Here is a 49,507-nt window from a genome sequence, read left to right on the forward strand (position 1 = left end):
CAGTTGCGCCAGCAACCGGGCCAGTTCAGCGCAGGTTTCCGGGTTGGGTTGCAGACGCAGGCTGCTTTCAAGGTAATCGCGTGCCTTGCCCCACAAGCGACCTTGCAGACAGATACGGCCCAGTGTCAGCAACAGGCCTGGATCCTTTGGATGCTGCTTGAGCCAGCCTTCGGCCGCCTGCAATTGCTTGCCGTTGTCACTGCCGTGCACCAGCCCGTAGAGCCGCGCCAGATGGCTGTCGTAGTCGCGCTTGAGTGCGGTGCGCAGCACTTCCTCAGCCTGGACATGGGCATTGAGGCGGCGCAGTTGCTCAGCGTAGGCCAGGACCAGTGCGGGCTCCTGGCGCTGCGCCGACGTCAGGGCTTTCCAGGCCTTGTCCAGCGAAGCCAGGCCAGTCGTGGCCCCCTCTTCGGCTTCACGCCAGGCCGACAGGCTCAGGTTTTCACCCCAGGCGCGGCGCTCCAGTTCGGCCAGCTCGGCAGGCGGCAGAACCTTGTCTTTACGCAATTCCGGCATCAGGCGGATCAGTTGCGGCCAGTCGCCGCGCAACTGATAGAGGCGCTGCAACTGACGCAAGACCTGCGGGTTATGTGGATGGCGCTCCTGCATGGCCTGCAAGGTCACCAGTGCAGCATCGGTATCGCCGCGCTCTTGCTGCAATTGTGCGTGAGTCAGGGCAACCGCAAGCTCCGCATGCGGCTGACGCTGCAAGGCGCGCTCCAGCAGCGTATCGCTGTCTTCGTAACGACCCTGCTCGTTGGCAGCGCGTGCGGCACCAATGTAGTACAGCAGCGGCTGCGGATCGGCTTCGGCGGCGCGATGCAGATGACGCTGGGCGCTGGCCCAGCGGCCCTCGGCAAGGTCCATCTGGCCTTGCTCGATGGCCAGTTGCACACGGCGGTGGCGATGGCGGCGCGACCATGGGTTGACCAGCCCGCCCGAGGTGGTCAGCAAGCCGATCACCAGGCGTACGATCAGCAACACCAGCCAGATCGCCACCAGCAGGCCCAGAGCGGCCCACAGGCTCGATTCGAAGCGGAAGCCCTGGTACGAGATCAGCACATAGCCGGCGTGCTCGGCCATGCCCACACCAATCAGGGCCGCAACGGCAATGGCAATGAACAGCAGAACGTAGAAGCGCTTCATGGGCTGACGCCCCGCTGTGTGTGGGTGGACGACGTCTCGGCCGGCTGTGGCGCACTGTGGCGGCGCTCAAGATAGGCCTGCACTGCACCGAGGCTTTGTGCCAGATCAGGGGTCATGACCGACACCGGCTGGCTGGCCAGCGCATCGAGACGTTCGGCAATCACCTTGCTTTGCGGGTTGTCCTTGTTGAAGTTGGAGCCCAGCACGTTGCGCGCTTCTTCGATGGCCTTGGTGTAGATCTGCGGCTCGCCATTGAGTGCCGCCCACTGCGCCTGCTCCAGCGCCAGGGTCAGGGCCAGACGCACTTGTGCCAGGCTCTGGCCGGCAAGCACCGGACGGATGTCTTTTTCGGCATTGAAGTCAATGCGGATGTAGTGCGAGATCTGTTCCCACCAGCGCGACCAGTAGCCGTCTTCAGTCTTGTCCAGGGTCAGGCCGAGCAACGAGCCGCCCTTGTCTTCGTATTCGGGGGCCAGGGCATTGAGCTGCACGACCTGCTCGCGCAGGGCGGCCAGTTGCAGGAACAGGCCGGTACGGTCGGGTTGTTCGATGCTGTGCAGGGCCGCCAGGCTTTTGGCCAGTTGCTCGCGCGCGGCAAAGGCGCCCGGATCATCCTGCTCGCGCAGAATTTCATCGGCGCCCTGAACCAGCGCACGGGCGCTGTTGATGTCCTGCAGGGCCGACAGACGCAGGCTGGCCAGACGCAGCAAGTGCTCGGCTTCGGCCAGGCGCCAGTCCTTGCGGCTGGCACCCAGCACGCCTTCGAGGCGCTGGCTCAGACGCTGCTGGTCACCTTGCAGTTGCGCCACCAGCCGACGGCTGTCTTCGAGCTGATCGGCCGGCGGAAACTGTGCCAGGCGTGCGGCCAGTTGCTGGTCGTTGCGGGTCAGCGCCAGGGTCTGTTCGGCAATGTCCTGCACTTCATTGCGCTGTTGCAGATGGCCGGCCTGCAGCATGCGCAATTGCCACACGCCCCAGCCAGCCACGCCGACACCGGCAATGCCCAGCAACAAGGCGATGACCGCCAGGCCGCTGGTTCGGTTGCCCGGGCGCTCGGGGCGCTTGGGTTCGGGCGTTACGGTCGATGGTTTTACCACCGGCTCTTCGTCTTTGGGCAAGGCTGTTTCGCTCACGTATCCGTCCTTTGCAATTGGTGTCGCCGGCAGCGACACTTCGTCGATCAACAGGCGGGCGTTGCCCGCAAAGCCTCCAGCAAGGCCGTGGTGCTGGCCCCACGACAATCAACCACCCTGCGGGCGCCGGCGTCATGCGCCAACTGTGCGACCCGCGGGCTGGGTACGAACAACGGCAGCCCGGCCAATTGTGGCCAGTGCTCTCCCGCCATTCGCAGCAGATGCTCAAGACCCTGCCCACTGCTGACCACCAGCCCGTTCAAGCGTTCCCCCTCGACCCGCTGCAACAGTGCCTGCGGCGGGTAATCGGGCAAAAAACGGCGGTAAAGCGGCAGGTACTCGACCCTCACGCCTTGCTCGCGCAAGCGCTCGGCCATCCACTCACGACCTTCGTCACCGCGCATGATTAACACACGGCTTCCTGGTATGGCGATGGCATTTTGCAGGTGCGGCAGGTCGAGCAATGCTTCGCTGTCATCGCCCAGCTGCGGCCAGCTGACATCCTGCAGGCCATAATCGAGCAGTACCTGGCCGGTCCCGGCACCCACGCAGAACCACGGCTGCAGCGGCGGTTGCGGCCAGATTTCATCGAGCAATTCCAGACCCCGCCGGGCAGCAGGCTTGCTGACCACGATCACTGCCTGAAACTGCATCAGCTCAAAGATCATCGAGCGTTGCGCATCGTTCAATGGCAACGGCTCAATGGCCAGCAACGGCAGGCTGCTGGTGAACATACCGGCCTGGGCCAGCACCTGCGCCACGGCCGCCGATTCCTCGGCAGGGCGCGTCAGCAACAGGCGCCAGGCACTCATTGGTCAGCCGCCTCGCCGTAGATTGCCTGCAAAATCCGCCCGGCGCCCTGGCCCAGCAAGTCCTCGGCCACTTGCACGCCCAGCGCCTGGGCTGCATCGCGTGGCGCTCGGGCCTCGGCGCGCAGCAACAGGCCACCGTCCGGCTCGCCGACCAGGCCGCGCAACCACAACTGTTCGTCTTCAAGCACCGCGTAGCAGGCGATTGGTACCTGGCAGCCGCCGTTCAAATGACGGTTGAGTGCGCGCTCGGCCGAGACCCGGACCGCCGTGTCGGCGTGGTGCAAGGGCGCCAGCAAGGCGTGAATATCGGCATCCAGCGTGCGGCACTCGATGCCGACTGCGCCCTGGCCACCGGCCGGCAGGCTGTTTTCGATCGACAGACTGGCGGTGATGCGCGCCTCGAAGCCCAGGCGGATCAACCCGGCGGCGGCAAGAATGATCGCGTCGTACTCGCCGGCATCGAGCTTGGCCAGGCGGGTGTTGACATTGCCACGCAGAAAACGGATTTGCAGGTCGGGTCGCAGCGCCAGCAATTGCGCCTGACGCCGCAGGCTGGAAGTGCCGACGATACTACCGGCCGGCAGTTCATCAAGGTTGGCAAAACGGTTGGAAACGAAGGCGTCGCGCGGGTCTTCGCGCTCACAGATGCAGAACAGACCCAGCCCTTCGGGAAAGTCCATCGGCACATCTTTCATGGAGTGCACGGCGATATCGGCTTCATTTTCCAGCAGCGCGGTTTCCAGCTCCTTGACGAACAGTCCCTTGCCGCCGATTTTCGACAGCGGCGAGTCGAGCAGTTTGTCGCCCTTGCTGACCATGGGCACCAGGGTCACGAGCAGACCGGGATGGGCGTGTTCAAGCCGGCTTTTGACGTATTCGGCCTGCCAGAGGGCCAGCGCGCTCTTGCGGGTCGCAATGCGGATTTCGCGAGTGGACATGGATCAATCCGTACAGGGTAAAGACCGCCGATGATAACAGCTCGGCTGCGGGCGCTTCAGTGCCGCCTGCAAAGTCCGGCCCTGGACATCGATGATAATCGCCGGGACAGCGATCATGCTGCGCTGAAAGCAACGCCCGGTTGCTCATTAGCGTCAGGCAGGCCAAACGGACGTCAGGTCGTTCGCCATGCCTGATTCATGACACGCGCTAGAACTGCTGCATCATCTTGCGGACCCCCGCCACATGACGGCGGCTGACCACCAGCGCATCGCCATTGAGGCCCCTGAGGTACAACTGGAAATGCCCCAGCGGCGTGCGTTGCAATCGCTCGATCCGCTCGCGTGCCACCAGTGCATTGCGGTGGATGCGCACGAAGCGGTCGCCGAATTCATCTTCCAGCGCCTTGAGCGGTTCATCGAGCAAGACTTCACCGCCCTCGTGACGCAAGGTCACGTACTTGTGGTCGGCGATGAAAAAAATCACCTGATCCAGCGGGATCAGCTCGATGCCTTTGCGGGTCCGCGCACTGATGTGCGTACGCGGGCCGTTACCGCTTTCAGCGGCCGGACGGGTCATGGCGGCCAACTGCACGCGATTGGGTCGCTCGGCCTTTTTCAACGCCTCGGACAGATGCTCGGGGCGTACCGGCTTGACCAGATAACCCACCGCGCTGACCTGAAAGGCTTCCAGGGCAAATTCATCGTGCGCGGTGCAGAACACAACGGCGGGCGGGGCTTCGCGCTCGCACAGTCTGGCAGCGACTTGCAGGCCGTCGAGGCCCGGCATACGGATGTCGAGCAGGACGATATCCGGCTTGTGGCTTTCAATCAGCGCCAGGGCTTCTTCGCCGTTGGCGGCGCTGGGTTCCAATACCCGGTAGCCCTCGATTTCACCGACCAGGCGGCTCAATCGTTCCCGGGCCAGGGGTTCGTCATCAACGATCAGGACATTCATATTGCTTTGGCTTCCTGCGTGAGTCTCGCACAAGGATAGCGTAGACAGGTGTAGTGACGACCGTCACGGCGCTCCACGCTCAGACTGGCATGCGGACCAAAAAGTGCCGTAATGCGCGCACCGATGTTCAACAGAGCCTGCTGGGTGCCGCTGGACGTCTGCCGCGGGGCAACTTCGTCATAAGGATTGCTGACACACAATATGAACTCTCCCCCTTCGTAATCTGCCTCGACCCGTACGACCCCGCCTTCAACGCGCGGAGCGATGCCATAGGTCAAAGCGTTTTCAAGCAGTGGTTGCAAGGTTAGCTGGGGAATCGGCAAGTCATCGATAATCGTGCTGACCACCCATTCCAACTGTAGACGCTCGCCGAGCCGATATTGTTCGATCGATAAATATCGCTTGGCCAACGCCAGCTCTTCACGCCAGGCCACCAACGTACCGGGCCGGGCCAGGCTGGCCCGGAACAGATCGGACAGGTCCAGCACCGCCTGCTCGGCCTTGACCGGGTCGCTGGCGACCAGACTGGCAATACTGTTAAGCGTGTTGAACAGGAAATGCGGCCGGATACGCGCCTGAAGCGCTTCGATCCGGGCGCGCAACTCGGCCTGCTGTTGCTTGCGCCACTGACTCTGCAGATAAAAGTAGCGCAACATCAGTGCCGACATGATCAAAGCAATCACTGAATAGCGAATATAGCGTTCGACCATCCCCTCTACAGAAATCCTGCTCGATAACTGGCAGACGTCCGTGACGGCGGTGCACAGCAGCGTCAGGCCCACCACCATCAGGCAGCCCAGCAAACCGGCGAGTGCCGGCGGCAGACGCGCCAGCCAGGGCCGCAAACCGCACAGCAGGGCCGCCGAGAGCAGCACGATCCACTGCACGAACATCGACATCAAGGCCAGGCGCACCCATGGAAAGGTCTCGTGCATGGGCTCGACCAGTACCAGCGCCAGTACCAGCAGCTCGGCGAGCACCACCAGCACCAGCAACGCCTGGGGCAGGCACAGTTCGGGCAGGAAGAAATCCTGTTCGACGGCAGATTTTTCGGTTTTGGTGATCATGGCTTTTTAACAAGAGTCCTCTCGTGCAGGCCTCAGTCTCGGCCTGGCGCGTGACCGCGACAAGCCGTGCGAGGATAAAAAAACCTCACCCTGCTATGATCGTCGCTCCTTATGCCCGAACTTCCTTTCACGTAGAGCAACGAGCGAAATCATGAGCACCGACAAGACCAACCAGTCCTGGGGCGGCCGTTTCAGTGAGCCCGTCGACGCCTTCGTCGCGCGCTTCACTGCCTCCGTCAACTTCGACCAGCGCCTGTACCGCCATGACATCATGGGCTCCATCGCCCATGCGACCATGCTGGCCAAGGTCGGCGTACTGACCGATGCCGAACGCGACACCATCATCGACGGCCTGAAAACCATTCAGGGCGAAATCGAAGCGGGTCAGTTCGAGTGGCGCATCGACCTTGAAGACGTGCACATGAACATCGAAGCTCGCCTGACCGATCGCATCGGCATCACCGGCAAGAAACTGCACACCGGGCGCAGCCGCAACGATCAGGTCGCCACCGACATCCGTCTGTGGCTGCGTGACGAAATCGACGTGATCCTCGGCGAAATCACCCGCTTGCAGCAAGGTTTGCTGGAGCAGGCCGAGCGCGAGTCCGAAACCATCATGCCCGGTTTCACCCACTTGCAAACCGCCCAGCCGGTCACGTTCGGCCATCACCTGCTGGCCTGGTTCGAAATGCTCAGCCGCGATCACGAGCGTCTGGTCGACTGCCGCAAGCGTGCCAACCGCATGCCGCTGGGCAGCGCCGCGCTGGCGGGCACCACCTACCCGATCGACCGTGAGCTGACCTGCCAGCTGCTGGGTTTCGAAGCCGTGGGCGGCAACTCGCTGGACGGCGTGTCGGATCGCGACTTCGCCATCGAGTTCTGCGCAGCGGCCTCGATTGCCATGATGCACCTGTCGCGCTTTTCCGAAGAGCTGGTGCTGTGGACCAGCGCCCAATTCCAGTTCATCGACCTGCCCGACCGTTTCTGCACCGGCAGTTCGATCATGCCGCAAAAGAAAAACCCCGATGTGCCAGAACTGGTACGTGGCAAGAGTGGCCGTGTATTCGGCGCCCTGACCGGCCTGCTGACCCTGATGAAGGGCCAGCCGCTGGCCTACAACAAGGACAACCAGGAAGACAAGGAGCCGCTGTTCGACGCCGCCGACACCCTGCGCGACTCGTTGCGTGCCTTTGCCGACATGATTCCGGCGATCAAGCCTCGCCACGCGATCATGCGCGAAGCGGCGCTGCGCGGCTTCTCTACCGCCACTGACCTTGCCGACTACCTGGTACGTCGTGGCCTGCCGTTCCGTGACTGCCACGAGATCGTTGGCCATGCGGTGAAATACGGCGTCGAAAGCGGCAAGGACCTGGCCGAAATGAGCCTTGAAGAACTGCGCCGTTTCAGCGACCAGATCGAGCAGGACGTGTTTGCCGTGCTGACCCTGGAAGGCTCGGTCAACGCCCGTAACCACATCGGCGGCACTGCGCCTGCACAGGTCCGTGCCGCAGTGGTCCGTGGCCAGCAATTGCTCGCCAGCCGCTGATCTAGCTTGCCTGGCGTGCGACAGCCTGTACGCGCGCCAGGAACCTCGGCCAGTCCGCCTCTCTGGCCGCCGCCACCTGCTGGACGTTGGGACTCTGCGCCAGACGCTCCAGCAAGGCCCGCGCTTGCGGCACCTGCTCCAGTAAATCCATACCAAACAGTTGCTCGCCCACGCGCTGGGCAAGGTCGATGCTGTAAAGAAAATAAATGTCCGCAACCGTGAACTGCGCACCCGCGACATAAGGCGCAAAACGACCGCGCTGGGCAAGGGCTGCAAAGCCCTTGATCAGGTCACGGCGTGCCTTGGCCTTGAGATCGGCAGGCGTCGGGCGGCCGCCGAAGATGACTTCGACGTAACACAGGCGTGCCGGCAACTCGATGTACAGCTCGATTTCCTTGGCAATCGTCCACACCTGAGCTCGGCCAAACGGATCGGCAGGCACCAGCGGCTGGTTAGCCGAGGTGTCTTCGATGTAACGCAGGATGACGTCGGTCTCACTGATGAAACCCTCGGGCGTTTCGAGCACAGGCACCTTGCCGCGCGCACTGATGGCCATTGCCTGCGGATTCTGACAGCCGTACAGCGGCACAATCTCAAACGGCAGTTGTTTCTCAAGCAACGCCAGCTGGACCATGTTGAAATAATTGCTTGCGGCAAACCCGTATAATTTCAGCACTGATTTATCTCCTTGAATGTGATACGTAATGAGTCAGGAGTCGCAACTCTAATCATTTATTCAAGAAAATCAGTTACCTATAACGCATATTGGGCATTTAAGGAGCCATCCTACATTGCTCGTCGATTGCGCCTACAGGATGCCGTTAAACTGCAGTTCTTAGTTACGAGGAAGCAACCATGACAGAAGTACTTGATGACAACGACGAAGAGTTCGCCGCCTCGACCTTGATACAGGCCATCGAAAACCAGCTTGAGAGCGACAACCCGCCCGCTGCCAAGGCCGTCTATAACAAGTTGACGCTGGTGGGTTACGAGCGCGATGACATTCTTGAATTGATGGCCCACGTGCTGGCCATCGAGATCGACGCCATGCTCGCTGCTGATCGGCCGTTCGATGGCCAGTGGTACGAAACGGCGCTGCGCGCGCTGCCGGAACTGCCGCCAGAAAATTGAGCGCAATAGCCAGCACAGGCACAGCAATCCGGTCTACACTCGGGATGCCCCGCTGCCGCGACTTTACAAGGGGCCGCGCCCGGACGGGCATCCACTACTAATAAAAGTCTGGAGCACCTATGTCTTACACCCCTGAGCTGGTTGCCGAACTGGAAATCCTTGCCCTGTTCAACCTGGACAACACCCTTGAAGGCCTGAAAGTGCACCATGTGGCAGCGCCTGCCGCCATCGCTGCGGCCCAGCGTCTGCATGACAAGGGCCTTACCACGCAAGTCGACGGTGGCTATCTGACCAGCCTGGGTCTGGAAGCCGCACGCCATGCCCAATCGTTGCTGACCGTCCTGCAAACGGTTCGTCAGGCGGCCTGATACCCCCTTCAGACATTCATGCCGCTTGAGGCCGGACAATAAAAAACTTGTCCGGCCCCTTCACGTGCCAGCACACAAACTGATACAAAGCCGATACACATTTTGATGCCAATTATTTGGGGCGACCGTTACTACGCCTCGTGCTTGCACTCCAGGTAAGCGTTGCGATGACACCCCCCTTTGAAATCCGTCCCGATCTGGACGAAGGCATTGACCGCAAGGTTCTTGGCCAACTACGCGAACGCTTTTTAAAGCTTAACGATGGACGACTGGCCCGCGCCCGTGAAGGCCTGTCGCCGCGCCAGCAAAGCGTCCTGGCCCTGTTGCCGCTGCTGTTTCACGTCAATCATCCGTTGTTGCCAGGTTACGTGTCTGGCAGTACCCCGGCGGGGGTTTCCAATTACGAGCCGGGGCCTCAGGTGCTGGCCGAAGCACAGCGCCTGACCCGCTCGTTCTCGCACAAGGTGCGCCGCGGCCCTGTGCCGCAGCCAATTCACGGTCTGTTTCTGATGGGCAGCCTGGGCACCCTCGCCCAGGCCGATCAGAGCGACATGGATGTCTGGGTCTGTCACGACAGCGAGCTTTCGCCCGACGCCATCGCCGAGCTGCGCAAAAAATGCCAGGCACTCGAAGCCTGGGCAGACACACAGGGCGCCGAAGCGCATTTCTTTCTGATCGACCCACAGCGCTTTCGGGTCGGCGATCGCGACACGCAACTGAGCTCCGACGATTGCGGCACCGCCCAGCACTACCTGCTGCTCGACGAGTTCTATCGCACAGCCCTGTGGCTGGCAGGGCGCACACCTTTGTGGTGGCTGGTGCCGGCCTACGAAGAGCCGCGTTATGAGGCGTACACCCACACGCTGCTGTCCAAGCGTTTCATCCGCGCCGATGAAGTGCTCGATCTGGGCAACATGGCGCACATTCCGCCCGGCGAATTCGTCGGTGCAGGACTCTGGCAGTTGTACAAGGGCATTGATTCGCCCTACAAATCGGCACTCAAGCTGTTGCTGATCGAGGTCTATGCCAGCGAGCACCCCAAGGTCCAGTGCCTGAGCCTGCGCTACAAGCAGGCCGTGTTCACTCATCATCAGCCGGACCTGGACGAACTGGACCCGTACATGGTCGTTTACCGCCGCATCGAAGAACACCTGCTGGCGCGCAACGAGCCCGAACGCCTGGAGCTGGTACGCCGCAGCCTGTATCTGAAGGTCAACAAGAAGTTGACAGGACGCCAGCGCAGCACGGGCTGGCAGCGCCAGTTGATGGAGCGGCTGACCGCAGAATGGGGTTGGGACGAGCGTCAGTTGACCCTGCTCGACAGCCGCAACCAGTGGAAAGTCCGCCAGGTCAGCCACGAACGCCGTGCACTGGTCAACGAGCTCAACTACAGCTATCGCTTTCTGACCCAACTGGGGCGCACGCAAAAAACCACCAACTCGATCAATGCCCGCGACATGAGCATTCTCGGCCGTCGCTTGTATGCAGCCTTCGAGCGCAAGGCTGGCAAGGTCGAATTCATCAACCCCGGTATTGCTCCGGATCTGGGCGAAGACACCCTGACCCTGGTGCAATCGCCCAACAAGCGCGAGCCGGGTACGCATCAGTGGAGCCTGTACAACGGCAGCCTCAAGGCGCATGAATGGCCAGCGCTGACCCCTCTCAAGCGCAGCCGCGAACTGCTGGAGCTACTGGCCTGGTGTCACCGTAACCAGGTCATCGACAGCAGCACGCGCCTGGCCTTGCACCCCGGCACCAGTGATTTGAGCGAGATTGAACTGTTCAACCTGACCGGTGCCTTGCAACAGAGCTTTGCCCTGCCGCTCCCGGCGGTCAGCGACGAACAACTGCTCATGCCCAGCGAGCCTCGAGAGATTCTGCTGCTGGTCAACGTCGGCCTGGATCCGCTGCGTCATCACCGCGACCTGAACATCCTGATGACCACCGAACGCACCGACTCGCTCAGCTATGGCGGCGCGCGGGAAAACCTGATCCTGACCCTGGACCAGATCACCCTCAATAGCTGGAACGAAACCCTGGTCAGCCGCTATGAAGGGCCGCACGCCCTGCTCGATTGCCTGGTCGAACTGCTCGGCAGCCTGCCCGAGGGCGCGACCCAGCCGCGTATCAAGGTCAGTTGCTTCTGCCACAACCGCGCCCAGGCCATTGCCCAGCGTGTCGAGGACATCGTCGACACCGCGCGGTTGCTGCTGGCCCGGCGTCTGCATCATCGCTATCTGTTGCAGATCAAAAAGCAGTTCCACGTGCTGGAACTGCTCACCGGCCAGATCACCCCCGTCGTGATCAACAGTCTTGCCGGCCTGCTCAGTTATCTGGGCGAACCATTGCCTTGCTACAGCCCGCTGTACCTGGACCCGCAGGCGCTGGACGACCACGACTTGCCATTGATCCTGGCGCACGGCCAGCCCGAATGCATTCAGGTGTTCTACCGGGTCAATGAGGGGGCCGCCGACCTGTATGTGCTCGACGAACACAATGCCCTGTGGCACCAGAACCTGCCCTGGCACGATGAACCGAGCCTGCTGCAGCCCTTGCAGCGGTTTTTCCATTCGATGATCTATCGGCGCGGCGCGTCATTGCCGCTGGATAATCCGCAAGAGCCGGTAGCGCTGGAAGTGTTGTATTACCAGGTGCTGCCATCGGGTAACACTCGCGCACGCTCTATCGAGGCGCGACAAACACCTGCGGCGACGGAGCGGTCTTTTTACGATGTGCAGGCGATCTTCGAGGAAACCGTACCAGGGCAGGTGCATGTCACACTGTACTGTGACAACCGCGAATTTTCAGAGCTGGAATACGGCGAGCATCTGTACACGGTGGTCGCCCGGCAGATCCTCGCCCGACGCAACGAAGCCGAGCGCTATCGCTGCTATATCACCGATCTTGACCTGTCAGGCCTGAACAACGACGGGCACGGGCAGAGCATTCTCTACCTGCACCACAAGACCCGCCTGGAAAAGCACCTTAACGAGGCGATGCTCGAAGCCTTGTAGCGCGGTTTATACGGCATCACGCCTGCGCTGCTCGGCCGCGCTGCAGATCTGCCGACGGCGTTCGTCGTCGGCAGAGCGCCATTCGCGGATGTCTTCGACGTGACGAAAACAACCCATGCAGACCTTCTCGTCATCCAGCCGGCACAGGCTGACGCAGGGTGAACGTACGGCCGAACTGACGTTGCTGTACAGCGGCTTGGGCGGGCGTGGGGCAGAGGTTGCAGTCACGAATCAGATCTCGTCGAAGTCCAGCTCTACGCCAGCCTGTTCAATAGTGATGCGCTTGAGCATTTCGCTGAGCAGCTCTTCGCTGGTGTCGCAGACCCAACGGCTTTCCTGCTCGTCGTAGTCGAAGTGAAAACCACCCGATTTGGCGGCCAGCCACAGTTGCAGCAGTGGCTCCTGGCGGCTGAAAATGATCTGCGAGCCGTTCTCGAATTTCACGGTCAGCACACCGGCCGAATTTTCCAGATCGAGGTCCAGGCCGCTCTCGTCAAAAATGTCTTCCAGATTCTCCTGAGTTGCATCGACCAGGTCGTGAAAGCGGGCTGCGGTCAAACTCATTGTCATGAACCTCGGAAAAATGGACGAATATCACCTGTCGCGCACGATACGGGCGCAGCCGGGCAAATGCAAAGGCGGATCTAAAGCGTCAAAAATCGGCAATCGGTCGATTACAGGTCGACAATCGCGTCAAAGCCCCGCCAGACGGAAAGGTCACTGCATAGGCAAGCCGCCGGGTGGCCGGTATACTCGGCCGCAATCAAAGCTTATACAAAGGATTTCGCCATGAAGCGCCTGATCTCTTCGCTTGCTGCGCTCCTCGCGGTCGCCTGCCTCGTCACCGCCTGTGGGCAAAAAGGCCCGCTGTACCTGCCTGACGACAGCAAGTCTGCCGACGAACAAACCGCCTCGCATTCGCACAAGCATTCTTAAGGGTACGTCATGGACGCTTTCAACTACCGCGACGGTGAGCTGTTCGCGGAAGGCGTGGCCTTGTCTGCCATTGCCGCACGTTTCGGCACGCCCACCTATGTTTACTCGCGCTCCCACATCGAGGCGCAGTATCGCGCTTACGCCGATGCCCTGAGCGGCATGCCGCACCTGGTGTGCTTTGCCGTCAAGGCCAACTCCAACCTGGGCGTGCTTAACGTCCTGGCACGTCTGGGCGCAGGTTTCGACATCGTTTCGCGCGGTGAACTGGAGCGCGTTCTGGCCGCAGGCGGTCAGGCCGATCGCATCGTCTTCTCTGGCGTCGGCAAGACCCGTGAAGACATGCGCCGTGCCCTCGAAGTGGGCGTGCACTGCTTCAACGTCGAGTCCACCGACGAGCTGGAGCGCCTGCAAGTGGTGGCCGCCGAGCTGGGCGTGCGCGCACCGGTGTCGCTGCGCGTCAACCCGGATGTCGATGCCGGCACCCACCCGTACATCTCCACGGGCCTCAAGGAAAACAAGTTCGGTATCGCTATCAGCGACGCCGAAGACGTCTATGTGCGGGCTTCGCAACTGCCGAATCTGGAAGTGGTCGGTGTCGATTGCCATATCGGCTCGCAACTGACCACGCTGGAACCGTTCATCGATGCGCTGGACCGCCTGCTGGACCTGGTCGACCGTCTTGGCGATTGCGGCATTCACCTGCGCCACATCGATCTGGGCGGCGGTCTGGGCGTGCGTTATCGCGATGAAGAGCCGCCGCTGGCCGGCGACTACATCAAAGCCGTGCGCGAGCGTCTTGAGGGCCGCGACCTGGGCCTGGTGTTCGAACCGGGTCGTTTCATCGTCGCCAATGCCGGCGTGCTGCTGACTCAGGTCGAGTACCTCAAGCACACTGAGCACAAGGATTTCGCCATCGTCGATGCGGCCATGAACGACCTGATCCGCCCGGCGCTGTATCAGGCCTGGATGGACGTAACGGCGGTTCGCCCGCGTGACGCTGCCGCGCGCACCTACGACATCGTCGGGCCGATCTGCGAAACCGGCGACTTCCTGGCCAAGAACCGCGAGCTGGCGCTGGCCGAAGGCGACTTGCTGGCCGTTCACTCGGCCGGTGCCTATGGTTTCGTCATGAGTTCGAACTACAACACCCGTGGTCGCGCCGCTGAAGTACTGGTCGATGGCAGCGACGTTTTCGAAGTGCGTCGTCGGGAAACCCTGAGCGAGCTGTTTGCCGGCGAAAGCCTGCTGCCGGAGTGATCCCATGCTGCTGCGTTTTACCAAGATGCACGGGCTGGGCAATGACTTCATGGTCCTGGACCTGGTCAGCCAGCACGCGCACATCTTGCCCAAGCACGCCAAACAGTGGGGTGACCGGCACACCGGCATCGGTTTCGACCAACTGCTGATCGTCGAGGCACCGAGCAATCCGGACGTGGACTTCCGTTACCGGATCTTCAATTCCGACGGTTCCGAAGTCGAGCAATGCGGCAATGGTGCACGTTGTTTCGCCCGTTTCGTGCTCGACAAGCGCCTGACCACCAAGCGCCTGATCCGCGTCGAGACCAAGAGCGGCATCATCGAGCTGGATGTGCGCAACGACGGACAGATCTGCGTCGACATGGGAGCACCGCGCCTGGTGCCGGAGCAGATCCCGTTTCAAGCCGCGCAACAGGCCGTCAGCTACGACCTGGAGGTGGACGGCCAGACCGTGCAGCTGGCCGCCGTGTCGATGGGCAACCCGCATGCGGTGTTGCGCGTCGAGGACATCAACGGCGCGCCGGTACACGATCTGGGGCCACAAATCGAACACCACCCGCGCTTTCCGGCACGGGTCAACGTGGGCTTTTTGCACGTCGTGGATCGCCAGCGCGCGCAACTGCGCGTATGGGAACGCGGTGCCGGCGAAACCCAGGCCTGCGGCACCGGCGCCTGTGCGGCGGCCGTTGCGGCCATCAGCCAGGGCTGGATGGACTCGCCGGTATTGATCGACCTGCCGGGCGGGCGCCTGTCCATCGAATGGGCAGGCCCCGGCCAGCCGGTGTTGATGACAGGGCCTGCGGTGCGGGTCTACGAGGGTCAGGTTCGTCTATGAGTGAGCAAATGCGATGACCGATCAGCCTCCTGCTTCAACCTCATCCAGCGAAGCAGAGGCGGTCATCGCCTATCTGCTGCGCCATCCGGAATTTTTTGCCGAGCATGACGAACTGTTGACGTCGATGCGCATTCCTCACCAGCGCGGCGACAGCGTTTCGTTGGTCGAGCGCCAGCTCAAACTGCTGCGCGAGCGCAATATCGAGATGCGCCACCGCCTGTCGCAACTGATGGATGTGGCCCGCGACAATGATCGTCTGTTCGAAAAAACCCGACGCCTGAACCTGGCCCTGATGGACGCCGGCAGCCTCGACGAGCTGGTGATTGCCGTCGAGGACAGCCTGCGCCATGATTTTCAGGTGCCGTTTGTCAGCCTGATCCTGTTTGGCGACAACACCATGCCGGTAGGCCGCTGGGCCAGCAGCAGCGAGGCGCAAAACGCTATCGGCGGCCTGATGGGCGAAAAGGCCGTGTGCGGTGCGCTGCGTGAGCACGAGCTGACATTCCTGTTTGGCGCCGAGCAGAGTAAACAGGTTGGCTCTACGGCACTGGTGACCCTCAACCATCAAGGCCTGCTCGGCGTTCTGGCAATCGGCAGCCGCGACCCGCAACACTACAAGAGCTCGGTCGGTACGCTGTTTCTGAGCTATATCGCCGATGTGCTCAGCCGTCTGTTGCCGCGCCTGACCCACTCGCTGCGCTCGGTACGCTGAGCATGGAGCGACAACTGGAGGCCTACTGCACGCATTTGCACAGTGAGCGCCAGGTGTCGCCGCATACCCTGCTGGCCTATCGGCGCGACCTGAACAAGGTTCTGGCGTTCTGCCAGAAGCAGTCCCTGGCCCGTTGGGCAGACCTCGATATCCAGCAATTGCGCAGCTTCGTTGCCCGTCAGCACCTGCACGGCCAGTCTTCGCGCAGCCTGGCACGGTTGCTGTCGGCGGTGCGCGGCCTGTACCAGTACCTCAATCGCGAAGGCCTGTGCCAGCACGACCCGGCCAACGGCCTGTCGCCGCCCAAAGGCGAGCGGCGCCTGCCCAAGACCCTGGACACCGACCGTACCGCGCAACTGTTCGAGGGCGCCGTAGAAGACGACTTTCTGGCCCGCCGCGACCAGGCCATCATGGAGCTGTTCTACTCCTCGGGGCTGCGCTTGTCGGAACTGACCAGCCTGGACATCGATCAACTGGACCTCAACGACGGGCTGGTGCAAGTACTGGGCAAGGGCAGCAAGACCCGTGTCCTGCCGGTAGGCAGCAAGGCCCGCGAGGCCTTGCAGGAATGGCTCAGGCTGCGCGGGCAGGCCAACCCGCACGACAACGCAGTGTTTGTCGGCATGCAGGGCCGCCGCCTTGGCCCGCGGGCCATTCAGGTGCGCCTGAAGGCCGCTGGCGAGCGTGAGCTGGGCCAGAACCTGCACCCGCACATGCTGCGCCACTCATTCGCCAGCCACCTGCTGGAATCGTCTCAGGACCTGCGTGCCGTACAAGAACTGCTTGGCCACGCCGACATCAGCACCACGCAGATCTACACTCATCTGGATTTCCAGCATTTGGCCAGCGTCTACGACAGCGCTCACCCCCGGGCCAAGCGTAAAAGCCGCGAACATGATTAAAGAGGCAGCGCTCCATGATTAAGCTGATCACCTTCGACCTCGACGACACCCTGTGGGACAACGCACCGGCCATCATGGGCGCCGAGACCCTGCTGCGCGACTGGTTGAGCGAACACGCTCCGCGCCTGGGACCGGTGCCGGTCGAGCACCTGTGGGCGATCCGCACCCGACTGATCAGCGAAGAGCCAGGCCTCAAGCACCGCATCAGCTCTCTGCGCCGCCGCGTGCTGTTCCACGCTCTGGAAGATGCAGGTTACGACCCCGATGAAGCCCAGGACCTGGCCGACCGCAGCTTCGAGGCCTTCCTGCAGGGGCGTCATCAGGTGCAGGTGTTTCCGGAGGTCCTGCCGACTCTGGAAATCCTCGCCAAGACCTACACGCTGGGGGTGATCACTAACGGCAATGCCGATGTGCGCCGCCTGGGCCTGGCCGACTACTTCAACTTTGCCCTGTGCGCCGAAGACCTGGGGATAGGCAAGCCCGACCCCACGCCCTTTCTCGAAGCCCTGAGCCGCGCCCGTTGCGAGCCTGCGCATGCGGTGCACATCGGCGATCACCCTGAAGATGACATTGCCGGCGCCCAGCGCGCCGGCTTGCGGGCCATCTGGTACAACCCGCAAGGCAAGGTCTGGGACGCCGACAACCGCCCTGACGCCGAAATCCATAACCTGTCGCAGTTGCCCGAGGTACTGGCCCGCTGGGGCTGACCCGGCAACTGGCCCCAGGCCGGATCGCAGACAGGAAAAAGCCCGCGACAGCGGGCTTTTTCCTACACGTTCGTGCAACCGTCAGATAGGACGGCTGCCGTACTTGTTATCCGGCTTCTTGGGCGGATCGGCGACCACGTTGGCCTCCACTTCCTGTACCCGGCCGCCACGAGAGAGGAACTCTTCCATGGCGCGAGCCAGCGCATCGCGATCCTTTTGCTTGGCCTCGATACTGGGCAACTCATCAACCGAAACGGCGGCCTTGGATTTACCCTTGGCAGGCGTTGCCGCCACTTCACCGTCATCGGAATCGGGGGCGTCGTCTTCCGGAGCTGCACTGAGCTCCTCGCCCTCTTCTTCGCCTTCCAGATCGTCTACCAGATCATCGTTATCGTTGTCGTCGTCGCTCATGTTCAACCTCATGACTTGCGAAAGCAGAATTAGTTATAGCTCAGCAGCTGTGAAAATCGAGCCACTTTAAAGACACAGCACCCGCTGAAATCAGCGGTTAATCCCAGTCACCCTGAAGAGTGGCCAGAAGACGGCGAGCACCCCCATGATCCCGATGCTCGCCGAGGTAGACACCTTGCCATGTACCCAGCGCCAGACGGCCGGCCGAGACCGGCAAAACCACCTGGCAGCCCAGCAGACTGGCCTTGAAGTGCGCCGGCAAGTCATCGGGGCCTTCGTCGTTGTGTTCATGGCCGGCCACGCCCTGAGGCACCAGCCGGTTGAAAAAACGCTCGAAATCACGACGTACCGCCGGGTCGGCATTCTCGTTGACCGTCAACGAGGCCGAGGTGTGTTGCAGCCACAGGTGCAGCAAGCCGACACGACAACCGGACAGCCCGGGCAGGCCTGCGATTATCTCGTCGGTGACCAGATGAAACCCGCGAGGCCTGGCCCGCAGGGTAATTCTGGATTGCTGCCACATAGCCTTCTCCGCATGTTCGGCGCGCATTCTAACTCGCCTGAGAAAAAAGCAAAGCCTGCGATAAGGCAAGCTTGCCCCGAGTCAGGCGATGGTTATTCAGTGACAGCGCAGAGGCCCGGTAGATCCATAAACAACAGGCAAAAAAATACCCGGAAAACCGGGTATTTTTTTCAGCGCAATTACAGGTTGTAGCCACGCTCGTTGTGCTGCGCCAGGTCCAGGCCAACGGCCTCTTCCTCTTCGTTGACGCGCAGACCGATGACCACATCCAGCACTTTCAGGATGATGTAGGTCACGATGGCGGTGTACACCACGGTGAACGCCACGCCCTTGAACTGTACCCAGACCTGGGTACCGATGTCGGTCACGGTGCCGAAGCCGCCCAGAGCAGGCGCTGCGAACACGCCGGTCAGGATGGCACCAACGATACCGCCAACACCGTGTACGCCGAAGGCATCCAGCGAGTCGTCATAGCCCAGCTTGCGCTTGAGGCTGGTGGCGCAGAAGAAGCAGACCACACCCGACACCAGGCCGATGACCAGCGCGCCCATCGGACCTGCTGTACCGGCAGCCGGAGTGATGGCAACCAGACCTGCAACCACACCCGAGGCGATGCCCAGTGCGCTTGGTTTGCCGTGGGTCAGCCACTCGGCGAACATCCAGCCCAACGCCGCAGCGGCGGTGGCGATCTGGGTCACCAGCATCGCCATACCGGCGGTGCCGTTGGCGGCAGCAGCGGAGCCTGCGTTGAAGCCGAACCAGCCGATCCAGAGCATGGCCGCGCCGATCAGGGTGTAACCCAGGTTGTGCGGGGCCATCGGGGTGGTCGGGTAGCCTTTACGCTTGCCCAGCACCAGGCACGCCACCAGGCCTGCAACACCGGCGTTGATGTGCACCACGGTGCCACCCGCAAAGTCCAGCACGCCCCAGTCCCACAGCAGGCCGCCAACACCGCCCCAGACCATGTGGGCAATCGGTGCGTAGACCAGGGTGAACCAGATGGCCATGAAGATCAGCATGGCGGAGAATTTCATACGCTCGGCGAACGCACCGACGATCAGCGCAGGCGTAATGATCGCGAAGGTCATCTGGAAGGTGATGAACACCGCCTCAGGGAACAGTGCCGCAGCACCGGTCAGGCTCGAAGGCGTGACACCGGCCAGGAAGGCTTTCTGGAAGCCGCCGACGAAGGAGCTGAAGTTGACCACGCCCTCTTCCATGCCGGTGGCATCGAACGCCAGGCTGTAACCGTAAACCACCCAGAGGATGCTGATCAGGCCGGTGATTGCAAAGCATTGCATCATCACCGAGAGGATGTTCTTGGAGCGGACCATGCCGCCGTAGAACAGCGCCAGGCCAGGAATGGTCATGAACAGAACCAGCGCGGTCGCCGTCAACATCCATGCAGTATCGCCGGAGTTCAGCACAGGTTCTGCAACAGGTTCAGCCGCCAGGGCCAGACCAGGTAAAGCGAGGGACAACAGGGCTCCTAGCCCTGCGAATTGACGCAGAGTCATATTGTTTCTCCTGGGGCGTTGGGTTTGGCGGCTTAGATAGCGTCGGTATCGGTTTCGCCGGTACGGATGCGGATGGCCTGTTCCAGATTGACTACGAAAATCTTGCCATCGCCGATCTTGCCGGTGTTGGCAGCCTTGGTGATGGCTTCGATGACCCGATCCAGATCCTTGTCATCGATGGCGACGTCAATCTTCACTTTAGGAAGGAAGTCGACTACGTATTCAGCACCGCGATACAGCTCAGTGTGACCCTTCTGACGCCCGAAGCCTTTGACTTCCGTGACAGTGATGCCCTGCACGCCGATCTCGGACAACGATTCGCGCACGTCATCCAACTTGAACGGCTTGATGATTGCAGTGACTAGTTTCATGAAACTTTCTCCCGAATTGGTGGACTTGCCCCAGGAAAACAAACCCGTCTCAAGTCTAAGCGCAGTGTCTGGCTTTGTAACGTATCGCGCGCCTTATCGAGCGCCGACCGTGTTCAGATAACTGTATCTGGCGAAATACTTTCCTGCTCCGCCTGCCGCACTGCCTTCGTCACAGCGACTGCATCAGTGCATGGGTCACATGGGTCTAAGCAGAAAGCTTGCCAGCTCGGGAATTTTCATTGAAATCAAGCCATTGCTGCCTGCCAGGCACATTCGGGCCTGTTCGGGGCACGCAAGACGCACAATAACAGTGCATGCGTGCACGACTGAATGCGCGATAAACGTGCGTGAAACCAGTAAAAAAACGCACCGTGCTACACTGCCGCGCATCTGATACCGGGAAACCATCATGCTTGCCCCCAAAGCCCTCCTCGATGCCCTGAGCGATCACGCCTCGCGCCTGTTCAGTGGCGATACCCCGCTGCCACGGGGTGAGTTCGAAGCACAATTCAAGATTTTGTTACAAAGCGCCTTCAGCAAGCTCGATCTGGTCAGCCGCGAAGAGTTCGACAGCCAGATGGCGGTGCTTGCCCGTACGCGCGCTCGTCTGGAAGCGCTGGAAGCAAAAGTCGCTGCGCTGGAAAATGGCAATCCTTCCGGCTTGCAGGACTAAGCTCGGCGTCCCCTGCGACAGGGCATTTTGTTTATCGATAATGGGTATTGTGCCAAGGCCCCTGCAATTGGAGGCCTTTTACCCGGCTTTTTCGTCTAAAATGCCCGGCTGAATCGTTCAGGTCACATGCCATCTGCCTTATCGGGCAGACAGATCGCTGTCGGGTCAGCCCGGCCCGGCAATGTGACATCAACCGATTCGTGATCCGACTGATGGGTGTGAGTAAAAAGGCTTGCCCCTGGCGCCACGAAGCCAGACGGGCCTGAGCACAAAAGTGTCATCGAAGTCGCTGAAGCCAACAACTAATAAGAGATCAGCACGGGAGGGACATAATAATGAGGTCGATTTTTTTCGATCTGGTGAGTCGCCTCTCCAGCCTTACTGAAGAGCAGACCTGGAAAACGCGGTAGTCAATGCCCGTCTCCAGGCCCGTCGCAGTACAAGAATGGCAGGAGGGATGGCGTTAATCCTAGGAATTACAACATGCTTAATAAAGTGAACAAGGCCTTGCTGGGCTTGGCGCTGTCGGTGGGTTTCATGCCTGTCCATGCCGCCGAAGCCAAAAAAGTGGATGTGCTGCTCATCGGCGGCGGCATCATGAGTTCAACCCTGGGTGTCTGGCTCAACGAGCTGGAGCCAAGCTGGTCGATCGAAATGGTCGAGCGTCTGGACGCTGTGGCCGAAGAAAGCTCCAACGGCTGGAACAACGCCGGTACCGGTCACTCGGCCCTCGCCGAGCTGAACTACACCCCGGAAGGCAAAGACGGCAAGATCGACATCTCCAAGGCGATCGAGATCAACGAGTCGTTCCAGATCTCTCGTCAGTTCTGGGCCTGGCAGGTCAAGACCGGCGTGCTGAAAGACCCTCGTACCTTCATCAACTACACACCGCACATGAGCTTCGTGTGGGGCGATGAGAACATCCAGTTCCTGCAAAAACGCTACGAGGCGCTCAAGGCCAGCCCTCTGTTCAGCGGCATGCAGTACTCCGAAGACCCGGCGCAGATCAAGCAGTGGGTCCCGCTGATGATGGAAGGCCGTGATCCGAAGCAGAAGATCGCTGCCACCTGGAGCCCGATCGGCACCGACATGAACTTCGGCGAGATCACCCGCCAGTTCGTGGGTCACCTCAAGACCAAAGAGCAGTTCGACCTCAAGCTGTCCAGCGAAGTCGAAGAGATCAAGCGCAACGCCGACGGCGGCTGGCGCGTGACCTACAAGAACCTCAAGGACGGCACCGAAACCTCCACCGACGCCAAGTTCGTGTTCATCGGCGCAGGCGGTGGTGCTCTGCACCTGCTGCAAGCCTCGGGCATTCCTGAAGCCAAGGAATACGCAGGCTTCCCGGTAGGTGGTTCGTTCCTGGTCACCGATAACCCGGCGATTGCCGATTCCCACCTGGCCAAGGCCTACGGCAAGGCTTCGGTTGGCGCGCCACCGATGTCGGTTCCGCACCTGGACACCCGCGTGCTCGACGGCAAGCGCGTCATCCTGTTTGGGCCGTTCGCGACCTTCTCGACCAAGTTCCTGAAGAACGGCTCGTACTTCGACCTGCTGACCAGCACCAACACACATAACGTGTGGCCAATGACCAAGGTCGGCATCCGCGAATACCCGCTGATCGAATACCTTGCCGGTCAAGTCATGCTGGACGACGACGACCGCCTGGAAGCCCTGCGCGAGTACTTCCCGAACGCCAAGAAAGAAGACTGGCGCCTGTGGCAAGCCGGCCAGCGCGTACAGATCATCAAGCGTGACGAAGACAAGGGCGGCGTCCTGAAACTGGGCACCGAGATCGTTGCTTCCAAGGACGGCAGCATCGCCGGCCTGCTGGGCGCCTCCCCGGGTGCTTCGACCGCTGCTCCGATCATGCTGAGCGTTCTGGAAAAAGTCTTCAAAGACAAAGTAGCCACGCCTGCCTGGCAGGAAAAGCTGCACCAGATCGTGCCGAGCTACGGCACCAAGCTGAACGACAGCCCTGAAGCTGTGGCCAAAGAGTGGGCCTACACCGCCGAGATCCTGCAACTGCCAACGCCGCCTGCCGTCAACGGCTCGGTTGCGCCAGCCGTAGCGCCGACTACTCCGGCCAAGCCACGTGAGAGCAATGCAGCGACCGATATGGCGCTGTAAGACCCCGCACCGCGTGTCGCACTTTAAAACCCGTCAGGCCTGGCCTGGCGGGTTTTTTAATTTTTGCCTGGCATTGCTCAACGATTGATCACTTGTTATCACACCACTGCTCTTTTAGCCGCCAAAAAACAGTCATAAAGAAGCCGGACGATAACGAACAAACCTTAAATAAATTTAACCTTTTAATAGTTAAAGATTTTTCCTGAGCGCTGATAAATCCCGCACTACCTCATGACAAAAAACGCTGTTTGCGCATTGTGCCATACCGCTCCAAAGCCCCGTAATTCGGCCATCTCCCGGCCTTTATAGCGTGAACGGATTCCCTCGTTATCACGGTTCAAAAATAATATTCATTCTGGCCTGATTAGTTGTACGACAACGACCTGAAACCCATGCTAGTATTTTGCCTGCAGCGGACGTTACTCGCTGCACAGGCGATAAGGACGTCCGCTCGAGAAACACGCAGTCATGTGCGCGTTAAAAAAACTCAAGTTAATCAAGGATCTGATTATTCATGACTAAACCTTCACTGTTTACTGCCAACAAACTGGCGAGCGCCGTTGTCGCTACTTTGCTGTTTGCAAGCGTTGGTGCACACGCCGATATCGCTACGGATGTCGCGACCACCGGCTGGGCCACCCAGAACGGCGGCACCAAGGGCGGCTCCCAAGCGGCTGCCAACAACATCTACACCGTTAAAAACGCTGCCGAACTGAAAACAGCGCTCAAGGCCTCTGTCGGCACCAACGGGCGCATCATCAAGATCAACGGCGTCATCGATGTCAGCGAAGGCAAGGCCTACACCACAACGGCCGACATGAAGTCTCGCGGTCGCCTGGACATCCCTGGCAAGACCACCATCGTAGGCATCACCAACAATGCCGAAATTCGCGAAGGTTTCTTTTACGCCAAAGAAAACGATGTGATCATCCGCAACATCACCATCGAAAACCCGTGGGACCCTGAGCCGATCTGGGACGCCAACGATGGTAGCGCCGGCAACTGGAACTCCGAGTACGATGGCCTGACCATCGAAGGCGCCAACAACGTGTGGGTCGACCATGTCACCTTCACCGATGGCCGCAAGACCGATGCCCTGAACGGCACCGCCAATGGCCGTCCCAAGCAGCATCACGACGGTGCGCTGGACGTCAAGAACGGCGCCAACTACGTGACCATCTCGTACACGGCATTCAAGTCCCACGAGAAGAACAACCTCATCGGTTCCAGCGACAGCCGCACCACCGATGATGGCAAGCTGAAGGTCACGATCCACAACTCCCTGTTCGAAAACATCTCGGCCCGCGCTCCGCGCGTGCGCTTCGGCCAGGTGCATCTGTACAACAACTACCATGTGGGCAGCACCAGCCACAGCGTCTACCCGTTCAGCTACGCCCACGGCGTTGGCAAGAGTTCGAAGATCTTCTCCGAGAAGAACGCCTTCGAAATCTCGGGCATCAGCGGTTGCACCAAGATTGCTGGCGATTACGGTGGAAGCGTTTACCGTGACTCGGGCTCGACGCTCAATGGCACTGCACTGACCTGCACCTGGAGCTCGAGCATCGGCTGGACCCCGCCGTACAGCTACAACCCGCTCAATGCCGACAAAGTGAAAGCTGACGTCACCGCCAAGGCCGGTGCCGGCAAGATCTGATTCAGCGCTGTAACCCCGCAAAGAAGAAGCCTTCGGTAACGAAGGCTTTTTTGTCGGTCACTGCACCAACTGGTTGATCTCGATGATCGGCAGCAGCACCGCCATGACGATCACCAGCACCACCGCCCCCATCACCACGATCATCAACGGCTCAAGCAAGGCGGTCATGCCCATGGCGCGTCGCTCGATATCGCGCGACAGGGTTTGCGCCGCGCGTTCCAGCATCGGTGGTAACGCACCGGTTTTCTCGCCGCTGGCGATCAGGTGAATCAGCACCGGCGGGAACACGTTTTCCACCCGCAGCGCCGTCGCCAGCCCCACGCCCTCACGCACCTTGGCGGTCGCCACGCTGACGCTCAGGCTCAGGCGCTCGTTGGCGAGCGTCTGGCGCGCCGCTTCCAGTGCGCGCAACAACGGCACCCCGGCACCGCCGAGGATGGCCAGGGTCGAGGCAAAGCGTGCAGTGTTCAGGCCCAGCACAAAGCGGCCAATCAGCGGCAGTCGCAGCACCCGGTGGTGCCAGCTCAGGCGCGCGGCCGGGTTGCGCAGGTACAGGCGCCAGCCCCAGAACCCACCGCTGAGCAAGAGTGCGCATAGCCAGCCCCAACTGCGGATGAAGTCGCTGGCGGCCAGCATCGCCAGGGTCAACCCCGGCAGGTCCTGACGCGCCTGGGAAAAGGCGCTGACCACTTGTGGCACCACGTAGCTGAGCAGAAAAATCACGATGCCGATCGACACCAGGCCGACCACGCCCGGATAGATGAACGCGGTGAGAATCTTGCTGCGCAGGTTGTTGCGCTCCTCGATGTAGTCGGCCAGACGCTCCATGACCTGCGCCAGATCGCCGGATTCTTCACCGGCGGCAATCAACGCCCGATAAATCTCCGGAAAATCCGCAGGCCGCGCCGCCAATGCATCGGCCAGGCGCATGCCGCTGCGCACATCGGCGCGCACCGCGCCAAGGGTCTGGGCGATGTGCTTGCGTTCGGCCTGTTCGAGCGTGGCGCTCAAGGCGGCTTCAAGCGGAAAACCGGCCGCGAGCAGGCTCGCCAGTTGCCGGGTCGTCCAGGCCAGGTCGTTATCCGACAGCCGCGCACTGAACAGGCCGCCGGCACCGTTGCGGGCCGCTGCATGTTCCTTGTGCACCGACAGCGCGGTCAGGCCACGGCTGCGCAAGATGCCGAACGCCGCGCTTTGGCTGTCGGCTTCCAGGTGCCCGGACTCGACCTTGCCACTGGCGTCGGCGGCTTCGAAACGGTAGCGATTCATCAGGCGTCCCGTGTCACACGAAGGATTTCTTCCGGTGCCGTGGCGCCGCTGCGGATCCAGCGCTCGCCGTCCTCGCGCAGGCTGAACATGCCGGCTTTTTGCGCCGCCGCGCGCAAGGCCTGTTCGCCGGCCCCCTGGTGGATCAGGGCACGAATATCGTCGTCGATGCAGAACAGCTCATGGATGCCGGTACGACCGCTGTAGCCGGTGTGATTGCACTGCGCGCAACCGACCGGGCGCCAGGTGCCCGGCGCCGCCGGGTCGGGCTGTTTGCAGTGCATGCACAGGCGCCGCACCAGGCGTTGGGCAAGCACGCCAAGCATTGAAGAGGCCAGCAGAAAGGGCTCGACGCCCATGTCGATCAGGCGGTTGACCGCCGACACCGCATCGTTGGTGTGCAGCGTGGCCAGCACCAGATGGCCGGTGAGCGAGGCCTGCACGGCGATCTGTGCGGTTTCCAGGTCACGGATTTCGCCGATCATGATGATGTCAGGGTCCTGGCGCAGAATCGCCCGCAATGCCAGGGCAAAGGTCATGTCGATCCTGGCGTTGACCTGAATCTGGCTGATGCCCGGCAAATCGTATTCCACCGGGTCTTCCACGGTGATGATGTTGCTGATGCTCGCGTCCAGCCGCGCCAGCGCTGCGTACAGGCTGGTGGTCTTGCCGCTGCCGGTGGGTCCTGTGACCAGCACGATACCGTGCGGCTGGCGGATCAGTTGATCGAGCCTGGCCAGCACCTGCGCGTCCATGCCCAGTGTTTCGAGGTGCAGGCGCCCGGCCTGTTTGTCGAGCAGGCGCATCACCACCCGTTCGCCATGCCCGGTGGGCACGGTCGATACCCGAATGTCGATGGGCCGCCCGGCGACGCGCAAGGCAATGCGTCCGTCCTGGGGCAGGCGTTTTTCGGCGATATCGAGTTGCGCCATGATCTTGATCCGCGACACCAGCGCACCGTGCAATGCCTTGCGCGGCGACACCACCTCACGCAGGGTGCCGTCGACGCGGTAGCGCACCACCGAATGGGTTTCGAACGGTTCGATATGTACATCGCTGGCCTGATCGCGCGCCGCCTGGGTGAGCAAGGCGTTGATCATGCGGATCACCGGCGCACCGTCCTGAGTATCGAGCAGGTCGGTGACTTCCGGCATGTCCTGCATCAGCCGGTCCAGATCCACTTCGTTCTCCGCCGCCCCGACCACCGCCGCCGCACTACCGGTGTCGGCATAGGCGCTGGCCAGCAGGCCATCGAGTTCGTCATCGCGCACCCGCTCCAGCCGCGCCGGCCCGAACTGGCGACGCACCTCGCTGATCGACCAGCCAGGCGTCGAGGGGCACACGGTCAGCACCGGGCCTTGCGCGTCATCGCGCAGCAAAATGCGCTGCGCCTTGGCCCACGCGTAGGGCAAGGCGCTCATCGCGCTGCGCCCGGCAGTACCGCTGGCACCCCTTGGGCGGCGTTGGGCAATTGCGGCGCCTGCATGTCCGGCATCGCCCAGCTGCGCTCCGGTTGCAAGCCGCCCTGGGCCCGGCGCATGAAGTCGTAGCGGTTGAGGGTGATGCTGCGCCCGGCGGCGCTGTCGCGAATGATGTAGGGGCGCAGGAACACCATCAGGTTGGTCTTGCTGGTTGCACGGCGCTCATTGCGAAACAGCGCACCGATGCCCGGCAGGCTACCCAGCAAGGGCACCGCCTCGTTGCTCTGGCTGTAGCCGTCCTGAAGCAAGCCGCCCAGCACCATGATCTGGCCATCATCGAGCAGGATGCTGGTGTCGATTGCGCGCTTGTTGGTGACGATGCCCGCCGAGGTGGACGCGGCAGAGGCGCGCTCGTCGATGCTGCTGACCTCCTGATAAATGTCGAGCTTGACCGTACCGCCCTCGGAAATCTGCGGCCGCACGTTAAGCTTCAAGCCGACCTCTTCACGGGTCACGGTCTGGAACGGGTTGTTGCTGGTGCCACCGCCCCCGGTGACGTAGCTGCCGTTGACGAACGGGATGGTCTGGCCGACGAAAATGCTCGCGGCTTCGTTGTCCAGAGTCAGCAGGTTGGGCGTCGACAGCACGTTGCTGCCGCCCTTGCTCTTCAAGGCCCTGGCCAGCACCTTCAGGTCGAGAATCCTGCCGATGCCGGGGATATCGACCGTGCCGTTGACGTAGCCCAGGTTCAGCCCCTGCGGCAGCACGTCGACACTGGTCTGGCCATTGAGGTTGAGCCCCGAGCCGCCCAGGTTGGCGCCGCCGATCACCCCGTTGCCGCTGAGATTGCCGGTCTGCCACTGCACACCAAACTCGTTGGCGTCGTCCTCGCCGACTTCGACGATCAGGCTTTCGATCACCACTTGCGCGCGGCGCTGATCGAGCAGGTCGATGACCTCGCGCAGGTTGCGGTACAGCGGCTCCGGCGCGGCAATCAGCAGCGTGTTGGTGGTGGCATCGGCCTGAATGGTCACGCCGCCCGCGCTGAAGGCCACGTTCTGGTCGGTTGGCTGAGCACTGCCCTGGCCGTATGAGGCCCCAGTGGCCTGCCCGCTGGTGCCGTTGCTGCTTGAACTGCCGGTCGACGATTGCGTGCTGCTGGCGGAAGAGCTTTGGCTTTGTCCGTTCTGGCTGTTGCTGCCCATCGCGCCCAGCAACGCCCGCGAATTGTCACCGGCGCCGCTGTCGCTCTCGCCGGTGAGCAAGCCGCGCAGGGCCTGCGCCAGTTTGCCGGCCTGGGCGTTGCGCAGGTAGACCACATGCAGGTTACTGGGGTTGCTCTGGGCGTTATCGAGCTTGTAGATCAGGTTGCGCGCCAGATGGGTACGCTCCGGGCTGCCGGAGCGCAGGATGATGGTGTTGGAGCGTGCATCGCCGATCACGGCGATTTTCTGCGTCACATCGGCGCCCGGTACATCGAGCAATTCTGCAACCAGCGGTGCGATGTCGACGGCAATACCGTTCTGGATCTGCACCACATCGGTGTCAATGGCGTTCGGGGTGTCGATGTCGTCGATCAACTGCGCCACGCGGGTCAGGTTCTCGGCGTAATCGGTCACCACCACCGTGTTATTGCCCGGGTAGGCGTTGATCGGGTTGTTCGGCGAGACGATCGGGCGCAGCACCGGGATCAGGTTCACCGCGTTCTCGTAACGCAGGCGAAACGTGCGGGTAATCATGCCGTCGCCTGCCGGTTTGTCGGCACTGTAGATCGGACCGCCGAGCAGCTTGGCGTCGGCTTCGGGCACCACCTGCGCCACGCCGCCGACATCCACCACGCTGAAACCCTGCATGCGCAGCGCCGCCAGCAGCATGGTGTAAGCCTGGCTGGCCGGTACCTGGCCTTCGGACACCAGCGTCAGGGTGCCCTTGACGCGCGGATCGACCAGAAACTGCTGGCCGGTGGCACGCGACATTGCGCGCACCACGGCCTGAGTATCGGCCTCGACAAAGTTCAGGGTGACCGGTTGATCGCCCAGCGGGTTACGCGGCAAGCCGGTACTGCGCGCCGCTGCGCTGCTGCGCCCGCGCTCACTGATGTTGTGCAGCTGCCTTGGCGCAGGTTTGGCCTGCGCTTGCGCCCGTTCACGATCAAGCACGGCATCGCCGCTGCGCTGGGTGGTGGTCAAGGGGCGACCCAGCTCGCTGTCGACCAGCAAGGGGGGCGAATTGGGCGCGGTGTGATTACTGCACCCACTCAAAACCAGTAACAGCATCGGCAGTACCCTGCGTCCTGCAATGGATCCTGACCCCTTCATTAAGCTTCCTTAGCGACCTGCGCCTGATCCATGCGAACGCTGCCAGACAGCGTGTCTACGGTGTTATCGGTGGTGTTGTCGGTCATGTCATGGTTGCCGCGCTGCAAGCGTGCTTCGATCACTTGCAGCGAAAATTGCGGCTGGCCACGCAGCAGCCAGTCGAGCGCGTCGTCGGCCGGCGCGGCCTTGAAGGTCAGTTGCCAGGTGCCGTCTTGCAGGGCGCTCAACTGGTAATGCCCGGCCAGGCCGTTGGCGTCCAGCGTCTGCCTGAGTGCCGGCTCAAGGTCCGGACCGGCCGGCGCCACGCTGACATCGCGCAGCAAGACGTCCAGCGCCTCGCTCTGGGCTTGCAGTTTTGGCGTTTCAATTTGCCAGTAATCGATCTTTTTCAGCGCCGGCTGAACCAGCACGCCCCACAGCAGCAGCCCCAGCAGTAGCAACGCACCACCGGCCACGGTGCGTTGCTCCCTGAGAGAAAGGTCGCTCCAGGTCTGCTGAATACGGGCGCGCAATGCAAGCCAGCGGCTTCGATACAGCGCCAGCGACGGGTTACTCATGGTCGTTCTCCATGCGGCTTTCACTGTCGTCTGCCGTCGGGATGGCCGCCGGGCTCAGGGTCCAGACACTGCCGTTACGCGTCGCACTCAGGCCGGCCTGCCCCAGTGCCGCCAGCAAGGTGTCATCCATGGCGACCTGCGGGATGTCTGGCGACAGCTCCAGGTGTAATTGCCCATCGATGAACGTCAGTTGCCGGACGCTGCCCACCATGGACGGCAGGCTAAGCCCGGCCTGTTGCACCAAGTGGCTGAAGCCTTGAGCGGGGGTGTCTGGCGTGCCGTTTTGCCGGGCGGCCAGTTGCTGGCGGGTTTGCTGCAAGGGATTGAGGATGACCGGTAAATGCGGAAATGCCTGCTTCACCCGCTGGCTCATCTGCGCCTTGATCTGCTGACCTTGCGCCGCCTCGCGGGCGGCATAAAGATTCAGCCCCGTCACCCATACGCCGACCGCCAGCGCACAACAAGCCAGCGCCTTGCCCCAACCCTGCCGATGCCCTTCGGTGCGGCTGACGGTGCCGTGCAGCCCCCACGCCGGCGTTTGTCCGGTCCAGCGTTGCGCCGCCTGCGGCTCAAGTTCACCTTGCGGGGCGCTTTCACCGGTCCAGTGCAGCGCGGGGCCACTGACCTGTAGCTGTTTCAGGTGATCGTCGACCATCGGTTCTACGGCGCCCTGATCAAGGCTTGCACGCAACAGCAGATGCTGGTCGTCCAGGCAGGCGCTGAGGTGACCGTCAGGCGGCAACGCCAACCGATAGGGCGCAGGGAAAAGGCCGCCCGGTTTCAGTCGGCTCTGGGCCAGCGCCAGTCCGAGGCGCTGCAGCTCGGCTTTCGGCAACCAACTGACCTGCACCTGGCCGTCCGCGCCCCTGCGGCTATGGCCGATGTGCATCTGCTGGCTGGCGCCCAGCGTCAGTGCCTGCACCGCGCAGTCCACCGCTGCGCTGACCCGCGCCGGTGTCAGCGGCGGCAGCGTCAGGCGGGTCAGCACGCTGTCGGCAGGGTGCAGGAAGCACTCCAGTTGCGTGTGCCTGGCGTCCAGCCCCAGTTGCGCGAGGGTGCTGTTGCCGGACTCCAGCACGCGCAAGCGGCCATCGAGCCGTGCAAACTCAAGCGCGCTGTCTGGCGTCAGGTCACGTAAAGGCGGCAAGGCAATGCGCAAGCGACTCATACGCCCTGCCTCGACCAGATCACCCTGGGCATGTCGTTTTGCACGCGATGCAACAAAGCCTGCAGAGAGCCACGGCGTCGATCCTGACGCGCCTGGCCATGAAACAGGAACCACTCACTGGAAATGCCGACGTTGAGCCCGTCGACCGTCACATGAGGCAATTGCAGGCGGTTGACGAAGTCTCCCCGGTTGATAAACCACTGGCCACGGTCGCGCTCTTGTACCAGCGCCGTTGCCTGTGCAAGCGAAAGCCCCGGCACTACGGCCGCCAGTACCTCGGCACTGGCGGTGTTGCCGTTGACCCAGGTATTGGCCGGAATAATGCTGACGTAGCGGCCCAGGCGGGCGAGCAGCACTTCATCGATGCCTGCAATACCCCGCAGATCGCCTAGATGGTTGAGCATGGGCTGGCTTGCCGGCAAAGGTTGACGTGCGTCATCCGGAAAGTACGCGTAAGAAGCGATCATCCGCGCACTGATGCGTGCGGCAAGGCCCGCGTCGATGCCGATCATTTCGCACAGGCGCTCGAAACTGCGCAACTGCCCGCGATCGATCCGCTCGTTGCTCAACACGTTGCGCAGGTTGAATTTGCCTTGCTGGTCTTCCAGGCGCCCTTCAAAACCGTCGTTGAGCCGGGGAGGATGGATGGGCTGATTCCACGGCTGATCGAGCCGGGTCAAGGCGTCGCGCTGGCTGGATATCCACAGCAGCCGGCGGCCCGTTTCCAGGCCACCCAGAAGCACCTGGCTGCCGTGTACCCTGGATTGTTCGGCCTCAAGGGCGCGGGTGAACACGCCCTGCCGGGCGAGCATGCCGGTGGCGATCACCGCCACCACGGTGACGATCAGCAAGGCACTGATAATCGCCATGCCGCGCTGATCGGTCATGGACGGCCAATGACGCTTCATGGCGGCGCCTAGAGCTGCCAGGAACCGATATCGGCATTCACGCCCTCACCGTCGGGCTGCCCGTCCGCACCGAGGGAGAAGATATCGACTTCACCGTTGGCACCCGGGTTGAGGTATTGATAAGGACGACCCCAAGGGTCATTTGGCAGGCGTTCCAGATAAGAACGCCAGTTACTGTTTTTGGCCCCCGAGGGCCGTTCGACCAGAACCTTGAGGCCTTGATTCATGCTCGGGTAAGTACCGTTATCGAGGCGGTAGAGTTTCAGTGCCTGCATCAGGCCGGCAACATCCTGTTTTGCGGCTGTGGCTCTGGCCTGATCGGGGCGATCAAGCACTTTGGGTACCACGACGGCGGCCAGGATGCCAAGGATGACAACCACCACCATGATCTCGATCAGAGTAAAGCCACGCTGGCGGCGACGGACGCCAGACAAAGAGGGGACGCGCGCGAAATCCATTTCAATCTTCCCTGATTTCTTACAATTCGGCACGCAGTGTAACAAAACTACTGTTGTTGGCTAATTCAAAATACAGGGCCTTAAAAGTGGCTCTTTCGCTGCTATTCTGCCCCTCGGTTTTTGCAACTAAGAGTTATCCATGGAGCGGTTGCGCAAGGAGCGGGGCTTTACGCTGATCGAGGTGCTGGTCGCTCTGGCGATCATCGCTGTCGCGATGGCGGCGGCGGTGCGCGTGGCCGGTTTGATGACCCAGAGCAACGCGCTGCTGCGTGACCGTTCGATTGCCCTGCTGGCGGCCCAGAGCCGAATTGCCGAGCTGCGCCTGGAAAATACACTGCCAGAAGGGTTCAGAACGTTCGCGTGCAATCAGGGCCGCTTGCATCTGCGTTGCGAGCAGAGCATCGCTGCCAGCGCCGACGGGCAATTGCTGCACGTCAGCGTTCGGGTGCTGGACAACGACCGCGAGGCGCCACCGCTGGCACGGCTTGAAACGCTGCTCAATCAGCCGCTGGGCATGCCGCAATGAGCCGCTTCAAGGGCGGGTCAGCCGAGGCAGCTCAGGCGCCTGGGGTAACGTGCCGATGTTGAGCCGGGACCGCTGCGTGCCACGCTCGATGACCACGGTATCGGCTTCGATGGCCACCAGACGCACACCCTGGCTCAAGCGCTCGCCGACCAGAAAGCTGCGCGGCGGGCCGTCATTGAGCGAAAGGATCGCCACCGAGCCGCGCCCGGCAGCCATGACCCCCGAGACCTTGATATCCACCGCCGCCGGCTGGCTGGAAAACCACTGCAAGGCCGGGTTGTCGGAGCGGGCAAGCGCCGCTGTATTTTCCGTAGAGGGCGTGCGGGACTGCGCCGGGGTCAGAAACACCGAAGACCAGACCAGCACCCCGGCAAATGCAGCCAACAGTGCAGTCCACTGTACCGTCTGGGCTGCTGATAAACGAAAGGCAAATGCCACAGGTAAACCTCCTTGTTGTCCGGCCCGGCAGACGACAGAAGCCGGCACGGGCAGTAATCCTGGCCAAACGTTAGCCATCATCGCAAGCACTGTAAAGACTGTAAGAACGAAGGACCGTCAACGCATGGACAAGGACAGACAACGGGGTTTTACGCTGATCGAATTGATGGTCGTGCTGGTGATCGTCGGCATTCTCAGTGCCGCAATCAGCCTGAGCATCAAACCCGCCCCGGAAAAACGCCTGCGCCAGGATGCGCAACGGCTCGCCCAGTTGCTACAGATGGCCCAGGCCGAAGCCCGCGCCGATGGCCGGCCGATCACCTGGCTGGCCGACAGCCAGGGATTTCACTTCAGCCGCCTGGATGAGTCCGGCACCGGCCTCGATCGTTTTACCGCCGACCCTCAACTGCACCCGCGCAACTGGGAGTCACCGGCAGTGAAGGTACGCACACAGCCTGCGCAACGGTTGGTGCTCAATGCCGAATGGATCACCTCGCCCTGGCAAATCATGCTAGCCAGCGACCAGAACCGCCTCAGTATCCAGCGTACGGCCACCGGGCAAATACAGGTGGTGAACGAGCCATGAACACCCGGCAAACCGGCTTTACCCTGCTGGAGGTCATGATCGCGATCATGCTGATGGCGATTGTCAGCCTGATTGCCTGGCGCGGCCTGGACAGCGTTACCCGCGCCGACAGCCATTTGCAGGACAGCATGCAACAAACCGAAGCCATCCTGCGCACGTTCAACCAACTGGAACGCGACCTGTCGTCTCAGGCCAGCAACGCGTTGCGCGAGCCCAGCCTCGGCGACCGACCCGACGAGCCCGCCTCGACGCCCGCAGCGATCAGTGTGCGCAGCACGGACAATCAGGTGTTCGAACTGGACGTGATTCGCCACGCCGCCGCCCCGGACATTGGCCTGCAACGTGTGCGCTGGTGGCTCAAGGGAAAAACCCTGTACCGCGCCGCCGCCCAGCCCCGTAATCGCTATCCGTTGCCCGCCCCACAAAATGGCGTGGCCGTTCTCACGAATATCAGCGACCTGCATATACGGGCCTGGGATGCGGACAAAGGCTGGCGCCTGCTCAGTGGCAATCGACTGAAAGACCCGGCAGGGCTGGAGATTCGTCTGACGCGCATGACGAGGCAAGGGGAAGAGCACTATCGGCAGGTGTTGGGGCCGTTCAGGTAGGGCTGGGTGCAGATACACCTAAATACCTGGTATTCATTCAGTCGCCTGCACGCCTTGTAAATACCGCACGATCACCACCCGCGTATTTCAAGGAAGAACCACCATGTCCCTCGCCATCGTCCACAGTCGCGCCCAGGTCGGCGTGCAGGCGCCCGCCGTCACGGTCGAGGCCCATCTGGCCAACGGCTTGCCGGCCCTGACCCTGGTAGGCCTGCCCGAAGGCGCGGTCAGGGAAAGCAAGGACCGGGTACGCAGTGCGATTCTCAATTCGGGGCTCAAATTTCCCGATCGGCGCATCACCCTGAACCTGGCCCCGGCCGACCTGCCCAAGGACGGCGGGCGCTTCGATCTGGCGATTGCCTTGGGCTTGCTCGGTGCCAACGGGCAGATTCCGCTGGCTGCCCTGCAAGACATCGAGTGCCTGGGCGAACTGGCGTTGTCCGGCGCGCTGCGGCCGGTGCAGGGCGTGTTGCCGGCGGCGCTGGCGGCGCGCGAGGCGCAGCGCACGCTGATCGTGCCGGCGGCGAATGCCGAAGAAGCGTGTCTGGCGGCGGGTTTGACGGTGATCGCCGCGAATCATTTGCGTGAGCTGGTTGCGCACTTCAATGGCCAGACGCCGATGACGCCCTACCGCGCCAACGGTTTACTGGCCCAGGCCCAGCCCTATCCTGACCTCAGTGAAGTGCAAGGCCAGATTGCCGCCAAGCGGGCGCTGATCATCGCGGCGGCCGGAGCGCATAATCTGCTTTTTAGCGGTCCACCAGGCACCGGCAAGACGCTGCTCGCCAGCCGCCTGCCCGGCCTGTTGCCGCCGCTGGATGAACACGAAGCCCTGGAAGTGGCGGCGATTCAGTCGGTGGCCAGCCAGGTGCCGCTGGCGCACTGGCCGCAGCGACCGTTTCGCCAGCCGCATCACTCGGCCTCGGGGGCGGCGCTGGTGGGCGGTGGCTGTAGGTTTTGGAAATAAATGCGATATTTTGGAAATTAATGCGACAAAAAATTTGCGTTGAGCAGGCGCGAAAGCCTGCGACGAGTTCAACGCTACACTTGCTTAAGCGTCAAGCGAGATACCAACAAGGCACCGGGCATTAAGCAAACATAGTGAAAGATAAGCAAGAGTAGCTTTTTTTGCTATCTTTGTTGGATATCCATACAGTCCACCGCAAATCCTCTATTCAACCTCTTGGCGTCCACCCCACGTTGCAAGCGATTTTAGTAGGCTGACAGACCTAGCTCACTGGGGCATGTGACAATTCGACGTAGAGACATGACTCATGTCGTTCAGCGTTTGCAGGTCCAGCCTGGGTAGTTTCCGTCGCGTGTTGAGCGGTAATCTGCGCTTCCAGAGGCGTATTTTTTCCTTTGTCACAGATGTTCGATGACCCTGTGATGGAAGAGATGGCGGAAGATGACCTGGGCCTGGTGGCTCGCAACGACTTCTTCAATGACGCAGTGCCTTGAACCTCTGTGAGCTTGAGTTTGGCTGCAAGCAATTCCCTGGGACAGGGGGGAAAACGCTCCTCCGGACTAACTGATCCCCATGTGGTCGGCTGGGAACGCATTACACCATTGCAGCTCGACACCTTCTGAAATGACGCTAGCAGCATTCCGCCCTTGACTCAGCCAGTAAGAGCTAAACTGAGGACGGTGTTGAGCATTAGCACCCCGTACTGCTGCTAGACAACTCTGAGGGTATCGACATGTCCATGCCAAATGAACGCACCCGAGCAGTCATCCAAACGGGTGAATTTCTACTTGAGCTTTCACGGGACCGATCGCTGCCTGAACGAATACGACGGGACGCCAAATTTCTCCTGCGTCACTATCCTGATCAATTCCAGATGCTGCTGGCTGGACGTATTGAAGAGGGTTCAGACCCTTCAATTTGGCCAATGGGACCGGTGTTTAGCTCTTCCATCGAGAACAGCCATCACTCCCTGGGCTCCGACCCGTTACACGCTCAAAGCCCGAAATGACCGACGACTTCACACTTGAATGTATGCATGGCGATTGACTTGGCCTCGGTGTAGGCAGGGTCGTTGTAGCGAGCTTGTGCAATCTCACTGCTTTCGGACTCAACCGCAGATACACGCTTTGTCGCGAGCTACTCCCCAGTGCCCCGCTATCCATCCCAGTTACCGATGCTGCTTATAGGCGAAGAAGACGAGGACATCCTCGTGCCCGTCGCCCACGCGGCATAGACACTGAGCAAGATTGGTAATTCTGAAAGAGAGGCGTCGTGGCTGTCGCAGGGCCCCTATTCAGGTTCTGGACGTGATTCCCAATGCGACGCCTCACTCTCCAACAGGGCATTAACTTGCACACAAATCCGTTGACAAGGAGCATCAAACACGATAATTATGGACCACAAATTAATGATTTGTGGTCCTTCGGAGGTCCAGTATGCAAAACCAAGAACGAAGCGAGTTCCTCAGGACTCGAGTAACTGAGATGGAGAAGAAAACTTTCGAGGAAGTCTGTGCGGCAATAGGCTCCAAACCTGCTGAGCAACTCAGAAAGCATGTTCTTGAATTCATAAAGCATCATTCACAGCACCTTAATGAAGAATTTACTATCCATATTTTCAAACCAGAAGACGTCGTCCCACCGTATGACCTAGGTGCATGGAAGATAGATATCCGGCTAAAAGTGCAATCTAATGACATGCCCCCAATTCTGTTTCGCTTTCCAAAACTCGAAAATCGCATTATTCATAGCGACCGAGGCTATTTCGCGGCTTGGCCATTGACAAGTGGAGGTCACGAGATATGCGGCATGCTCAAGGATGGCGCTTGGACAGGACATGTCTACAGCAACGGTATTGCTGAAGAGGAGAACCCGAGCTCTATCGAAAGTGTTCGTGAAGCCCTTATGCATGAAATCCGATCACAACTAGCTTTATACTTTAATGGCTGATGAAGCCACTGATGCTTCGAGGCCAATTTATTCAATAAAATTGGCAGCAGCCATTCGAACAGCCAGAATACCAGGAGCGAAATTTTCTCGAGCGCTAAAGAGCATCGCCGGCCGGCCAATAGTTACTGCAACATATAAAATTATTCGATCATGTTGACATTGGCCTACTTCCGGCGATATTCACAAGACCTCAGTTCGTACAGCACCTAGCTGCGACGATAATCGTGCATCACAGTTGTGTCCTTATAAGCGAGTTCAAAAAGTTCGTCAGTACACTTATTCTTATCAGAAGGAATATTATAACTCAATGAATACCCGAGCCTGTGCATAAGATCGACTATAACAGTTCTCGCCATTTCCAACACTTGCATATCGTTGACTACCATCGACTGCTTAATACTCATAGATCGGGAAAAATTCAACAACCACTGGCTAATCTTTATCATGCTTGGCTGACGAGAAAACTCCTCAGTAAGACAGATTCTATCCTCCTGCTCCTCAACTGAAACAGAAGTTGCGTTAAAATTCGCATCAATCACCATTGAGAAAAACGGCTCATCTTCTCTAAAGAGAGAACTCACATCTCGACCAATGAAAACCGAGTCATATTTCCCATAAACTTTGTGGCGTGCGACATTTCCATCCGAGTGATCAGCCGGCTTCGGAAAGATAGTTTTTCTATAAAATGGCTCGTTAATTAGAAAGGTGTAGTCGCTCAGCATATGCGACATATCATTGCGAATTGCTGTCTGCCAATCAATCTTATTATTTTTCTTGCCCCCAAAGTGAGAAAGACAGGTGTGCGTCCAGTAACCTATAAACTCCCAGTATATCGCGACCAGCAACGGCTGCCGGTGAGCCTTTGCGTATTCGCGCAGGGTATGCTTTTGCTTAGGAATTATAGTGCAACTTTTGGCGGCACCCTTTACATATTTGACGTCTACTAGCAAAGGAAAGGTTTCTTTTTGAGAACTTTCAATTAGTAATGAGTAATCTGGAATTTGGAATTTCTTTTTGTATTTCTCTGCCTGAGCTTGATGAAGCCCACTAATATTCTTGATCCAGGGCAAAGAAGAGTATAAATGCTTATAATCATCCTCAATAGTCAACCCACTAGTGATCCGCTTGAAATTATCCTTAACAGACTTGTTCGATATTTGATCAAGCAGGACCTCAAGAACCTCTGGAGAAATATCAAAGTGCGTTTTTAATTGATGTAAAATATTTGCTTTTTCCATGTCGCTCATGTTGCTTCCCTTCGTAAATTGTGATATTTGAAAATTATGCATCATCCAAATAAATTTTTCAACTAGGCGCGTTTTCTTGCAGACCTGCTCGGAGGATGGTAGAACCGTCTCTATCCATGGTCTGAGCAAGGACGGTCAACAATGTATCCAACCAATAAGCAATATATTCGATTGATAGTCAGGCTTACCCTCTATTTTTTTTTAGTAGTGTTGCTGTTCGCCGTATTTTACTGGGGTCTTTCACTCGCAAAGTTTCCCGTCTTCCAAAATCTCTCATGCGTTAGCTTCAGCGATGCTTGCTATTTTAGCTTAGTAACAGTAACAACGCTCGGATACGGCGACCTGCAACCTCTGGGTTTAGCACGAGCGCTTTCAAGTATAGAAGCAGTCACCGGATTAGTTCTTGCAGGCTACTCTATTTCACAGGTGGTATCTCTTAAACAAGAGAGGTTAATTGAACACTTAGTCGAGGAGCGTTTTGTTTTTAAATATAACGCTTGCTTAGCCAGCCTAGTTGAAGGAAAGGAACTGATCGGTGATCGCAGGCGCGAAGCTAAAGAGTTGGTAGTGCCCCCCAAAAAAAACGCCGCTGATGACAGACCAAGAATAAATGACCGCCAATTTATGTTTAACCAAGGCAATCCGTTTTATCCAGCATTACGAAGCATGAAAATGCTTAATGAGTGCGCGGAATACGCTGATCGTTATCAGAAGATAGCGGCACTGCGAACCACCATTGAGGCTACTTTTTATCAGATTGAAGAGTTAACAAGCATTGCGCGAAAGTATCTACTTAACTTAACCCAGCTTAAGGTTGCCTGGAAAACACCACGAACATTAAAAATACTAAATGACCTGCTCGAAGAAGTCGATGATTTCGTTGAGAACTACTTTAAAGATACGCAGCTGGCCAATGAAAAATATAAGAGCGGCGTGAAATCATACCATGAAATCTACCTTGCGCGAGTCGCAGAAATTCGGTCACTAATTTCAACTTTATAAAAAACCCATTAAAAAATTATATCAGACTCCGTGCGTTCCCCGAGTAATTTCATCAGCGCCCTTCGGGCTAGTACTGATATACCCAGGGTCCTTAGCTAAGATGCTCCCCCTGCCGCCCAAAGTGGTAAGCGAGCTACAACTGTTCTAGCGCTGCGCCCATGAACCACACATACTGAAATCTATTTGAGATGAGATAACTATTTATCGAAGGGCATCATCTCTATGAGTGCATGTCTCTTTATTACCAAGGACCATCATTCATGATCGTGCGACTTGGATCGAAGTCTGGTGACCACGAATGACCTCCGTTGATCCATAGCTAGCTTTGTGACGAGCGACTACGGCTTTAGCTTATGACAGAGTTCAGATCAATTCTGTGCTAACGCTTGTCGACTTCAGGGAACGATCTGACGAGCTAATGTCTCGTATAAACTCGCATAGGCCTCGAAATGAGTTGTTTGCCGCTGGATACAGTGTTGAGGGAAGTGGCGCTGTACGTTTTCTGATAGCAATTTTCCTGGTGTGAAACCTTGTGGTAAAGGCTGTGCATTAGGGACTGCAAACTTGAATAGCTTTGCAACTAACAAGAAATCCTTCCTACACTTATCGGAAGCATGAGCGACCCGATTACGGATGGAGATCGCATATTTCAATAGGTTTAGTTGGCTACTAATACAGCTATAGGGGTGCACCGAGAAAAGGAAGTCAGCAGTTTTCACTAACCATTGGTAATCAGTGACCTTTAGGTAGTGTTTGGCAGGATCGTAGTTTGGGTTCTGGGATAGAACCACATAGGCATCTGATAGTGTGGCAGAATAACCTATCTTGGCCGTCGGCTTGTAGCCCGAGTTAGTAGTAGCATTAGCAACATATCTTACAAGAGTTCTTTCCAAGAACTCTTCCCAAGAGGCGACCAATCCCATGAATGCAAGCTCAGTAACCTGAAGCACATGAGAGGGATGAATACCTTGTGATCTGGGTGAGTAGCGAGGCAACGCGTGAATCGACTGGACCAATTTTCGTGCGGTTTGAATCTCTCTAATGAAGTTGTCGCGAACGTGGTCTACCGCAATTCGACGAGTCAATATCATGCTCCCGGTTAGATTGAGGCCCGGCGCTATAATACCGGATTTATCGCAAGGAGCCCAAAGGCTACTCGTTGGGTCAAATGACCTTAGTCTAGAAGCGAAAGATGACCTAGGGCTACTCTTATGATGGATGCTGCTAGCGCGCCTGCATGAACTTAAAATTTGGCGTGACCACTACATGCTATTGTGCCGAAGATCATTCGCCCTCTCAGATTCTAGGCGCGGCCGAGTCATCTTGCAACGATGACTATATAAAATGCTATTCAATATAGGTTATCATCTAAAAATCAAGCCAAGAAGCTTCTTCACAAGAATTTCTCTTGCGAACATATACAGTTGCGGCCTCATTAACTGTAAGAACCGGCCCAAGATAAAGCTGGACCATATTCATCCTGAGAATTTTGAACTCAAATAAACTTATATCAATTTCTAGCTCTTCCGTAAAGCACTTCTCATAAGTTCTTGCGTCGTACCCCTTGAACTCTACGCCCAAAGATTTGAGTGCCCTAAATACCCTAACCACACCGGATATAAAAATCGGCATGATATCGAGATACACTTGCTTTTCTGGATATCGCTCAGATTTAGCCTCTGCCAGAATATTCATAAAAGTAAGGCCTTCCGCTATGAGATTGAACCGCTTTTGGAGATCGGCCTTTTTTCCGAGCCGCAGAAGTTCTGGCGAGTTCTTACTGGGGTCTAGGCGAGAATATATGTCATCCAACTTGATAAAATGATGCATGCGTGATTGCTCGCCGCCCACAAATTTATGGCTCGCCAGTAAAAATGCCGCACCCTCTAACCTCTCAGGGGCCTCGCTAAGCCACAACTCTGGAAGCAAACTGGAAAATAACGAGTGATCTCGATGATGCAACGCATTACGCAAGGCAATCAGCAAAGATGTATCCGACTGTGCAAAGTAATCGAACTCATCTTTAGATACATCGTACAGCGTGTGAAAGGCTTCTAACTTTGCCTCCCAGGCTCTATCCAAGTTCTCGATGGCTTCCTCTTTGTCAACTGCTACCAAACTCTTGTAACGAAGATGTTCCTCACCATATATCCGCATTGTATTGGCAAGCCGACTGACTGCCCTCTGTACGACTTCCTTTTCCATGAGCCATCCTAAGCATTATATTGAAATAATTACGTTTAGTGACAGTGAATCGTAACTGTAATCCACTGGCTTCGCCAGAATCCGATGCAACTGCTCCAGACAATAGTCGGAGCCTATTCAACATTACAAGGCATCCACGAGTGGCGTCTTATAGCCGCTTGCGGTGCGACGCGAGGAACGGCGGTGCGTCGTCAGCGGCCGCTAGCGAAGGCACCTATACCACTAGTGTGGTGCTTTGCAAATACAACAAAGAAGCCGCGAGTGATTTTTCTGCTCAGACAAGGCAGCGCGATGAGTTGTAGCCCAGCTACGGCGGGGAGCGACAACGCCGCATGAGCGCAAAAAGCGCAGCGAGTTATGGTCGTTATTTGTGAAACACCACACTAGCGACATCTCCCATGCTCAGCCGCTACTCGATGGTGTCCAGGTGTCTACCGGCTGGGGCAGACCTCGCAAGCGGTGCCGCAAGCTCGTAGCTGACAAGGGTTACGACGCTTAATCGCTCAGGAAATATTGCGATCGCTATCGCATACAGCCTGTCATCCCTTACCGAACCATGAAGCGCAAGCCGAAGCCCGGTCTACCGTGGCTATTCGACAAGCCCAAATACCGAGAGCGCAACGTTATCAAGCGCCTGTTTGGATGGCTGAAAGAGCACCGCCGGCTGACCACGCGTTACTGCAAGCTCGCAACAAGTTATGCGACCATGGCCACATTGGCCTGCTGCCGGCGGTGTTTACGACATGTCTTTTTGTAAAGCGCCAAGCCAGCAGGAGTAAGTTTCCATTGGCCTCAGGACCACCATCGGCACGCCTTCAAACGCTCAAAGTAGCGGGCAGCGAAATCGTCCATTCGGCGTTAGGATAATGACTTTTTTCATTGCACGAGTGACTGCGACACGCATAGCCAGACGGGCCTGACGCACTCGGTCTGGGTTCGCGCCGGTCTGCAAGAAACGTCCCTTCATAAGTCCTTCGTACAAAATGACCTCTGTGAATTCCTTACCCTTCGACTTATGCATTGTCATTAGATGGACGCCTTTCCAGTCCTTAGTCACCGCTTGGAAGTGATCCTGGAGAAGCGCATCGCGGACAACACTCTCTGCCCCGGGATAGCCTTTAGCTGAGCGCCACAGTTCGCTCAAGCGGCTTCGAAGCAGTGTCCCCTTCCCGAGCAATCGGACATACCGGCCATCGATACCGATCTGATTGAGAACTTGCTCAGTACTTAAATCTAGGAGCTGTCGCGCGGTAACCCAGTCAGCCTGAGGGTCACCAGTCAGTTGCAGATCAAGACGTTGAGCAGCGATGAGCTGCGCGGCACTAAGAACACGCTTGTGCGGCGCTCGACGAAGCGCTTGCCCCTCAAATAACTGCTCCAAAGCAAGGACCAGTTCCAAGTGAGGCTTGCTGGGCGACTTCTCGCCTTTCCTGCCACGCAGGTGAGCGCATAAGTTCCTGAGTAACCTTTCAGTAATGATTTCGACACTCCCACCGCCCTCGAGCAAGGCAGCGATGGCGGTGCCAGAAAGCGCCGCGGCCTCCTGATCGAACGCCACCTCATGGAAAATTCTTGGCAAATTATCCGAATCACTAGACAAGTATGCTGAGACCTCAGCCATGAAACTCTTGCTGGGCACCAGAATGGCCAGTGACCAATCGCTCCCACTTCTAGTCAACCGAGTTATCGCAGCTAGGACGGCAAACTTGAAAGCCTTATGAAGCTGCCCTTTGCGGGGAACATACGGCGTCACCGCCACATTGGTGTAGGCTCTGTTCTTATTACCCCCGGTCAGCAGATCGTTGCCAAACTGGACGATGTCCGTGCCCGTGCTCCGATGGTTTTCCATCCCGAAAGAAAAAGAGGCGGGATGGTAGGCGTCTTCGAACTCCTGAATCCTATTGGCACTGGCACCGCGGAACTCATAAATCCGTTGTTCCGGGTCAGCCAAAACCAGCACCTGACTATGCCGAGTCAACGCGCGGATGAACCGCCACTCATCCTCGTTCGTGTCTTGGAACTCGTCGAGGATGATCAGTGGATAGCTGTTGCTATAAATGCGTTGAAGCGATTGGCTTTTCTCCAGCAGCACGGCGGCATTACTGGCGAACAGATCGAAGTGCAATAGCCCCTCGTCTTCGAGCAACCTGATTTTTTCCAAACCAATTTGTTCTTCGCTCAGCGTGGACAGCCGTGCTGCCGCCTCAGGTGGAGGAAGCAGCGATAGAGGACGCCCATTACGAAGCAAGTAGCTGTGGCTACGCAGCAGATTCCAGGTGAAGCCATGGTAAGTGTTGACCTCGAGCCGGGCTCGCTCAAGTTTCGGAAGCATCTTTCCCGCCTGCTCTGCGACTCTCGCGACCGTTGCCCTAGCAAAGCTGAGGAATAGCACCTGTTGGTATTCCTTGAGATCTCGCCGACCAAGAAATGCCTCAGCTTTGAGTAGAGCAACGGTGGTTTTCCCTGAGCCAGGCCCACCCATCACAACCAAGTGTTGGGGTGAACCGATGACGTCCCGGCGAGCTTGATCAAGCGTTATCATTTGTTCAGGCCCGCCAAATCAGTTCATCCAACAGTTCCAAGACATTAGGCTCAGGCCTCTTAGGAACTACCGTGGCGGTAATGCTCTCAAGCGTACTAACAATGAATTCAGGAAGGTGCTGCCGGTTCGTTGCAGAACACAGCAAGCTGGCCGCCGCACCATCACCCTTCCATCGCTTGAGGAGAAGTCCGAGCATCGCCACTACCTCCTCCTTCGGAGCATCCGGCCCCGGTGCCTTATCCTTCAGGTCTGAAGGCCAAGCACCATTATCAATCAGAGATGCCACATAACTGCGCATGACGCCCTCATCGGTGCCTTTGAGGACGACATTCTCGAATCCTTTTTCAGGCGCCTGGTAAGGGTGATCTACCGACGCCCTTATAGCGTCCATCTGCTCGGGCGACTGTTCGTCGAACACGGCATAGACTGTCTTTCCAAGCCTGCGGTAGTAGGCCCCCATTGGTGCGATCAGCGAGTCCGTGGTCGCATCGATGATTGGGATGCCCATGGCTTCAAGCGGCATGAAGGATTCAGGATCCTGCTCATGAAGCATTCTTGCGACGGCCGGCCAAGCATCGTATTCCGTCCGGCCTTCAGCAATCAGTACCCTCCGGGCCAAAAGAGCTTCACAAACACGCAGCCGCATATCCTGCCGGTACAGTTTTGCTTTGATACCAGGAGGCAGTCCTGCCGGCATGGCACTCAGCCTTCCTTCGACACGACTGATTACGATGACTTGCTCAGGTTCAAACTCTTCGAGGACGTAGGGTGAGTGGGAGGTGAATAGTGCTTGAGCTGACTTGCCACGCACACCATTGATGATGCGTTTCTGAATGTGGGGCGGAATTGCTATCTCAGGTTCCTCCATCGCAAAGATCACGTTCTGTTTCAGCTCAGCGATCAACGAAAGAAGTGCCAGCACCATCATGTTGATAGTGCCGGTACCTTGGCTCTGGAATGGCGCTGCATGCGCTTCGCCGTCACTACGCTGCGCGCCGGTGGCCATAAAGACCGTCAAGGCTTTTCGAAGAGACTCGCGTGTTAGCTGCGTGACACGCATCTGAGGATCACTGCCGTCATCGCTGGGCATGTAGCCGCGGATCGAAGCCTGAACCTTCTCCAAGATGTCGTTGATACCAATGGCGGGGTCTGCTGCGACCTGCAACTGACGCAGCTCGACCAGTAGCCCCTCCCAGATCTTGAAGTTTTTGTCGTCCTGCAACCGCAGAATGATGTCCAGAAGCGAGCCACGTTCAAGGCTCAGCGCACGGCTGCCGGTTCGGACCGTTCGCAGGTACAGGAATCCACAGACCCGCTTATCAGTCGTGCGGAAGAAGTCGTAGGTGCCATCCTGCTTCATCGGCGAGCAGAAGTAAGTGCTGCCGGTGAAATCATCTTCATCCGCATCATAGCTGCCGACAAAAATGACGCGCAGGCAAGACTGCACTTGCTCCTCGTCGGTAGCTTCAGCTGGGGGGCCTCCTAACAGATCGGCCGTGTCGTTATTCCACCACTCTAAGTAATCTCGAAAACGCATCTCCTGATCCTGATTCAGATCGGTGATGACTGCTTCAATGGTGATGTTGACAGGCTGTCCCTGGGGATCAACGTACTCACCCGCATAGAAATCGTGCTCATCTATCACAGGCCGACGCGAAAGCCGCTCGGGGCCCAACACTAGATCAATCGCCTCAAGCAGCGTGGACTTGCCGATGTTGTTGTCGCCGACGATCACGGCATGCTTGGGCAACAGCACATCCGCGCGCTTGATACCGCGAAAATTCTCAATCTGCAGCCGTGCAACCCGCATATCCGTCCGCTCCAAGTCTCGTTCAATTCCTTCGCCTCAAGGCCGAAGGCCATCAGACAGTAGTCGATAAACGGAACCTGTGCCTTGAATGCCAGCTTTGCTCCCATTGCTCATGTCCTCTTCTCCCACGTGCGTTTTTTGGGGCATAGTGCCAATATGGCATCACGGGCGCGAGCGGATCGAAAAGCAATCGAGGATGCCAGACGGTCATCATCCATATGGAGAGCACAAGTAAACCACCGCGTATCAGCCACGGCCTGGGCTTGCATATCTCGACACATACGAATACTGTACGAATATACAGTCTGAATTTATTGAACTTCAGTCTTGGCTAGCGCGTCTCTAGCTGTAGAAGCCCAAACAATGGGCTGTCCGCTCTTTAACAAAATGCCCCCTCTAACCGTCTGTGGCGATCCCAGATGGGGCCGATTGCGCCCGGGAAATTGAGTTTCAAGTCAGCGTATCGCGGTGAAAGGTCGAGAAAATCGACTGATGGCATTTCGACGTCATCAGCCTGCCTGTATAATTCGGCCCCCGCCGGGCCATGGGCCAAAGGTAGGGAGGTCCAAATGGCATTGGATCTGTCAACAAGTCGACCAATACCGAGCTAAGCGAACACCAATGCGGAAAAGGATTATCCAAATCTTGAGTGGCACCCCAGAGCTAAAGGCTAGGGAGATCGCAAAGCGATTAAATGTCGAGCGAAGAGAGGTTACGAAGTTCCTTTACGACAACCTTGAGGAGTTCATACAAGATGAAAACTCCGCTTGGTCGCTGAAGAAAGACGCCCGCCTTCAAATCGAATTCTCGACAAGTAGCACTTGGATTACCCAAGAACATTTCGAGCGATCACTGGTCAAGCATGGCTCGCCTCTTGATAGTGGCCACGGCCACATCGTTTTGAAAATCCCAAAGGAGCGTAAGGTACTTTTTTGCGCTGCTGCTCGTATCCTTGCACTTGCCAACCAGCTCGCGAAAGTTAAATCTTTGGTCGAACTCGACTTCAGCGAAAATCCGGAATCACTGTCCTACCTTCGTAGAGCTTTTTTCTTCGAGCGACTAGACAAAAGCGTCAAAGTTCTTCCCCGACGCCCTGCCGGCGTCAATGCAGACGGATTGAAGGCAAACAACAAGCGATTGGTCGAGCTACTCCCAATCGAGGCTGGCGGCACAGAGAACGTCCCCGAGCGGTTTAAATTTAGCTTCGTGGAAGCTTTTGGCGAACTTCACGCGAATAAACTACATACGGTGCTTGGTGAGCTCATTAGTAATGCCGAAGAGCATTCTGAGACGATAATCCCCGGATTTGCTGGGCTTCAGAGCTACAACTGGAAGGGCTCGCCGCGTATTGTCGCCGTTGTTTCTGATTCCGGAGCAGGCATTTGCTCAACACTGAGACCGGCCCTGGACGAACACTACCCTGAAGTTGCCGCCTTGTTTCCTGAGACACTTGAAGCCTCAAATGCCAAACTCATTATCCATGCTATGCGTAAGGGTGGCTTGAGCAAGCGCGGTAAAGGGGGGGCTGGTTTGAACAAAAGTTCCGGTTACGCTGAAAGCCTGGATGCGAAGCTTAGTATTAGACAGGAAGACTTTTCTGTCGAGCTGACCTATGAAAAGCCTGACATGTATAAACATAGCTGGCGCTTAGGGCTACCTAGACTTTTAGGCACCCATATAGTATTTGAATTCAACTTGACAGATAAATAGATTCTGGTTAAAATCAGACCATGAACGAGAAAACTTACATACTCACCCTTCGCGACTTCACGGACGGAAGCAGCAACCCTTATGGTACTTTTAGGGGTAGGAAGGCTCATGCTCAATTGTTGGAAGAAATTGCCAAGTTGGTTGGCATTAAAACAATTGGCATATCCCTCAAGAATATTGATGGAGCCGATGTTTCTTTTCTTCGTGAGTCACTTATATACACCTTCAAACAGTACGCTAAGAAAATTTCCTTTTATATCTGCGACTTAGTTGATGAAGACATCATATCTAATCTAGAAGGCGCAGCAATATCTGGCGATTTTCGAGTCACGTGCTGGGTGAACGATCATTGTAGGTTCGCGGGACCCGAACCTTCACCGTCGAGCCTTCCGCTCCTTAATGTGGTCATCTCCAACCGCTCCGTTACCACTACGCAAGTCGCTCAGGCGCTCGAGATGAGCGTTCAAAACGCCAGTACCCGCCTGAAGCGCCTATCCGAGGAAGGGTTTATCACCCGCGTAGAGATGTCCGCTGGCAGTGGGGGCAAGGAATTCGTCTACCAAGTGATTGGCAGATCTGCTTAAAGGGCTTGCTTTATCGAGAAATGGGGGTATGCTTCTGGCATGCCTCCATTTTTTTGGCTTATCGTTAAACGGAATCATTGAACGAGATAAGGGAAAAGCGGAGCTCACCAATGAAAGCCAGGTTCGAGGTTCACAGGTCATACGGAGGAGGCTGGTATTTCCAGCTCGTCATGACTGATAGCCAAGTGATGCTGCGAAGCGAAGCCCACAAGAGCCTCACTAGCTGTATCAACGGGATCGAATCGTGCCGGGAGCATTCGCCTTACGACAGGTTCTACAGCCGGTCCGACAATGCCTCAAGCTTCACGTTTCGCCTGAGAGCTTCGAACAACAAAGCTATCAGCCAAGGACCAGAATGCGCCTCAGCTGATGAAAGGTAAGCGGCCAGCGAACACACCTTGCACAGATCAGGCAGGTATCCACTGATGCGGCAGCAGTCGCTCGATCTCGCTGGCCCGCTGCGTTGGCAGTCGCATCAGCACATCTTTGAGATAAGCAT

49 protein-coding genes and 2 pseudogenes are annotated in these 49,507 nt (G+C 58.5%); 24 read left to right on the forward strand and 27 right to left on the reverse strand.

What is annotated here, in order from left to right; genetic code table 11:
- The 6 genes from ACYP2A_RS05575 to ACYP2A_RS05600 form a co-directional block, all read right to left on the reverse strand.
- Window positions 1-1,146, reverse strand: a 1,146-nt coding sequence (locus ACYP2A_RS05575) for a heme biosynthesis HemY N-terminal domain-containing protein (RefSeq protein WP_459743501.1), incomplete at its 3' end; no start/stop codon positions are given.
- Window positions 1,143-2,279, reverse strand: a complete 1,137-nt coding sequence (locus ACYP2A_RS05580; protein WP_459743503.1) for a uroporphyrinogen-III C-methyltransferase — start codon at window positions 2,277-2,279, stop codon at window positions 1,143-1,145. The genes ACYP2A_RS05575 and ACYP2A_RS05580, both read right to left, overlap by 4 nt.
- Before the next feature lie 47 nt (window positions 2,280-2,326).
- Window positions 2,327-3,091: a uroporphyrinogen-III synthase gene (locus ACYP2A_RS05585; protein WP_459743505.1), complete on the reverse strand. Its 765-nt coding sequence runs from the start codon at window positions 3,089-3,091 to the stop codon at window positions 2,327-2,329.
- The gene (gene hemC, locus ACYP2A_RS05590; RefSeq protein WP_459743507.1) at window positions 3,088-4,029 is read right to left on the reverse strand and encodes a hydroxymethylbilane synthase; all 942 of its coding nucleotides are present in this window, start codon (window positions 4,027-4,029) and stop codon (window positions 3,088-3,090) included. Before hemC ends, ACYP2A_RS05585 begins: the two co-directional genes overlap by 4 nt.
- Window positions 4,030-4,237: 208 nt before the next feature.
- Window positions 4,238-4,984: a LytR/AlgR family response regulator transcription factor gene (locus ACYP2A_RS05595; RefSeq protein WP_459743509.1), complete on the reverse strand. Its 747-nt coding sequence runs from the start codon at window positions 4,982-4,984 to the stop codon at window positions 4,238-4,240.
- Window positions 4,981-6,051 (reverse strand): sensor histidine kinase, encoded by a 1,071-nt coding sequence (locus ACYP2A_RS05600; RefSeq protein ID WP_459743511.1) that lies wholly within the window; start codon window positions 6,049-6,051, stop codon window positions 4,981-4,983. Before ACYP2A_RS05600 ends, ACYP2A_RS05595 begins: the two co-directional genes overlap by 4 nt.
- A 151-nt stretch (window positions 6,052-6,202) precedes the next feature.
- Between ACYP2A_RS05600 and argH the strand changes: the two genes are divergently transcribed.
- Window positions 6,203-7,597 (forward strand): argininosuccinate lyase, encoded by a 1,395-nt coding sequence (gene argH, locus ACYP2A_RS05605; RefSeq protein ID WP_459743513.1) that lies wholly within the window; start codon window positions 6,203-6,205, stop codon window positions 7,595-7,597.
- Between the two features lies 1 nt (window position 7,598).
- Here the strand turns inward: argH and ACYP2A_RS05610 are convergent, their stop codons facing one another.
- Complete coding sequence (locus ACYP2A_RS05610; RefSeq protein WP_459743515.1) at window positions 7,599-8,273, reverse strand: glutathione S-transferase family protein; 675 nt, start codon at window positions 8,271-8,273, stop codon at window positions 7,599-7,601.
- Window positions 8,274-8,452: 179 nt separating this feature from the next.
- Here ACYP2A_RS05610 and ACYP2A_RS05615 point away from each other — a divergent pair, with 179 nt between their 5' ends.
- The 3 genes from ACYP2A_RS05615 (at window position 8,453) to ACYP2A_RS05625 (ending at window position 12,110) form a co-directional block, all read left to right on the forward strand.
- Window positions 8,453-8,728, forward strand: coding sequence for a hypothetical protein (locus ACYP2A_RS05615; protein ID WP_459743516.1), 276 nt, complete (start codon window positions 8,453-8,455; stop codon window positions 8,726-8,728).
- A gap of 119 nt (window positions 8,729-8,847) precedes the next feature.
- Window positions 8,848-9,096 carry a TIGR02647 family protein gene (locus ACYP2A_RS05620; RefSeq protein ID WP_459743518.1) on the forward strand — a complete coding sequence of 83 codons (249 nt, stop codon included), beginning with the start codon at window positions 8,848-8,850 and terminating at the stop codon, window positions 9,094-9,096.
- 167 nt (window positions 9,097-9,263) lie between these two features.
- Window positions 9,264-12,110: a class I adenylate cyclase gene (locus tag ACYP2A_RS05625; RefSeq protein ID WP_459743520.1), complete on the forward strand. Its 2,847-nt coding sequence runs from the start codon at window positions 9,264-9,266 to the stop codon at window positions 12,108-12,110.
- 6 nt (window positions 12,111-12,116) lie between these two features.
- Here the strand turns inward: ACYP2A_RS05625 and ACYP2A_RS05630 are convergent, their stop codons facing one another.
- Together ACYP2A_RS05630 and cyaY are read right to left on the reverse strand one after the other, a co-directional pair.
- On the reverse strand, window positions 12,117-12,338 hold the full coding sequence (locus ACYP2A_RS05630; RefSeq protein ID WP_459743522.1) for a DUF1289 domain-containing protein: 222 nt from the start codon (window positions 12,336-12,338) through the stop codon (window positions 12,117-12,119).
- Window positions 12,339-12,341: 3 nt separating this feature from the next.
- Window positions 12,342-12,674 carry an iron donor protein CyaY gene (gene cyaY / locus ACYP2A_RS05635; protein ID WP_459743524.1) on the reverse strand — a complete coding sequence of 111 codons (333 nt, stop codon included), beginning with the start codon at window positions 12,672-12,674 and terminating at the stop codon, window positions 12,342-12,344.
- A 225-nt stretch (window positions 12,675-12,899) separates the two neighbouring features.
- Between cyaY and lptM the strand changes: the two genes are divergently transcribed.
- The 6 genes from lptM to ACYP2A_RS05665 are packed head-to-tail and all read left to right on the forward strand — an operon-like array spanning window position 12,900 to window position 17,459.
- Window positions 12,900-13,046 carry an LPS translocon maturation chaperone LptM gene (gene lptM, locus ACYP2A_RS05640; protein WP_459743526.1) on the forward strand — a complete coding sequence of 49 codons (147 nt, stop codon included), beginning with the start codon at window positions 12,900-12,902 and terminating at the stop codon, window positions 13,044-13,046.
- Window positions 13,047-13,055: 9 nt separating this feature from the next.
- Entirely contained in the window at window positions 13,056-14,303 is a 1,248-nt protein-coding gene (lysA, locus tag ACYP2A_RS05645; protein WP_459743528.1) for a diaminopimelate decarboxylase, read from the forward strand.
- Between the two features lie 4 nt (window positions 14,304-14,307).
- The gene (dapF, locus tag ACYP2A_RS05650) at window positions 14,308-15,138 is read left to right on the forward strand and encodes a diaminopimelate epimerase (protein ID WP_459743529.1); all 831 of its coding nucleotides are present in this window, start codon (window positions 14,308-14,310) and stop codon (window positions 15,136-15,138) included.
- Between the two features lie 13 nt (window positions 15,139-15,151).
- A complete protein-coding gene (locus ACYP2A_RS05655) occupies window positions 15,152-15,850 on the forward strand; it encodes a DUF484 family protein (RefSeq protein WP_459743531.1) in 699 nt (232 codons plus the stop codon).
- A 2-nt stretch (window positions 15,851-15,852) separates the two neighbouring features.
- On the forward strand, window positions 15,853-16,752 hold the full coding sequence (xerC, locus tag ACYP2A_RS05660) for a tyrosine recombinase XerC (RefSeq protein WP_459743532.1): 900 nt from the start codon (window positions 15,853-15,855) through the stop codon (window positions 16,750-16,752).
- 14 nt (window positions 16,753-16,766) lie between these two features.
- Entirely contained in the window at window positions 16,767-17,459 is a 693-nt protein-coding gene (locus ACYP2A_RS05665; RefSeq protein WP_459743534.1) for an HAD family hydrolase, read from the forward strand.
- An 81-nt stretch (window positions 17,460-17,540) separates the two neighbouring features.
- On the opposite strand, the gene sutA is transcribed toward ACYP2A_RS05665, so the two are convergent.
- The 4 genes from sutA to glnK all read right to left on the reverse strand — a co-directional run bounded on the left by sutA (window position 17,541) and on the right by glnK (window position 20,281).
- Window positions 17,541-17,870 (reverse strand): transcriptional regulator SutA, encoded by a 330-nt coding sequence (gene sutA, locus ACYP2A_RS05670; protein ID WP_459743536.1) that lies wholly within the window; start codon window positions 17,868-17,870, stop codon window positions 17,541-17,543.
- A gap of 97 nt (window positions 17,871-17,967) precedes the next feature.
- Window positions 17,968-18,393, reverse strand: coding sequence for a secondary thiamine-phosphate synthase enzyme YjbQ (locus tag ACYP2A_RS05675; RefSeq protein WP_459743537.1), 426 nt, complete (start codon window positions 18,391-18,393; stop codon window positions 17,968-17,970).
- A 179-nt stretch (window positions 18,394-18,572) separates the two neighbouring features.
- Window positions 18,573-19,910, reverse strand: a complete 1,338-nt coding sequence (locus tag ACYP2A_RS05680; RefSeq protein ID WP_459743538.1) for an ammonium transporter — start codon at window positions 19,908-19,910, stop codon at window positions 18,573-18,575.
- 32 nt (window positions 19,911-19,942) lie between these two features.
- Window positions 19,943-20,281, reverse strand: a complete 339-nt coding sequence (gene glnK, locus ACYP2A_RS05685) for a P-II family nitrogen regulator (RefSeq protein ID WP_002555808.1) — start codon at window positions 20,279-20,281, stop codon at window positions 19,943-19,945.
- Between the two features lie 409 nt (window positions 20,282-20,690).
- Here glnK and ACYP2A_RS05690 point away from each other — a divergent pair, with 409 nt between their 5' ends.
- The 3 genes from ACYP2A_RS05690 (at window position 20,691) to ACYP2A_RS05700 (ending at window position 24,738) form a co-directional block, all read left to right on the forward strand.
- On the forward strand, window positions 20,691-20,954 hold the full coding sequence (locus tag ACYP2A_RS05690) for an accessory factor UbiK family protein (RefSeq protein ID WP_459743540.1): 264 nt from the start codon (window positions 20,691-20,693) through the stop codon (window positions 20,952-20,954).
- A 483-nt stretch (window positions 20,955-21,437) separates the two neighbouring features.
- Complete coding sequence (mqo, locus tag ACYP2A_RS05695; RefSeq protein WP_459743541.1) at window positions 21,438-23,084, forward strand: malate dehydrogenase (quinone); 1,647 nt, start codon at window positions 21,438-21,440, stop codon at window positions 23,082-23,084.
- Window positions 23,085-23,598: 514 nt separating this feature from the next.
- A complete protein-coding gene (locus ACYP2A_RS05700; protein WP_459743543.1) occupies window positions 23,599-24,738 on the forward strand; it encodes a pectate lyase family protein in 1,140 nt (379 codons plus the stop codon).
- A 57-nt stretch (window positions 24,739-24,795) separates the two neighbouring features.
- Here the strand turns inward: ACYP2A_RS05700 and gspF are convergent, their stop codons facing one another.
- From gspF to gspG, 7 genes are read right to left on the reverse strand one after another with little or no spacing between them, the layout of a single operon-like run.
- On the reverse strand, window positions 24,796-26,007 hold the full coding sequence (gene gspF, locus ACYP2A_RS05705; protein ID WP_459743544.1) for a type II secretion system inner membrane protein GspF: 1,212 nt from the start codon (window positions 26,005-26,007) through the stop codon (window positions 24,796-24,798).
- The gene (gspE, locus tag ACYP2A_RS05710; protein WP_459743546.1) at window positions 26,007-27,425 is read right to left on the reverse strand and encodes a type II secretion system ATPase GspE; all 1,419 of its coding nucleotides are present in this window, start codon (window positions 27,423-27,425) and stop codon (window positions 26,007-26,009) included. Before gspE ends, gspF begins: the two co-directional genes overlap by 1 nt.
- Complete coding sequence (gspD, locus tag ACYP2A_RS05715; protein WP_459743548.1) at window positions 27,422-29,743, reverse strand: type II secretion system secretin GspD; 2,322 nt, start codon at window positions 29,741-29,743, stop codon at window positions 27,422-27,424. The genes gspE and gspD overlap by 4 nt, the downstream gene beginning before the upstream one ends.
- Window positions 29,743-30,300, reverse strand: coding sequence for a type II secretion system protein GspM (gene gspM, locus ACYP2A_RS05720; RefSeq protein WP_459743550.1), 558 nt, complete (start codon window positions 30,298-30,300; stop codon window positions 29,743-29,745). Before gspM ends, gspD begins: the two co-directional genes overlap by 1 nt.
- A complete protein-coding gene (gene gspL / locus ACYP2A_RS05725; protein WP_459743552.1) occupies window positions 30,293-31,468 on the reverse strand; it encodes a type II secretion system protein GspL in 1,176 nt (391 codons plus the stop codon). Before gspL ends, gspM begins: the two co-directional genes overlap by 8 nt.
- Window positions 31,465-32,376 (reverse strand): type II secretion system minor pseudopilin GspK, encoded by a 912-nt coding sequence (gene gspK / locus ACYP2A_RS05730; protein ID WP_459743553.1) that lies wholly within the window; start codon window positions 32,374-32,376, stop codon window positions 31,465-31,467. Before gspK ends, gspL begins: the two co-directional genes overlap by 4 nt.
- Before the next feature lie 8 nt (window positions 32,377-32,384).
- On the reverse strand, window positions 32,385-32,834 hold the full coding sequence (gene gspG, locus ACYP2A_RS05735; protein WP_459743555.1) for a type II secretion system major pseudopilin GspG: 450 nt from the start codon (window positions 32,832-32,834) through the stop codon (window positions 32,385-32,387).
- 139 nt (window positions 32,835-32,973) lie between these two features.
- Here gspG and gspI point away from each other — a divergent pair, with 139 nt between their 5' ends.
- Entirely contained in the window at window positions 32,974-33,360 is a 387-nt protein-coding gene (gspI, locus tag ACYP2A_RS05740; RefSeq protein ID WP_459743557.1) for a type II secretion system minor pseudopilin GspI, read from the forward strand.
- Between the two features lie 6 nt (window positions 33,361-33,366).
- On the opposite strand, the gene ACYP2A_RS05745 is transcribed toward gspI, so the two are convergent.
- Window positions 33,367-33,798, reverse strand: coding sequence for a type II secretion system protein N (locus ACYP2A_RS05745; protein WP_459743558.1), 432 nt, complete (start codon window positions 33,796-33,798; stop codon window positions 33,367-33,369).
- Between the two features lie 124 nt (window positions 33,799-33,922).
- Here ACYP2A_RS05745 and gspH point away from each other — a divergent pair, with 124 nt between their 5' ends.
- The 5 genes and pseudogenes from gspH to ACYP2A_RS05770 all read left to right on the forward strand — a co-directional run bounded on the left by gspH (window position 33,923) and on the right by ACYP2A_RS05770 (window position 37,908).
- The gene (gene gspH, locus ACYP2A_RS05750; RefSeq protein WP_459743560.1) at window positions 33,923-34,384 is read left to right on the forward strand and encodes a type II secretion system minor pseudopilin GspH; all 462 of its coding nucleotides are present in this window, start codon (window positions 33,923-33,925) and stop codon (window positions 34,382-34,384) included.
- Complete coding sequence (locus tag ACYP2A_RS05755) at window positions 34,381-34,992, forward strand: PulJ/GspJ family protein (protein ID WP_459743562.1); 612 nt, start codon at window positions 34,381-34,383, stop codon at window positions 34,990-34,992. Before gspH ends, ACYP2A_RS05755 begins: the two co-directional genes overlap by 4 nt.
- Before the next feature lie 103 nt (window positions 34,993-35,095).
- Window positions 35,096-35,947 (forward strand): annotated as a pseudogene (locus tag ACYP2A_RS05760) (YifB family Mg chelatase-like AAA ATPase); the annotation flags it as partial.
- A gap of 751 nt (window positions 35,948-36,698) precedes the next feature.
- Window positions 36,699-36,968 (forward strand): BPSL0761 family protein, encoded by a 270-nt coding sequence (locus tag ACYP2A_RS05765; RefSeq protein ID WP_459743586.1) that lies wholly within the window; start codon window positions 36,699-36,701, stop codon window positions 36,966-36,968.
- Between the two features lie 427 nt (window positions 36,969-37,395).
- Window positions 37,396-37,908 carry a hypothetical protein gene (locus ACYP2A_RS05770; protein ID WP_459743563.1) on the forward strand — a complete coding sequence of 171 codons (513 nt, stop codon included), beginning with the start codon at window positions 37,396-37,398 and terminating at the stop codon, window positions 37,906-37,908.
- Between the two features lie 206 nt (window positions 37,909-38,114).
- Here the strand turns inward: ACYP2A_RS05770 and ACYP2A_RS05775 are convergent, their stop codons facing one another.
- Window positions 38,115-39,155 carry a hypothetical protein gene (locus ACYP2A_RS05775; protein WP_459743565.1) on the reverse strand — a complete coding sequence of 347 codons (1,041 nt, stop codon included), beginning with the start codon at window positions 39,153-39,155 and terminating at the stop codon, window positions 38,115-38,117.
- A 141-nt stretch (window positions 39,156-39,296) separates the two neighbouring features.
- Here ACYP2A_RS05775 and ACYP2A_RS05780 point away from each other — a divergent pair, with 141 nt between their 5' ends.
- Window positions 39,297-40,157, forward strand: a complete 861-nt coding sequence (locus ACYP2A_RS05780; RefSeq protein WP_459743567.1) for a potassium channel family protein — start codon at window positions 39,297-39,299, stop codon at window positions 40,155-40,157.
- Between the two features lie 395 nt (window positions 40,158-40,552).
- Here ACYP2A_RS05780 and ACYP2A_RS05785 read toward each other — a convergent pair whose 3' ends face one another.
- A complete protein-coding gene (locus ACYP2A_RS05785; RefSeq protein WP_459743569.1) occupies window positions 40,553-41,242 on the reverse strand; it encodes a hypothetical protein in 690 nt (229 codons plus the stop codon).
- 283 nt (window positions 41,243-41,525) lie between these two features.
- Complete coding sequence (locus ACYP2A_RS05790) at window positions 41,526-42,362, reverse strand: hypothetical protein (protein ID WP_459743570.1); 837 nt, start codon at window positions 42,360-42,362, stop codon at window positions 41,526-41,528.
- A gap of 382 nt (window positions 42,363-42,744) precedes the next feature.
- Between ACYP2A_RS05790 and ACYP2A_RS05795 the strand changes: the two are divergent.
- Window positions 42,745-43,119: pseudogene (locus tag ACYP2A_RS05795) on the forward strand (transposase); the annotation flags it as partial.
- 66 nt (window positions 43,120-43,185) lie between these two features.
- On the opposite strand, the gene ACYP2A_RS05800 reads toward ACYP2A_RS05795, so the two are convergent.
- Window positions 43,186-44,904, reverse strand: coding sequence for a UvrD-helicase domain-containing protein (locus ACYP2A_RS05800; RefSeq protein WP_459743572.1), 1,719 nt, complete (start codon window positions 44,902-44,904; stop codon window positions 43,186-43,188).
- A 4-nt stretch (window positions 44,905-44,908) separates the two neighbouring features.
- Window positions 44,909-46,729 carry an ATP-dependent nuclease gene (locus ACYP2A_RS05805; protein WP_459743574.1) on the reverse strand — a complete coding sequence of 607 codons (1,821 nt, stop codon included), beginning with the start codon at window positions 46,727-46,729 and terminating at the stop codon, window positions 44,909-44,911.
- 630 nt (window positions 46,730-47,359) lie between these two features.
- Between ACYP2A_RS05805 and ACYP2A_RS05810 the strand changes: the two genes are divergently transcribed.
- The 3 genes from ACYP2A_RS05810 to ACYP2A_RS05820 all read left to right on the forward strand — a co-directional run bounded on the left by ACYP2A_RS05810 (window position 47,360) and on the right by ACYP2A_RS05820 (window position 49,388).
- A complete protein-coding gene (locus ACYP2A_RS05810) occupies window positions 47,360-48,424 on the forward strand; it encodes an ATPase (RefSeq protein ID WP_459743576.1) in 1,065 nt (354 codons plus the stop codon).
- A gap of 20 nt (window positions 48,425-48,444) precedes the next feature.
- Entirely contained in the window at window positions 48,445-49,008 is a 564-nt protein-coding gene (locus ACYP2A_RS05815; RefSeq protein WP_459743578.1) for a MarR family transcriptional regulator, read from the forward strand.
- 110 nt (window positions 49,009-49,118) lie between these two features.
- The gene (locus tag ACYP2A_RS05820) at window positions 49,119-49,388 is read left to right on the forward strand and encodes a YegP family protein (RefSeq protein WP_459743580.1); all 270 of its coding nucleotides are present in this window, start codon (window positions 49,119-49,121) and stop codon (window positions 49,386-49,388) included.
- Window positions 49,389-49,415: 27 nt separating this feature from the next.
- Here ACYP2A_RS05820 and ACYP2A_RS05825 read toward each other — a convergent pair.
- Window positions 49,416-49,507, reverse strand: a 92-nt coding sequence (locus ACYP2A_RS05825) for a transposase domain-containing protein (RefSeq protein WP_459743587.1), incomplete at its 5' end; no start/stop codon positions are given.

The sequence above is a fragment of the Pseudomonas sp. 3A(2025) genome, assembly GCF_054589175.1.

What these genes read in the sequence shown, in the direction of transcription:
- ACYP2A_RS05620 (WP_459743518.1), top strand. Translation starts at nt 8,848, where the DNA reads ATGTCTTACACCCCTGAGCTGGTTGCCGAACTGGAAATCCTTGCCCTG.
- hemC (WP_459743507.1), bottom strand. Translation starts at nt 4,029, where the DNA reads ATGTCCACTCGCGAAATCCGCATTGCGACCCGCAAGAGCGCGCTGGCC.
- ACYP2A_RS05775 (WP_459743565.1), bottom strand. Translation starts at nt 39,155, where the DNA reads ATGAGCGACATGGAAAAAGCAAATATTTTACATCAATTAAAAACGCAC.
- ACYP2A_RS05755 (WP_459743562.1), top strand. Translation starts at nt 34,381, where the DNA reads ATGAACACCCGGCAAACCGGCTTTACCCTGCTGGAGGTCATGATCGCG.
- argH (WP_459743513.1), top strand. Translation starts at nt 6,203, where the DNA reads ATGAGCACCGACAAGACCAACCAGTCCTGGGGCGGCCGTTTCAGTGAG.
- gspG (WP_459743555.1), bottom strand. Translation starts at nt 32,834, where the DNA reads ATGGATTTCGCGCGCGTCCCCTCTTTGTCTGGCGTCCGTCGCCGCCAG.
- gspK (WP_459743553.1), bottom strand. Translation starts at nt 32,376, where the DNA reads ATGAAGCGTCATTGGCCGTCCATGACCGATCAGCGCGGCATGGCGATT.
- ACYP2A_RS05625 (WP_459743520.1), top strand. Translation starts at nt 9,264, where the DNA reads ATGACACCCCCCTTTGAAATCCGTCCCGATCTGGACGAAGGCATTGAC.
- ACYP2A_RS05780 (WP_459743567.1), top strand. Translation starts at nt 39,297, where the DNA reads ATGTATCCAACCAATAAGCAATATATTCGATTGATAGTCAGGCTTACC.
- glnK (WP_002555808.1), bottom strand. Translation starts at nt 20,281, where the DNA reads ATGAAACTAGTCACTGCAATCATCAAGCCGTTCAAGTTGGATGACGTG.
- ACYP2A_RS05680 (WP_459743538.1), bottom strand. Translation starts at nt 19,910, where the DNA reads ATGACTCTGCGTCAATTCGCAGGGCTAGGAGCCCTGTTGTCCCTCGCT.
- gspE (WP_459743546.1), bottom strand. Translation starts at nt 27,425, where the DNA reads ATGAGCGCCTTGCCCTACGCGTGGGCCAAGGCGCAGCGCATTTTGCTG.
- gspF (WP_459743544.1), bottom strand. Translation starts at nt 26,007, where the DNA reads ATGAATCGCTACCGTTTCGAAGCCGCCGACGCCAGTGGCAAGGTCGAG.
- gspI (WP_459743557.1), top strand. Translation starts at nt 32,974, where the DNA reads ATGGAGCGGTTGCGCAAGGAGCGGGGCTTTACGCTGATCGAGGTGCTG.
- ACYP2A_RS05690 (WP_459743540.1), top strand. Translation starts at nt 20,691, where the DNA reads ATGCTTGCCCCCAAAGCCCTCCTCGATGCCCTGAGCGATCACGCCTCG.
- ACYP2A_RS05655 (WP_459743531.1), top strand. Translation starts at nt 15,152, where the DNA reads ATGACCGATCAGCCTCCTGCTTCAACCTCATCCAGCGAAGCAGAGGCG.
- gspH (WP_459743560.1), top strand. Translation starts at nt 33,923, where the DNA reads ATGGACAAGGACAGACAACGGGGTTTTACGCTGATCGAATTGATGGTC.
- lysA (WP_459743528.1), top strand. Translation starts at nt 13,056, where the DNA reads ATGGACGCTTTCAACTACCGCGACGGTGAGCTGTTCGCGGAAGGCGTG.
- ACYP2A_RS05595 (WP_459743509.1), bottom strand. Translation starts at nt 4,984, where the DNA reads ATGAATGTCCTGATCGTTGATGACGAACCCCTGGCCCGGGAACGATTG.
- sutA (WP_459743536.1), bottom strand. Translation starts at nt 17,870, where the DNA reads ATGAGCGACGACGACAACGATAACGATGATCTGGTAGACGATCTGGAA.
- ACYP2A_RS05790 (WP_459743570.1), bottom strand. Translation starts at nt 42,362, where the DNA reads ATGGAAAAGGAAGTCGTACAGAGGGCAGTCAGTCGGCTTGCCAATACA.
- ACYP2A_RS05800 (WP_459743572.1), bottom strand. Translation starts at nt 44,904, where the DNA reads ATGATAACGCTTGATCAAGCTCGCCGGGACGTCATCGGTTCACCCCAA.
- mqo (WP_459743541.1), top strand. Translation starts at nt 21,438, where the DNA reads ATGCTTAATAAAGTGAACAAGGCCTTGCTGGGCTTGGCGCTGTCGGTG.
- gspM (WP_459743550.1), bottom strand. Translation starts at nt 30,300, where the DNA reads ATGAGTAACCCGTCGCTGGCGCTGTATCGAAGCCGCTGGCTTGCATTG.
- ACYP2A_RS05585 (WP_459743505.1), bottom strand. Translation starts at nt 3,091, where the DNA reads ATGAGTGCCTGGCGCCTGTTGCTGACGCGCCCTGCCGAGGAATCGGCG.
- ACYP2A_RS05820 (WP_459743580.1), top strand. Translation starts at nt 49,119, where the DNA reads ATGAAAGCCAGGTTCGAGGTTCACAGGTCATACGGAGGAGGCTGGTAT.
- gspL (WP_459743552.1), bottom strand. Translation starts at nt 31,468, where the DNA reads ATGAGTCGCTTGCGCATTGCCTTGCCGCCTTTACGTGACCTGACGCCA.
- lptM (WP_459743526.1), top strand. Translation starts at nt 12,900, where the DNA reads ATGAAGCGCCTGATCTCTTCGCTTGCTGCGCTCCTCGCGGTCGCCTGC.
- ACYP2A_RS05600 (WP_459743511.1), bottom strand. Translation starts at nt 6,051, where the DNA reads ATGATCACCAAAACCGAAAAATCTGCCGTCGAACAGGATTTCTTCCTG.
- xerC (WP_459743532.1), top strand. Translation starts at nt 15,853, where the DNA reads ATGGAGCGACAACTGGAGGCCTACTGCACGCATTTGCACAGTGAGCGC.
- ACYP2A_RS05665 (WP_459743534.1), top strand. Translation starts at nt 16,767, where the DNA reads ATGATTAAGCTGATCACCTTCGACCTCGACGACACCCTGTGGGACAAC.
- ACYP2A_RS05765 (WP_459743586.1), top strand. Translation starts at nt 36,699, where the DNA reads ATGCCAAATGAACGCACCCGAGCAGTCATCCAAACGGGTGAATTTCTA.
- ACYP2A_RS05700 (WP_459743543.1), top strand. Translation starts at nt 23,599, where the DNA reads ATGACTAAACCTTCACTGTTTACTGCCAACAAACTGGCGAGCGCCGTT.
- gspD (WP_459743548.1), bottom strand. Translation starts at nt 29,743, where the DNA reads ATGAAGGGGTCAGGATCCATTGCAGGACGCAGGGTACTGCCGATGCTG.
- dapF (WP_459743529.1), top strand. Translation starts at nt 14,308, where the DNA reads ATGCTGCTGCGTTTTACCAAGATGCACGGGCTGGGCAATGACTTCATG.
- ACYP2A_RS05815 (WP_459743578.1), top strand. Translation starts at nt 48,445, where the DNA reads ATGAACGAGAAAACTTACATACTCACCCTTCGCGACTTCACGGACGGA.
- cyaY (WP_459743524.1), bottom strand. Translation starts at nt 12,674, where the DNA reads ATGAGTTTGACCGCAGCCCGCTTTCACGACCTGGTCGATGCAACTCAG.
- ACYP2A_RS05770 (WP_459743563.1), top strand. Translation starts at nt 37,396, where the DNA reads ATGCAAAACCAAGAACGAAGCGAGTTCCTCAGGACTCGAGTAACTGAG.
- ACYP2A_RS05615 (WP_459743516.1), top strand. Translation starts at nt 8,453, where the DNA reads ATGACAGAAGTACTTGATGACAACGACGAAGAGTTCGCCGCCTCGACC.
- ACYP2A_RS05675 (WP_459743537.1), bottom strand. Translation starts at nt 18,393, where the DNA reads ATGTGGCAGCAATCCAGAATTACCCTGCGGGCCAGGCCTCGCGGGTTT.